This window comes from Acinetobacter sp. Li1LvA2 (assembly GCF_056156705.1).
This window is the reverse complement of the sequence record NZ_JBSICF010000004.1, coordinates 1-57,671: the sequence shown is the minus strand read 5'-3', so window position 1 is coordinate 57,671 and position 57,671 is coordinate 1. Positions and strand designations below refer to the sequence as shown.

Here is a 57,671-nt window from a genome sequence, read left to right as displayed (position 1 = left end):
ATTGTTTGTTGGTTGTTTCGTTGGTGCGATTACCTTTACTGCGTCTGTGTTTGCGTACGGTAAATTGGCTGCGAAAAAATGGGCTAAAACAATTTCTGGTGCATGGGTTAAACCTGTTCAAGCGCTTATCTTTATTGCGATGTTGGCTTGTGGTTTTTACTTCTTCACGACTGGCAACATGACTGCTTTCTGGGCAATGACAGCTCTTGCGCTTGCATTTGGCTGGGTGTGGATTGCACCAGTCGGTGGTGGTGATATGCCTGTAGTAGTATCGCTTCTTAACTCATTCTCTGGTTGGGCTGCGGCAGGTATTGGTTTTACACTTGAAAACAACATGTTGATCGTTGCGGGTTCTCTCGTGGGTTCATCTGGTGCGATTCTGTCGTACATCATGTGTAAAGCAATGAACCGTTCGATCATCAATGTATTGTTTGGTGGTGCAATGGGCGGTGCAGCGGTTGCTACTGCTGCTAAAGGTGAGCAAGTTCAACGTAACCATCGTTCTGGTTCTGCTGATGATGCTGGCTTCTTGATGTCAAATGCTGACAGCGTTGTGATTGTGCCAGGTTATGGTATGGCGCAAGGTCGTGCACAAAATGCTGTAAAAGAATTGTGTGAAATTCTAAAAGAGCAAGGTGTTCGTGTTCGTTTCGCAATCCATCCTGTTGCTGGTCGTATGCCTGGACACATGAACGTATTGCTTGCAGAAGCAGACGTGGCGTATGAAGACATCTTGGAAATGGATGAGATTAACTCAGACTTCCCTGCAACAGACGTAGTACTTGTAATTGGTGCAAACGACGTTGTAAACCCTGCTGCGAAAGATGATCCAAGCTCGCCAATTTATGGCATGCCGATTCTTGAAGCTCATAAAGCGCGTACAATTATGGTGATTAAGCGTTCTATGGCAACAGGTTATGCTGGTCTAGACAATGATTTGTTCTATAACGAAAAAACAATGATGATCTTTGGTGATGCTAAGAAAGTTGTTGAAGATATGACAAAAGCAATCAATGGTGGTGGTCACTAATCTGACCTCAATCAGGATTGTAAAAGCCACCCTCGGGTGGCTTTTTTTATTTGGCTTATTTGTTTAAAGAAATTTTTCTACAAGGTTTAGAGATTGTTGATATAGGTCACGTGCCAGTTGCTGATTTTTGGCATGTGATGATTTCCAGTCTGGCATATGTGCGCTGACATATTCGCCATTACGGTTTTGCCAAGCATTTCCAGTTGCCATTTCTGTAATGAGTTTTGCTGGAACTGAAGTTGGCACTAATCCTAATTTCATCGCTGCATAAACCGGTTTTGGTAAGTCACGATAAATATCGGAAGCAACACCGCCGGGGTGTAATGCATTATTGGTAATTGAACTTCCAGCTAGTTGTTCTGCTAGTGCATTGCTGAATAATAAATTTGCAAGCTTCGATTGCCCATAATAGAACAGGGGATTGTAAAAACCTTCTGCACGAAACTTGTTGGGTTTAATTGAGCCTACCCAGTGAGCAATAGATGCAAGATGGATAATACGTGCTTTCGGAGATTGTTTTAAAACTGGAACTAATTTTTGAGTTAGTAAAAAATGACCTAAATAGTTAACCCCAAATTGTTGCTCAAAGCCTTCATTGGTTAATTGTTTGCTTTTGGCGAATAAGCCTGCATTATTAATGAGTACGTCAAGGCTGCCATATTTGTCTGCAATTTCATCTGCTGCTTTTCGGGTTAACTCAAGGTTGTTTAAATCGAGGGAAACTAAATCGACTTGCCCTTGATTAAGCGAAAGTAGTTTGTTTTGCGCATCTTGGGCTTTTTGTGGATTTCGGCACGCTAGAATGACGTGTTGTCCTTGTTTAATGAGTTGTTCTGCTGTAGCAAAGCCAATGCCCGTATTGGCACCTGTAATTAATATCTTCACTTTCTGTACTCCGGTTATGCTATTTATTGGTGAGGACTTTCAGAAAATGTATAGTGCTGCAAATCTGACAATTTGTCATGTCAAATTTGGTTATAAGTGATGATTGGGATTTGGGGGGTGATGGGATATTTGAAATGGTTAAAATTTTTTGTTTAGTAAATAAAAAAAGCGGCTCAAAAGAGCCGCTTTTTTTAAAAGCAAAATTTTAAGCAACCGACTCTGGAGCGGTACGCCATAAGCTTTCTAAATCATAGAATTTACGAGCTGTTGGTAGCATCACATGTACTACAACAAAGCCGAGATCAATTAAGATCCATTCTGCATCTCGTTCACCTTCAACGCCAATCGGGCGGAAACCGGCTTTTCGAGCTTCTTCTGCAACATTGTCTGCAAGTGCTTTCACATGACGAGTAGAAGTACCGCTCGCAATTACAATAGCATCAGCGACATTGCTAATTGAGCTAACATCTAACTGGAGAATATCTTTTGCTTTTACATCAACTAAAGCGTCGTGGACGACTTTGAGACAAGTTTGTACGTCTTTATTTGAGGTATTCATTGCGAAATCGTGAGAATTAGACACGCTGGGCGATGGTTCTAAATTCATATAGGGTATATTTTCCTGACAATTACTCACTATCTAATATAGTGGTTTTCGCGCTAAATTTCAAACAAAACTCGTAACAGTTTATATATTTACATCATCCGAAAAATACTTTTTCTTCCATGTAAATGACTGATTTGAAGTATTTTCAGGCTTATATTCTGCTGCAATATAGTTTTGATAAGAACTTTGTTTTAACCAAGAAAAAATTTGTTCATAAGGAATTTGAGCTGTATCAGGCTCATGGCGGCCCGGACAGTCTGCAAATTGAATATGTCCAATTAAGTTAATATTCTCTTGCAAACCCTCAAGTACATCTTCACCCATCATGGCCATGTGATAGCAGTCATATTGCATTTTGAGGGCAGGGTGATTGACTGCTTCTAGCATTTCTTGGCCCTGCGCAATGTTCTGCACCAAAAAGCGAGGCATATCCGTGCCATTAATCATTTCAAAAACGGGTTCTATATCATGTTCACTGAGTAAGTTGCAGGCAAGTTTTAAATTGGCTGCTAGTGTTTTTAAACAAGGAAGTAAGTCAGCATCTAGTGGTTGCTTACCCGCCAAAATATTAACACGAGGAACGTTTAAAGCCGTGGCATAGCTAATAGCCAATTCTAATGCCTCATGGAAAGCTGTTTCTTGGCCGGGTATGCCTGCTAAACCATTCCCACCTTGCATAAGATCACCAGCAGGTACATTAATTAAGCAAAGACTGAGATTGTAGCGTTCGAGTTGAGTTTGAATATCTTCAATCGTCAATTCATAAGGGAATTGAATTTCTACATATTCAAAGCCCTGTGCATGAGCCAGAGCGAAGCGTTCAATTAAAGGAACTTCGGTAAAAATCATGGATAAATTGACTGCAAGACGACCCATACTCAAACTCCGTTTATTTTTGCTCTACTAATTGAATCATAGTAGCTAAATCTTTCTCAGCAAAGCCATTTTTTTGGTGAGTTTGTAGCTGTAATAGAGCTTTTTGTGCAACGGGGATGTCTAAATTAACATTGTTAGCCAATGTTACTGCGTTGTTAAGATCCTTAGATAATGTTTGAACTTTCCACTGAATAGGCTCAAATGTATGAGTTGCCATGCGTGGGGTTAGAATTTGAAAGGGTTTAGAGTCTGCAAATCCACCCGCTAAGGCTGGAGCGAGTAAAGTTGTATCTACACCCGCTCGGTCTGCAAGCGCGACAGCTTCTGCAATAAGGGCGCTGTTGGCTGCAACAATCAGTTGATTGCAAATTTTGGTAGCTTGGCCAGTTCCCGTATCGCCCATTCGAGTTACACGTTGAGATAGAACATTATAAACAGGCGTTAGTTCCGTAATCGTTTGAGCATTACCGCCTGCAAAAATGACAAGTGTGCCTTGTTCTGCTCCAGCTGTTCCACCTGATACAGGTGAATCAATCCAAATAACGTCATGTGTGGCAGCTGCTTGAGCAAGCATTTTTGTTACAGCAACAGATAAGCTTGAGAAATCCACAATAACTTGTTCAGCTTTTAAGTTAGGTTGAATTTTTTCAAATACTGCCTCTACGGCTTTATCATCTGCTAGACAGATTAAAATAATAGGATAGTCACCAATATTTGAAAGTTCTAAAGGTTGGGCGCCGATATCAATCAGTTCTTCACATGCAGAGAAGGTTCGATTCCAAACCGCAACTTGAAAGCCAGCTTGAATAAGGCGGGTTGCCATCCGACTTCCCATAAGCCCCATACCTAAAAAAGCAATAGGAGTATTACGATCAAAATTCATCATCTAAGCTCTTTTTATTTATATTGGCGTGGTAAAAAATTAACTTCCGGATGTTTGTCTTTTTTACGAGCAAGTTTGCTATTTTTACCAAGTAATAATTTAAGTTGCCAGATTTTTTCTAGACGTAATGATTTTTCTGGTTGATGCTCCATTGCATCTAGTACGCGTTTTGCGGCAGTGAGGGCATCAGGTGAGCGCTGCAACATTTCAGCTGCAATCTCATGTGCTCTCTCTAGAGGTGAGTTACTTAAATGAGTCACAAGACCAATTTCTTTTGCATAATTTCCGTCAAAAACACGAGCAGTTAAGGTGAGTTCTTTTGCTAAGTCAACGCTAATTAAGCCTTTTAACGAGCGAGTAAGTCCCATATCAGGAACTAAACCCCAACGGCTTTCCATAATCGACATTTTTGTTTCTGGATGAGAAATCCGGATGTCGGAAGCCAAGGCAAGTTGCATCCCCGCACCAAAGCAATATCCTTCTAATGCAGCAATAACTGGTACAGGTAAATTCTGCCAAGTCAGAAATGCTTTTTGAAAAAGGCTTTGTCCAGGTTTTACAAGTTCCCAAATGGCAAAAGCAGAGTTTTTCGGATTGTTTAGGTCAGATAAATCAATTCCAGCACTAAACACATTCCCTTCGCCTGTCAAAATAACACAGCGAATATCTCTATCTTTTTTAATTGCTTTTGCAGTTGAAACTAACTCTTTTAATAAGGCAAAACTCATTGCATTGCGTTTGTCTGGACGGTTTAAATATACCGTTGCAATGCCATTATTTTTTTCAATACGTAAGAGTGCCATGAGATTTCCGCTTCTTTTTTTATAGATGAACGGAGCATAACATGGCTGTAATTTGGAAACATGACAGTCCAGTCATGCCTTTTTGATAGAGATGTTAGTCAGGAATCACCAGAATTTGATGGGCTGCACTTTCTACCTCTTTAACGACAAGACCGAGTTCATCAAAGCGCTGCATTACTTCTTCAATGAAGCCTTCATCTGCTATACGACGTTCTTTACGCAACGTTGAAATAAATTGCTCAAAGTCACCAGTGACTTGTTGTAGTTTTGGTGCACCTACATAGCGAGTAGCACCATAAAGGCGATGTAAAACATGCTCAAGTTGAGGGAAGTCTTCAAGCTCAATGAGCTGCTGCATTTCATCTAGCTCAGTTGGAAAACTATCAACTAACATTTTAAGTAAATCTTGCGCTAAGTCTTCTTTATTTGCTGCTAGCTGCAAACTTTGTTGCCAGTTTAAAATTTGTGGATCTAAAGCTTCTGCAACGACATGATGGTCTTTATCTAAGGCTTTTGCTGTAAAGTTGTTTTTAGTCCATTGCGTTAAGATCTGGATGATTTGCTCCATTTGGATTGGCTTGGTGACATAGTCATTCATGCCTACTTTCAGGAGTTTTTGCTTTTCATCAGCAAGCGCATGCGCGGTTAGTGCAATAATTGGAAGCTGCATTTCTCCGTCTAAAGTCGATTCTAAAGAGCGAATAGCACGAGTTGTATCAATACCTGACATGACAGGCATTTGAATATCCATAAACACTAAATCAAATGGTTTAAGTTTCTGATCAATTCGCTCTTGGATCAGGTTAAGTGCTTCTTGACCACTAAGTGCTTTAGTTGTTTTAACGTTTAGCTCACCAAGTAAGGCTTCTAAAACAATTAAGTTGGGCAAATGGTCATCTACTGCCAGAATGTGTAAACCCTGACCATTAAAGTCTTGTTGTTCCTCTTCAAAAATAGGTTGATCATTTAATAATTGAATGAGTCCGCTTCGACTTAATGGTTGATAGAGAGGGCGAGCACGGTATTCACTGAGCATGTTTGGCTCAAGTGTCATTTGATAGCCATAGACGGCTAAATTGCCTTGATAACGACTGCGTATTTCTTTTAATAACGCTTCAGTATCGCCGCTATGGTCAACAATGAGCCATGTATTATCTTTCTGATCAAGATGTTTTAAGCGGCTAAACAAGTCCAGAATCGATTGTGTTTCGATGTGTGGAACATGGTAGTTTTCAAGGTAGTAACGTAAAACACTTGCTGTAGCAGGGTGCGCAAGATAAGACACCACTTGTAAATGCTCAAAGTGTGGGTGTTCGATTTCGTAATCTTCATCTACCACAAATTGTGCGGTAAACCAGAAGGTCGAGCCTTTTTCTGTTGGAGCGCGTTCTTGGTTATCTTCAAAACCAATTTGACCATGCATGAGATGAACAAGTTGTTTAGAAATAGCTAAACCCAAACCTGTACCGCCAAATTGACGTGTAACCGATGCATCACCTTGCGAAAATGATTCAAATAGTTTTTTACGGTCTGTGCCACTTAAACCAATACCACTATCTTGAACACTGAAATGAAGCAGACATTGCCCAATATCATCATGTTCCATACGAACGCGAACAATAATTTCACCATCTGGAGTGAATTTGATTGCATTAGAAATTAAGTTGGTCAAGATTTGCTTGAAGCGTAAAGCATCGCCAATCACTTCTTGTGGAATGTTGTCGGCATAGTAAAAAGCCATGGCGATATGTTTTTGAGCGGCCAAAGGCGACAGCATATCCATGACATCAAAAATGGCTTCTTCTAAATCAAAAGGTGCTGTTTCAAGTTCTAATTTACCCGCATCAATTTTCGAGAAATCTAATACATCGTTAATTAATGCCAATAAATGGGCGGATGACTTACGAATGGTTTGTAAATAAAGATTTTGTTCGTTATTTAAATTTTGTTGACGAAGCAATAAATGAATAAAGCCATCAATACTGTTTAGAGGTGTTCGAAGCTCATGACTAATATTGGCAAGGAAAACTGACTTTGCTTGGTTTGATGAAATCGCTTGGTCTCGTGCTTGACGATAAGTAATGTTTTGGACTTCTAAGGTATCTAAGGTTCTGCGTAAGTCTTCTTCTGTTTGTTCGGTGTGTTCTTTTAATTCTAAAAAGCTAAAGTGTAATCGCTTAACAACATTTGCAATATCACGTTGTAGTAAGCGCAGCTCTCCAGTACTGTTAATGACTAGGTGCTGGTCTAGAGTATCAGCATTTAGACGTTGCAACTGCATGCGAATTTCATACATCGGCGCAATCCAGCGACGAGAGTAAAAATTCAAGCACAGTAAAAGTAATAGTAAGGTCATTAATCCAGTAATGACGAGAGCGATCATAATGCGATAACGTGCCAACTCTAAAGGTTGGTTATCCATTTCAATCATTAACCAAACTGGGGCTTTTCCAGCTTTATTACTAATCTGCATTCCATAAATATTATTATGGTTATAAGAGATGGGACCAAAAAAAATATTATTACTAGGAAAGCTAGGCCAATAACGATTATCACGATAACCAATACTTAAATAAGTCTGTCCATTGTTATCAATTAATACCGCGCGTTTAAGATTTTTTTCGCTAAACATGCTTTGCATAATGTGCTGGGCATGATCGTATTCATCGGGTTGTAGTTCAACCAGTGTATATAGATCTTTCGAAATCTGATTGTAGCGAGCTAGAATCGCTGAGGCGTGATGTAGCTGTTGTTGTTTTACCGAATGTGACGTTTCAGTTAAAACCAGAAAAGCACCGACCCCTGTTAAAATCATAATCGGCACAAAAATTAGAGCAATCAATTGCCCATATGCATGATTCAGACGTAAGCGTTTCGATAAGGTTTTATTGAAATTAGACATGGCTACATCAGATTTATCTCTCTGTACGGCATCTTATCACGCTTTATTTTAAAACAGACGGCATTTTATAAATGACCGAGCTTTAATCGCTTTCATGAAAAAGCATATTGAAATGGGTGCAGTACCGAGCATTTTTTCATACAATAGGCGCACCTCGATATAGGTGTTGATCATGAGTAATACACAACCTGACTTTTTAGCCGACGAATTTTTGTTAGATCACTATGTAGGTAATACACCTCTAGTTCGTTTGCAGCGTTTAGCTTCTCATACGCAAGCGACGGTTTTAGCAAAATTAGAAGGTAATAATCCGGCAGGTTCTGTAAAAGATCGTCCTGCATATAACATGATTATGCAAGCAGAAAAACGTGGTCAAATTAAGCCGGGTGACACCTTGATTGAAGCAACCAGTGGGAACACAGGTATTGCTTTGGCAATGGTTGCAGCAATGCGTGGTTATAAAATGAAATTAATCATGCCGGGGAATTCAAGTCAGGAACGTAAGGATGCTATGCGTGCTTATGGTGCAGAATTGATTGAAGCGCCGAATATGGAAGCTGCACGAGATATGGCTTTGCAAATGCAAGCTGAAGGTCTAGGTTTGGTCCTCAATCAATTTGGCAATCCAGATAATGTCGAAGCTCATTACTTAACAACTGGCCCTGAAATTTGGAAGCAAACAGGTGGAAAGATTACCCATTTTGTGAGTTCAATGGGTACAACTGGTACCATCATGGGTATTTCTAAATATTTAAAAGAACAAAATCCCGATATTCAAATTATTGGTTTACAGCCTTCTGAAGGTTCAAATATTGCTGGTATTCGCCGTTGGCCACAAGAATATTTACCTACGATTTTCGATCCGAAACGTGTTGATCAAATTATGGATATTCCGCAAATTGAAGCGGAAAAAATGGCTCGCCGTTTAGCACGTCAGGAAGGAATTAGTGCAGGTACATCTTCTGGTGGGGCGGTGTGGGCTTCAGTGAAAATTGCAGAAGAAAATCCAGATGCTGTTATTGTTTGCATTATCTGTGACCGTGGCGACCGCTACTTGTCTACAGGATTGTTTTCAGTACAGGACGATAACTCATAATTGAGAGAAATAATGCGTTTCCCTACCTTAGTTTTTGATATTGAAACTTTAACTGATTTAAAAGCGGGAGCGCATTTATATCATCTTGATTTACCAGAGGCTGATGTAGAGCAAGCATTGACTAAACTCCGTCGTCAAGAATCAGGCATGGATTTTCAGCGCTTACCTTTGCATGAAATTGTTTGTATTTCTGGTCTATGGATTGATGAGTCTGGCTTTAGATTATTCTCTTTTAGTCGTGAACAATATTCTGAAGCTGAGATTTTGCAAAAGTTCTTGTCAATTTTTGATAAGCGTCATCCGACTTTAGTGAGTTGGAACGGCTCACAATTTGATTTACCTGTCATTCTGTTTCGCGCTATGTATCATGGGCTCTCTGCACCTGGTCTATTTGATCAAGGTGAGATTGATAGCCAGAAGCGTTTTAATAATTACCAAAACCGTTATCACCATCGCCACATTGATTTAATGGACGTGATGGCAATGTTTAATGGGCGTAATTTTCAAAAGCTTGATGATATTGCCTGCATTTTAGGTTTGCCGGGTAAACGCGGTGAATCGGGTTATCATGTGCCTGAATATGTTCGTAATCAACAGTGGTTAAAATTGACTAGCTATTGTGAAGGGGATGTACTCAATACATGGTTTATTTATTTACGTTGGCTCGTACTAAAAGGCCAGTTGAGCGTAGATGAACATAACCACTGGATTAGTTCGAGTATTGAATACTTACAGACCATGCCGCAACAGTCTGATTTTATTGAAGTATGGGAACGTACTTCGAAACATACTGAATTTACTTCTCACTATTTTAATCCTTCAGATTTTTAGGTTCATCCTTTGAAACAACAAGCCAAATCTCGCAAGCCTCAACAACCTGAATATATTTTTCAAGTTGAAACACTTTCTCATGAGGGGCGGGGAATTGCGCATTATGGTTCTCATCCTGATCATCCAGCAGATAAGCATGGCAAGAAAGTTTTTATTCGTTATGCATTGCCCGGAGAAACTGTAAAGGCTCAGATTACCCATCAAGCGAAGCGTCTTGAAGAAGCTGAGATGGTGCAGTTATTAGGGGAGCCTTCAACTCATCGTAGAGATGCAATTTGTCCTCATTATGGTATTTGTGGTGGCTGTAGTATGCAGCACATCGATCCTGATGAACAAATCAGCTTAAAGCAAAGTGTGCTCCAATCGCATTTACAACATTTTGCTGGAATTCAGCCTGAACAGTGGCTTGAGCCAATTCGATCTTTACAAACAGATTATCGTCGACGTGCTCGAATAGGGGTGCGCTATCTGCCAAAGCCAGATCGCTTAATTATGGGGTTTCGTGAACACCATAGTAATCGACTAACTTCTATCCACACTTGTAGTGTTTTGGATAAAAAACTATCAGATAGCTTGCCTGAGCTACGTATTTTACTCCAAAGTCTAAAAGGCAAAGCGCATATAGGTCATGTAGAATTAGCAAAAGGTGATCATGAAGTTTCTTTGTTGGTTCGTCATGTAGAAAAATTAAATAATTCTGATGTCAACCAATTAAAGCAATTTGCGTTAGACAAAGGGTGGCAGTTGTATTTGCAGCCTAAGGGGCCTGAAAGTATTCATCGTATTGATGATGAAAAAGGTGCTTTACGTTTACACTATGCCTTAGAGCGGTTTGATGTAAATTTTGCTTTTTCGCCATTGGATTTTACTCAGGTCAATGCCACAGTAAATGAACAAATGGTTCAATTGGCATGTGAATTGCTTCAATTGCAACCAGGTGAAAAGGTACTTGATCTATTTTGCGGTTTAGGCAATTTCTCACTCCCGTTAGCACGATGTGTTGGTGAGAGTGGTCAGGTTGTCGGTGTAGAAGGGAGTGAAGAAATGGTGCAGCGGGCAACAGCTAATGCAAAATGCAATAGTTTGGTGCAAGCAACCTTCTTTTCACAAGATTTAACAAAAGATTTTTCGCATCATTCTTGGGCAAATCAAGGATTTGATGCATTATTGATTGATCCTCCTCGTGCTGGTGCATATGAAATTATGCAGTATGTATCAAATTTTGGAGCAAAAAGAATCGTTTATGTATCATGTAATCCAGCTACACTGGCAAGGGATGCGGGTGTTTTGGTCCAATATGGTTACCAGTTAAAAAAAGCAGCTGTGATGGACATGTTTACGCACACAGAACATGTTGAATCCATTGCACTATTTGAAAAAATTCAAGAGATAAACGATTAAAAACATGAGTTACATATTGAGGAGAATGGTATGGTCACAGTACGTGAACAGTTACCTGAACAACTAACTGAGTTGTCCGAGGAAACGACTGTAGAGCATGCCGCCGAAACGCAAATCGGTTTAGCCTCATGGTTGGATCGGGTGCGTGAAATATTAGATGGGGCGAAGCTTGAACAGCTTGAGCAGGTTGCTCATTTAACCCTGCAAAAAGAGTTGGACTCAACGGTTAATCATCGTTCAAATACTTTCGCTACAGGCGTTGGAATGGCTGACATTCTGGCGCATCTCCATGTAGATGAAGATACTCTATCGGCAGCAATGCTCTATCGTAGTGTGCGTGAAGACATTACTGATATAGAAGAAGTAAAACAGAAATTTGGGGAGCAGGTCTATAACCTTGTCAAAGGTACTTTGGCAATGGGTAAGCTCTCGGAACTCATTGAGAAAAATAAACGGTTAGAAGATCATTTTAATAATAATCAACGAGAACATTTAAGTGGCATTTATAAAATGCTGATTTCGGTTACCGAAGATGTTCGTGTTGTTTTAATTAAACTTGCTGAACGTACCTATTCTTTACGAGAACTAGCAAATTCATCTCGTGAGCGTCAAGAACGCGTAGCACGTGAAATTCTTACTATTTATTCGCCATTGGCACATCGACTCGGTATTGCTCAGCTTAAGTGGGAACTTGAAGATCTCGCTTTTCGCTATTTAGCGCCAGATCGTTATAAAGAAATTGCGTCATTACTCAATGAAAAACGATTAGAGCGCGAACACTATATTCAGTTCGTGATTGATCGTTTAAAAAATGAGTTAGCGTCTTACGGAATCGAGTCAGAAATCACAGGTCGAGCAAAGCACATTTATTCGATTTATCGAAAAATGAAAAGCAAAAACCTGAGTTTTGATCAGCTTTACGATATTCGTGCCTTACGTGTATTGGTCAATAGTGTTCCTGAGTGTTACCACTCTTTGGGTATTGTTCATCAAATTTGGCGTCACATTCCGCATCAGTTTGATGACTATATTACCAACCCGAAAGCAAATGGTTATCGCTCTTTGCATACTGCTGTAATTGCCGAGAATAAATCGCTTGAAGTACAAATTCGTACTCATGAGATGCATGACGAAGCAGAATTAGGCGTATGTTCGCACTTTAACTATAAAGAAGGCTCAAAGAATACTGACCATTCCTTTAATCATCGTTTGCATTCATTGCGTGCTGTTTTAGAACACTATCAAGAGCGCAATGAAACGACGGTACATCAAAACGAAGATGAAACAGAAGGCTTTGAACAGTTACAAGACTTTGAAGGCTTTGAGAAGATTTACGTTTTTAGTCGTGATGGTGATATTAAGGAATTGCCACGTGGCTCAACAGTTTTAGATTTTGCTTACCATGTCCATACGGAAGTAGGAAACAAGTGTTATGCAGCGAGAGTTAATCAGCGCTACGTGCCACTTACCTATACTTTAAAAACTGGTGAGCAGGTTGAGATTTTAACTAAAAAAGATCGTGATCCAAACCGAGATTGGTTGGTCAATTCTTTAGGTTATATTAAAACCTCTCGTGCTCGTGACAAGCTGCGTCATTGGTTTAGACAGCAAGATCGTAGTAAAAATCTTGAAGTTGGCCGTGAACTTCTTAATAAAGAGTTAGCTCGTCTAGCGATTCACCCAAAAAGTATCGACCTAAATGATTACTCATCACATTTTAACGTGAAAACGGGTGATGACATTTTGGTGAGTCTAGTAAGCGGTGATATTAGCTTACATGCCTTGATTAATCAGGTGAACCGTCAAATGCATCTAGATCAGGATGAACCTGAACTAGTGCTTAAACCAGCATTAAATCCACGTGCTAGCCATACATTGTCGGCTCATGGAATTTTAATTGATGGTTTAGACAATGTGGAACTGCATATCGCGCAGTGCTGTCAGCCCGTACATGGTGAGTCAATCGCTGGATATATTACTTTGAATCGTGGTGTTAGCATCCACAAAGTCATTTGTTCAGATTATCAGCGTATGATTAAGCAAGAACCAGAGCGTGCTGTTGAAGCCGATTGGGAAATGCAGCCGACACGTGGTCAAAGCGTTCAAATTGTGGTGGAAGCTTATGATCGTCGTGGTCTGCTTAAAGACTTAACTCAAGTGATTTTCTCTGACCAAATCAATATTCGTCAGGTCAATACAATTTCTGAAGCAGATGGTATTGCCAATATGAAGTTGCTCATTGAGGTGAAAGGTTTAGCACAGCTTTCTCGCTTATTGGCTCGCTTAGAGCAACAGCCTGGAATTATTAGTGCGCGACGCATGATTCAAGGTGTTTAAATAAATTGAGTAAAAAGGCTGTCAAATGACAGCCTTTTTTATATTGAATTATTTTCTCGATAAATAAATGTTAGTGAGCCGATTTAAAAACTGAGGGCTTAAAGTTGAGAGTTGATAAAGCAGTTTGGTTTTTATCCCAACTGGAGTGTGAGTAGGCGTCCAGAAATGAGCCTTTTTCTCTACAAGCGTAAGCACCTGCTGAGCAATATCATTTGGAGTTAAATCTATCCCCATATTTTGAATAGTGCCTGCATCCATATTGTTAACCATTGCAGTTTGCACAAACAGCGGCATCACATCTAAAACGCGAATACCATATTTTTTCCATTCCACATCTAAACCTTCAGTAATTCCGCGAACAGCAAATTTACTGGCTGAGTAAGAAATAAGGTCAGCTTGTCCATAAATTGCAGAAGCTGATGATAGATTGATAACACGTGCAAAAGACGCTTGCTTTAAATAAGCTAGGGCAGCGTGACAGCCATTGATGACACCGTTTACATTAATATTTATTGTTCTTTGGTGGGCTTTAATATCAGTTGTTTCAAATGCGCCAGAATATAAAATACCGGCATTATTTACTAAGATGTTGAGTTCGCCAGACCATTCAGTAAATTCTTTTAATATACGTTGCCATTGGTCGTAATCACTTACATCTAGATAGCCGGCACGGGCATTTGGCCCTAAGTCGTTTGCCAATTCTTGAGCAAGCGATTCATTAATATCATAAATGCCTACTTTATATCCTTGTTTGTAGAATACGCGTGCAATTTCAGCCCCAATACCTTGAGCGGCACCACTAATCAGAATACTGTATCTCATCTTTTTTCTCTTTGTCAGTACAATAGTGCGACTGATTTAATCGCTTTGATTTTGATCATAACAAATTAAAATCTTAGTTTTACTGACCGACTTTTTAAACTTGAGGGTTACCATGGATAAATTGCTTAAAATCATGCAAGAGTTACGAGAAAAATGTCCGTGGGATCAACAACAAACTCCAATGTCACTGACTAAATATGCGATTGAAGAAGCATATGAAGTTGAGGCTGCTGTTCGTCAGGGTAATATCGATGAAATCAGAAATGAGCTAGGCGATTTGTTATTACAAGTTGTGTTTCAATCACAAATGTTTAGTGAGCAAGGTGCTTTTAACTTTCAAGATGTTGTTGAGGCAATAAGTGAAAAGTTAATACGCCGTCATCCACATGTTTTTCAGGCAGATCAATTTAATAATTTAACGCCAGAGCAAGTAAGTGAGCTTTGGAAACAAATTAAACAGCAAGAAAAACAAGGCAATCCGCAATCAAGGTTGGATGAAATTAAGCATGGACCAGCTCTATTGCAGGCACAAGAAATTCAAGAAAATGTCGCAAAAGTTGGTTTTGACTTTGAAACCGTAGAAGATGCTTATGGAAAACTAGAAGAAGAGCTAGACGAGTTTAAGCAAGCACTAAAAAATCAAAATATTGATGAAATTCAAGATGAATTTGGAGATTGCCTGTTTTCATTAGTCAATGTAGGACGTAAACTTGCGATTTCAAGTGAAACATCACTTTTATCAACAATACATAAATTTAGAAGCCGTTTTGCTTTTATTGAAGATCAAGCCCAAAAACAGCAAAGAACATTAGAAGACATGACCTTGTCTGAAATGGATGAATTGTGGAATCAGGCAAAGCGGCAGTTAAGATTAGGGGAAAAAACACATGCAGCTCAGCATGAATCTTTGGAAGAGTAAGTCTTATATTTTTATTATTTTATTTTGGAGCCTGATTTCTTCAACCTTTGTTCAGGCTCAATCTTTTGATCAAAATTTTAAGGAGTGGAAGGCTAAACAGCAGATGTATGATCAGAAGTTAAGCATGCAACACGTCTCTCATTCTAGTATTCAAAAAAGCTCAGCCATGACTGACTCTTCGGGACAAGTTCACTTGAATCAAGCCAATATTGATGAGCTTAAAAAGTTAAAAGGTATTGGTGAGAAAAAGGCTCAAGCGATTGTAGAATACCGTCAAAAAAATGGTGGCTTTAAAAATATTGATGAATTAAAAAGCGTAAAGGGCATTGGTCCAGCCATTTTTGAAAAGAATAAAGCACGTTTGACTTTATAAATCATCTGTTTGTCAATTGTCATTTCATGCGCAAACTACAGAGAATCAAATTGCCCTTTGTGTGCGTTAGAGCTATGATTAGCGACAACTTGTTATTTACGTCCTGACGTAGGAGACAGCGTCTTTTGCAAACCTTGCGAGCGTCAAAATGTGGTTTGTCCACAGCCCAACTTCCTTCTTCGATTTTAGATGTGATCGATAGCCTGACTAAAGCTGGCTATGAAGCTTATATTGTTGGGGGTGGTGTCCGTGATTTAATGCTAGGGTTTAATCCTAAAGATTTCGATGCAGTAACCAATGCGACACCTTCTCAAATTAAAGAAGTTTTTGGCAGACGTTGCCGAATCATTGGTCGTCGATTTGAATTGGCACATGTCTATTCAGGGCGTGAGCTTATTGAAGTTGCTACATTCCGTGCCCCTCCTAAAAAAGCAGTCACTAGTGCCTCAGGCATGATTTTACGTGACAATAACTGGGGGACTATCGAACAAGACTTTGCTCGACGTGATTTTTCAATCAATACGCTATATTACCAACCGCGTAAGAGTATTGTGCTTGATTTCTGCAAAGCAATTGACGATGTAAAAAATAAAACTTTACGTTTATTGGGCGATCCGGCACAGCGCTTCGAAGAAGATCCAGTGCGTATGCTGCGAACTCTACGTTTTGCAGCCAAGTTGAATTTCAAAATTGATTCAAATATTCTCGATATCTTTGATGCTGAAATGACGCAATTACTGCGTGATGTCTCTCCGCATCGCTTATACGATGAATCTCAGAAGCTTTTCACAATGGGGCATTTGGCGCGTGTTTTGCCAATGTTGATCGAGTTTGGTGTCTGGAAGCAACTCTTTGCAGATATTCAGCCTAATCTCACTCCGTTTATTCTCAGAGCAGCAAAGAATACAGATCAACGTATTCAAGTTGGGAAAACAATTAACCCAGCATTTTTCTATGCAGTGTTATTGTGGCAACCATTTTTAGAGCGTTGTGAGTTTTATTTATCTAAAGGTATTGTGCCGGCTGAAGCCCGTGCGCAGGCTGGTTTAGATGTCTTAAAACGCCAAGCAACACGTACAGTTATTCCTCGCTTTGCAGAAACTTTTATTCGTGAAGTTTGGGAAATGCAGACCCGTTTGCTTAATCCAAAACCACAGCAAATAGAAGCATTGGCTGGACATGCTCGTTTCCGTGCAGGTTTTGACTTCTTATTACTTCGTGAAAAGTCAGGTGATGACACAACACAAGGAATGGGAAGCTGGTGGGAAGCCTACCAAGAAATGTCAAATGACGAAAAAGAAGCTGCGATTAGCCAATATAATCGTCAGAAAGCTAGAAACCGTCGTAAAGCTGCTGCTGAGCCTATTGAAAATAATAAAGTTGACACGGAAATTGAACCTTTGGTTGATATTCCGGAACCACGTACTCGCCGTGGGAAAAAAGAACGTACTAGACAAGATCAGGCAGTTGGCCGATTTGTTGAAAAAGCGACTACTTCTGAAGCAGGCGTGATAGGCGATCATCCAATTTTAAAACGTAAGCGGGTACAACGTGATTTAAGCCAAGTCGTTTTTGGGCCAACGCAATGACAATAACCACTTATATTGGTTTAGGAAGTAATTTAGGCGATTCACGTCAAATTTTATCTGAAGCCATTGCTAAGCTTAAGACGTTAGGAATGGTTAAAGTCTCTAGACTTTATCAAAGTCCGCCTATGGGACCTCAAGATCAGCCAAATTATTTAAATGCAGTTGCAGAATTAAATACCGATCTTGCGCCTTTAGATTTGCTGGATCATTTACAACGTTTTGAGCAAGAAGCAGGCCGTGTACGACTTCGTCGTTGGGGTGAGCGAACCTTAGATCTGGATTTGCTTATTTATGGCAATGAAAAAATTCACAATGAGCGCTTAACTGTGCCGCACATAGGCATTCTACAACGAGATTTCGTTGTGATTCCTTTATTAGATTTAGATGCTGATTTACAGATTAATGATCAGCCACTTAAAAATTTAGAACTGATACAGCAGCCAACGCTGACTGTACTTGCGGATGAGTCTTGGGCTTAAGCTCTCGATTCATTATGTTCTGCAAACTCCTGTAGAGGATATCATCATGATTAGTCTAAGTGACTTAAGAAAATTTAAAGCCGAAGGACGTAAGTTCTCTTGTCTAACTTGTTACGATGCAAGCATGGCAAAAGCAATGGAACTTGCTGAAATTGATACAATCTTAATTGGTGATTCTCTTGGAATGGCAATTCAAGGGCGAGATTCAACTTTGCCAGTAACTGTTGAAGATATGGCTTATCATACGGCAGCGGTGCGCCGTGGTAATCAGCATGCCTTGATTATGACAGACTTGCCATTTATGAGTTATGCAACCTTGAATGATGCTTTGCAAAATGCAAGAACAGTCATGCAAGCTGGCGCTCAAATGGTGAAAATCGAAGGTGGTGCATGGTTAAGTGAAATCGTGCAGGTTTTAACCCGTAATGGTGTACCTGTTTGTGTACATTTAGGTTTAACACCTCAATCTGTACATGTATTCGGTGGCTATAAATTACAAGCTAGAACACGTGAAGCAGCAGATCAGCTTATTGCTGATTGTACAGCAGTGGTTGAGGCGGGTGCAGCGGTATTATTACTTGAATGTGTTCCTGCTCAATTGGGTCAAGAAATTGCTGAATTATTCCCAAATACGCCTGTAATTGGTATTGGCGCAGGTAATGCAACTGATGGTCAAGTATTGGTTGTACAAGATATGTTGGGCCTAACTTTTGGTCGAGTTGCGCGCTTTGTACGTAACTTTATGAAAGAACAATCAGGTGAAACTGCCATTTTAGATGCTTTCAAAGCTTTTCATGCTGCTGTGCAGGATCAGTCATTCCCTGCTAAAGAACATACTTTTCACGTTGAGCTGTAATTCATGAAAACAGAAACCACAATACAAGGTCTTGCAGCTTCTTTAAATCCTGCTAGAGCTGCACGTAAAATTATTGGTTTTGTCCCAACCATGGGAAATCTACATGAAGGGCATCTCACACTTGTTCGTGAAGCGAAAAAGCTATGTGATGTTGTGGTTGTAAGTATCTTCGTAAATCCGACTCAATTTGGTCCAGGCGAAGATTTTGACAGCTATCCTCGTACTTTAGAGCAGGATAGTCGCCTACTTGCGGATGTTGGCTGTGACATTATTTTTGCGCCCTCAGTTGAGCAAATGTACGGTACACAACCACGTTTAACAAACATCAGTGTCAGCCAGATTACAGATGCTTTATGTGGTAGTTCACGTCCAGGACACTTTGATGGTGTCGCTCTGGTTGTAACTAAGCTCTTTAATATTGTGCAACCGAATTACGCTTTCTTTGGACAAAAAGATTACCAACAGTTAGCCGTTATTCGTCAGTTTGTACAAGATTTAAATATTCCTTTAGAAGTGATTGGTGTGCCAATTGTTCGTGCAGCAGATGGTTTAGCGCTTAGCTCAAGAAATGGTTATTTAAGCGCTGAGCACCGTCAGATTGCTCCGGTTATTTATCAAAGTTTGAAGCAGGCTGAGCAACAGTTACATCAAGGCAAAGATTTGCAACAAGTTGTAGAAGATATCAAAACTCAGTTGACAGATAATGGTTTTGTTGTTGATTATGTCGAAGCTCGTCAGACAAATCTGTTACCTGCTACTCAATTTGATCGTGATATTGTGTTGTTTGTCGCGGCAAAACTAGGTGCAACCCGTTTGATTGATAATTTAGAAGTTGCCTTTACACCCCAATAAAAGAGATCAAAGGACAGCCATGCCATGAAGCGTATACTTATCGTGACAGGACAGTCTGGTTCAGGAAAATCTTCGGCCCTTCAAGTATTAGAAGATTTGGGCTATTACTGTATTGATAATTTGCCTTTGGCATTGCTGCCTGAAATTGTGGCAAAGCTAGATCATGAAAATAATCTGGAGCAATTGGCTTTAGGTGTGGATGTCAGAAGTACTCGGGCAGATATGCAAGAGTTCGATCATGTGTTTGAGCAATTACAAAGACATGGAACTGTTGATGTTATTTACTTGACGACACAAGATCAGGATTTGATTGCGCGTTTTAGTGCATCTCGTCGCCCGCATCCATTAGCTAATCGTTTTAAAAGTCTGTTGCAATGTATTCATGAAGAAAAGCAGTTACTGCTTCCAATTCAGTTCCGTGCTACGGTTCATATTGATACAACGGATAAAAGTGTTCATGATTTAAAGCATATTTTACTGTCTAAATTGGGGCAGTCAGATAAGCTTATTGTCATATTGCAGTCATTTGGATATAAACATGGCATTCCTTTAGATGCCGATTATGTTTTTGATGTACGGCATTTACCAAATCCGCATTGGGATTTAGAATTAAGACGTTTTTCTGGTTTGGATGAGCCAGTAAGACTATTTTTAGAAGCAAGTCCGCAAGCAAACGAAATGTTTGATGATATTCTTCACTTCTTAAAAAAATGGCTTCCCGCATTTGCTGAAGGACATCGTCACTATATGACGATTTCTATTGGTTGCACTGGGGGGCAACATCGTTCGGTTTATATCGTAGATAGACTAAAACAAGCACTTGAGGCAGAATGGTCTGTTCAGGTCTTACACAGAGAAATGAAGCACTGGTCATGATAGACACAACTGTTGATGTAATTAATAAACTCGGTTTACATGCTCGTGCATCAGGAAAACTGATAGAGGTCACTACAAAGTTTCGTTCGTCAATCCAGATTGGAAAAGGCGATCATTTGGTAGATGCAAAAAATATTATGTCTTTGCTGATGTTAGGTGCAGGTAAAGGAACCACTTTGCGATTGGTCATTGATGGTACCGACGAAGAGCAGGCATTAAATGAAGTACTGGCGTTATTCGCAGCAAAATTTTATGAGGCAGATTAATCGTGGCACGTGGTTCCCAACGTTATACTGAAGAAGATTTCGGTTCTTTAGAAGGACGTGCAAGTAAAACCGAACAGAAAAAAGCAGTGCAACGCATGGCTGCTTTAGGTGAGCAACTCGCACAACTTTCTATTAAACAAATTCAGAAACTTCCAGTTGATGAGCGTTTAATTGATGCTTTAATGGAAGTGCAGAACATTAGTTCTTTTGAAGCACGTCGTCGCCAATTTCAACGTATTGGTAAGTTATTGCGCAATGAAGATGAGACGATTATTTTGTCTTATTTAACCCCGCAGCAAGGTGCGAAAAGACAAGCTCAATTAATGCGTTGGGTCGACCGTATGATTGAGCAGGGTGATCCTGCAATTAATGAATTTAGTAAAATTTATAATGCATCGGAACGTCACACCTTGCGTCAGCATGTGTTGAGAATAAACCGCGATAAAACTCAACAGGCGAGTGAAGCAGATATTGAGGCATCAAAAGTTAAATTTGTTAACTATGTGCAGCAAATCGCATTATTGTCTGATCAAGGCTAAATGCGCTTAAATAAAAAAGCGACGCTCAAGGCGTCGCTTTTTTATTTATATATTCTCAGCACGTTCTTTTGCCCATTCTCGCAAAATAAACTTCTGTAATTTGCCGGTCGATGTTTTTGGAATTTCTGTAATAACCACATCTTTAGGAACTTTAAAGCGAGCTAACTCTTTTTGGCAATGTTCGATAATTTCTTCAGGTGTCGCTGTGGCACCCATTTTTAATTCAATAAATGCGCAGGGTACTTCTTGCCAACGAGCATCGGGTTTAGCGACGACGGCAGCAGTTAAAACAGCTGGGTGTCTATACAACACATCTTCTACTTCTAAAGATGAAATATTTTCTCCACCTGAAATAATAATGTCTTTCGAACGGTCAGTAATTTTTGCATAGCCATCTGGATGGCAAACGGCTAAGTCTCCCGTGTGGAACCATCCGCCAGCAAAAGCTTCTTGAGTTGCTTGAGGGTTCTTTAAATAGCCTTTCATGACAATATTGCCACGAAACATAATTTCCCCCATGGTTTGTCCATCATTCGGGACAGGCTGCATTGTTTCGGGGTCTAACACACGCATACTGTCTTGTAATGGGTAGGGTACACCTTGACGGGAATGAAGCTGAGCTTGTTCAGCAATTGAAAGTTCATTCCATCCTGATTGTGAAGCACACAAGGCAGAAGGACCATATGTTTCTGTTAAGCCATAAACATGGTTGACGTTAATTCCCATGTTTCGCATACCTTCAATAATAGCAACTGGAGGAGCTGCACCAGCAACCATCACTTCAACATGGTGATCAAAGTTGGTTTGTTTTTCTTTAGGTAAGTTAATAATCATTGAAAGAACAATCGGTGCACCACAGAAATAATCAACCTTATGTTCTGCAATGAGTTGCATGACTAATTCTGGGTCGACTTTGCGCAAACAAATATTCGTTCCACCGCTGGCTGCGATACTCCATGCAAAACACCAGCCATTACAATGGAAAAGTGGTAATGTCCATAAATACACAGCACGAGGTTTCATGCCACAGGCTAAGATATTGCTTGCAGCATTGAGATAAGCCCCACGATGATGATAGACCACACCTTTAGGATTACCTGTAGTTCCAGATGTGTAATTTAAGCTAATCGCATCCCACTCATCTTCTGGTAAATGCCATACAAAGTTAATATCGCCTTGGGCTATCCATTCTTCATATTCAAAAGAACCAATAAACTGATTTTCGCCTTCATATTCATCATCAGCTACATCAATCACAATAATGTGTTGGTCAGGAATAAGAGAGAGGGCTTCTCTTGCCAAATTAACAAATTCAGGGTCAACCAAAAGCACTTTGCTTTCAGCATGTTCCAGCATGAAAGCTATTGTTTTTGCATCTAAGCGTGTATTGAGTGTATTGAGTACGGCACCAGCCATTGGAACTGCGAAGTGTGCTTCAACCATGGCTGGAATATTTGGTAATAAGATCGACACCGTATCATTTTTTTCAATGCCCAGCTGTTTGAGCTGAGAAGCAAACTGGCAACAACGTTGGTAAGTTTCTTTCCATGAAATTTGGCGCTTACCATGAATAATTGAAGCTTGATTCGGATAAATATAGGCTGCACGCTCTAAGTAGCGTAGAGGTGACAGTGCAACAAAGTTTGCGGGTGTGCGTGGTAATTCATCATAAGCACTAACCATGGTAAACAACTCCGTGTTCTATTTTTAATTCATTCTTTGAAAATATGACTTAATACTCATCAAAGCATCTATGCTTTAGTCTTAAATAGAAATACCCTTCAGTCAGAAAATGAGCAAAAATGCTATTTTCTTCATCTTAAACCACTTGCGCTGAGTGTGTTTAAAAAATCTTCCCAATATATTTTAAGTCATTTATTGCTGTTTACCTGATAAGCAAAATGTATTTATGATTTTGTGGGCTCAAAGGTTTTCACTTTGCTTGAACAAGTGTAAAATCTTTGAGGTTTTTTAATTTTGATTTACACCGTTTTTATATTTTGAGGTTCGCCTCGATCATAATCTCGCGGTGAAATGCTCCTTCGTATAGGGCATCACTCCTTAAGGATTTTTTTATGCCAATTATCACATTGCCAAATGGCGATCAAAAGAGTTTTGATCACGCTGTATCTGTTATGGAAGTTGCCCAAAGTATCGGGCCTGGTCTAGCAAAAAATACTGTTGCTGGCCGTGTAAATGATCGCTTAGTTGATGCATGTGACTTAATTACCGAAGATTCGACCTTACAAATTATCACTCCAAAAGATGAAGAAGGTCTTGAAATTATTCGCCATTCTTGTGCACACCTTGTAGGGCATGCTGTCAAACAGCTATTTCCTGAAGCCAAGATGGTGATTGGTCCAGTCATTGAAGAAGGTTTTTACTACGACATCTGGATGCCTCGTCCGTTTACATTAGACGATATGGCCGCGATTGAAGAGCGCATGAAAAAGCTCATCGATCAAGATTACGATGTCGTTAAAAAAATGACACCGCGTGATGAAGTAATTGCTGAATTTACTGCACGTGGCGAAGAATACAAATTACGCTTGATTGCAGACATGCCTGAAGAAACACAAATGGGCTTGTACTACCATCAAGATTATTTGGATATGTGTCGTGGTCCACACGTACCAAACACCAAATTCTTAAAATCATTCAAGCTGACAAAAATCTCTGGCGCTTACTGGCGCGGTGATGCGAAGAATGAACAGCTTCAACGTATTTATGGTACAGCATGGGCTGATAAGAAACAGCTTGCTGCGTACATTAAGCGTATTGAAGAAGCTGAAAAGCGCGACCACCGTAAAATTGGTAAAGCCTTGGACTTATTCCATATGCAAGAAGAAGCACCTGGTATGGTGTTCTGGCATCCAAATGGTTGGACGATTTATCAAGTTCTTGAACAATACATGCGTAAAGTTCAGCAAGACAATGGTTACCTCGAGATTAAAACTCCACAAATCGTAGACTTTACGCTTTGGGAAAAATCTGGTCATGCGGCAAACTACGCTGACAACATGTTTACGACTCATTCTGAAAGTCGTAATTATGCGGTTAAGCCAATGAACTGCCCATGTCACGTGCAAGTTTTCAACCAAGGTTTGAAGTCTTACCGTGATTTACCAATTCGTTTAGCCGAGTTCGGTTCTTGCCATCGTAACGAACCATCTGGTTCTTTACACGGTATTATGCGTGTACGCGGTTTTACACAAGATGATGCTCATATCTTCTGTACGAAAGAACAAATTGGTCAAGAAGTTGCAGACTTTATTAAACTCACTTTAGATGTTTATAAAGATTTTGGCTTTGAAGAAGTGCAAATGAAACTGTCTACACGTCCAGAAAAACGTGTGGGTGATGATGCACTTTGGGATATGGCTGAGAAATCTTTAGCAGATGCTTTAGATGCAGCGGGTCTTGAGTGGGAATTACAGCCAGGTGAAGGTGCGTTCTACGGTCCGAAAATTGAATTCTCATTGAAAGACTGTCTCGGACGTGTATGGCAATGTGGTACTATTCAGTGTGACTTCAACTTACCAGAGCGTTTAGATGCGTCTTACGTAACTGAAGACAATGATCGTGATCAGCCTGTTATGTTGCATCGTGCAATTCTTGGCAGTTTTGAACGTTTTATTGGTATACTAATTGAACACTACGCTGGTTTCATGCCACCTTGGTTGTCGCCGTTACAAGCATGTGTTATGAATATTACTGACTCTCAAGCTGAGGCTTGTGAGAAAGTCGTAGCAAAACTCAAAGAAAATGGTCTTCGTGCTATTTCTGACTTGAGAAACGAAAAAATCGGATTTAAGATTCGTGAGCGTACTTTAGAGCGTATTCCTTACCTGTTAGTTCTTGGTGATCGAGAAGTTGAAGAAGGTACAGTGAATGTACGTACGCGCTCAGGAAAAAATTTAGGTACTATGTCAGTAGATGCATTCATTGACTTAGTGAAGTCTGCCGTCGCCGAACGCGGCCGGTATATTGTGGAGTAAGAAAGATTAAACAGCCTGACCGTAACCAACAACAAGGTGCAAAAAGCAACCGTCCAGCAATTAACGATGAGATCCGTGCAAAAGAAGTACGCCTCGTCGGTGCTGAAGGTGAGCAAAAAGGAATTGTTTCATTAAGTGAAGCACTGCGTGCTGCTGAAGAGGTTGAACTTGATCTTGTTGAGATCGTTGCAAACGCCGAGCCGCCTGTTTGTAAAATTATGGATTACAACAAGCACTTGTTTGACCTTAAGCAGAAGCAAAAAGATGCGAAGAAAAAACAGCATCAAGTGCAAGTGAAGGAAATCAAACTGCGCCCTGCAACTGATGTTGGTGATTATCAAGTTAAGCTTCGTGCTATTTTGAAATTCCTTGAAGAAGGAAACAAAGTGAAGATCACTTTACGTTTCCGTGGTCGTGAAATGGCTCATCAACAACTTGGCTTAGCTCAATTGCAAAAAATTGAAGCAGACGTGGCTGAGTATGGGGTTGTGGAACAAGCACCAAAAATGGAAGGCCGTCAAATGGGTATGTTACTTGGACCGAAAAAGAAAAAGTAATACTCAAAAAAAAGCACTGCAAAAGCAGTGCTTTTTTTTATTCTAATATTAATAAAAAATATCACTTAACTTTTCTTTGTTCAGTTTTATTTAAGACAATTGCTATATTTTTTTAAGAAATTCAATTCACGAATTTTATGTGTTTTTTAGTGTTGGAAATCTCATCGCTCCTCTTAAAACATGATATAACGCAAGACGCAGTCATGATAACGATGAATAGGAAAATAGAATGATTGATCTATATTATTGGGGCACTCCCAATGGACATAAAATCACAATTGCCTTAGAAGAAATGGGACTGGATTACACCCTTTACCCAATTAATATTTTAGAAAATGATCAATTTCAACCAGATTTCCTGAGAATTTCTCCAAATAATAAAATTCCTGCGATTGTTGATCAAAATGGACCTCGTGGTGAGCCGATATCTATATTTGAATCGGGTGCTATCTTGCAATATCTAGGTCGAAAAACTGGATTATTTTATCCAAATGATGAACAAGAGCGAGTTGAGGTTGAGCAGTGGCTCATGTGGCAAATGGGCGGGTTAGGACCTATGCTTGGGCAAAATCATCATTTTAATCGTTTCGCCGCAGAAAAAATTCCTTATGCCATAGATCGCTATGTAAATGAAACTAAACGTTTATATGGTGTACTTAATAAACAATTAATTGGTCAGAAGTTTGTTGCAGGCGAGTACTCGATTGCTGACATGGCAATTTTACCTTGGATATTGCGTTATGAATGGCAAGGTATTCAACTTGAAGATTACCCATATGTACAAGAATATATTGTCCGCTTAACAGCACGCCCAGCAGTTCAGAAAGCATTATCGATTAAAGTGGCTTAATTTCTTGCCTCGATTTAATAAATGCTTAAAGCAAAAAGTCATTTGGTGTAATTGATTATGCTGAGTTACTTTTTGCTTTTTATCAGTGCTTTTGGCGCTGCCACATTATTACCTCTACAGTCTGAAGCGGTATTGGTCACCTTATTATTAAAGGGACAATATTCAGCTTTGCTTTTAATCAGTACTGCTACTTTGGGTAATGTCTTAGGTTCTTGTGTCAATTGGTGGTTAGGCCTAAAGATAGAGCAGTTTAAACATCGAAAGTGGTTTCCAGTTTCTGAAAAACGTTTAGAACAAGCCCAGCGCTTTTATCATAAGTATGGTTTTTACTCCTTACTTTTGAGTTGGGCACCTATCATTGGCGATCCAATTACTTTGGTTGCTGGACTCTTCAAAGAAAATTTTTGGCGTTTCCTTGGTATTGTTATTATTGCCAAAGCAGGACGCTATTTGTTTATTTACTGGGTGGTGATGGGTTTTATTTAAAATAAAAAAGCATCCGAAGATGCTTTGATTTATAACTATTTAAATTAATCTTCTGAGCTTCTGGTGATATCAACTTTAAATAGATCGTTCGTTTTGATCCAACAGAAAGTCACAACAACCAGCGTCATGCAGCCTCCAAAAATTGTAGCGGTAATCGTGCCTAAATATTTAGCCGCTAAACCTGATTCAAAGGCTCCTAATTCATTACTTGAAGATACAAACATACCGTTTACGGCAGCAACGCGGCCTCGCATATTTTCTGGTGGGAAAATTTGCAAAATGGTTTGTCTTACAACAACAGAAATACTGTCACATGCGCCTGTCATAGCAAGAGCAAAAAGAGATAGCCACATATTTTTTGAGAAGGCGAATAGAATAGTAAATATTCCGAAACCTGCTACAGCAAGTAACATGTTACGCCATGCGTGCTGAGTTGGCGGAAAGCGAGTCAAAGCAATCATCGTGATAAGTGCGCCTATAGATGGAGCTGCTCGTAAATATCCAAGCCCTTCAGGACCGACTTTTAATATATCTTCTGCGAAAATTGGTAACAACGCGATAACGCCACCAAATAAAACAGAAGCTAAATCAAGAGAAATCGCCCAAAGAACAATTTTGGTTTTCCAGATAAAACGGAAACCTTCTCCTAAGCTTTCTAGAATATTGTCAGTTTCAATTTTAGGGAAATTACGTTTATGCAATAAGTTAATTAAAATAAAGCAAATGCCAAGTAAAACAGCAACGCTAAATAGGCTGGTTTCTCTACCTAAATAAGCAAGCATGAAACCACCCAGCATTGGTCCAATAATTACACCACTTTGCCAACCAATGGTTGTCCATGTCGCACCATTTGCATAAAGTTCGCGTGGAATTAAAAATGGTTTTAAAGATGTTGCAGAAGGATTGTAGAAACCGCGGATTGTTCCTAAACCGAAAATAACAGCATAAATGCCCCAAGAAAGGAAGCTAACACTGATATGCTCTAAACCATGTAAGTGGAAAAGTAACCATAAAACCAAGGGAAGGGGAACCGCAAAAAATAAACAGATTTTCATAATAATCTGTTTATTAAACCTATCTGCAAAATAGCCTCCCCAAAGAGAAAGGGCAATAAAAGGAATGGCTTCTGCAAGTCCAATTAAACCTAAAGTCAGTGGGTCTTTGGTGATTTGATATAATGAATAGGCAACAATAATTTCTTGAATCAAAATTGCGAGCGTTAAGCAAAACTGATTGATCGTAACGATAGAAAAGTCTCGATACCGTAATGCAGCGAAAGCATCATTTTGTATATTCATATTCTTTTGAATTTAGGATATTGTACTTATTATAGGCGATGATTTTATGGATTTTCTCGTAATTTGATAATTGATTATAGAAAATATCGTTTATATAAAATAGACAATTTACTATCAAAAAATGAGCATTTTACTTTTGTTTTAAGTTGGGATGCTTTAGAATATCGGCTCCCTTACCTGCAGGTCGTTTTTGCAATGGTGCAAACGTTCCGAACAGGTGTTCAAAAGAGGTTGTTATGCCTAAGATGAAAACTCGCCGCGGTGCTGCTAAACGCTTCAAGGCGACTGCACACGGTTTCAAGCGCAAACAAGCATTTAAGCGCCACATTTTGACCAAAAAATCTGCTAAACGTATCCGTCAATTACGCGGCTGTGTAATGGTTCATGTTTCTGACGTGAACTCAGTTCGTCGTATGTGCCCATACATCTAAGGAGATTATAAATGGCTCGTGTAAAACGTGGTGTAGTGGCTCATCGTCGTCACAAAAAAATTCTTGCTCGCGCTAAAGGTTACTATGGTGCTCGTTCACGCGTTTACCGCGTAGCGTTCCAAGCGGTAATCAAAGCTGGTCAATACGCTTATCGTGACCGCCGTCAAAAGAAACGTCAATTCCGTGCTCTATGGATTGCGCGTATCAATGCTGGTGCTCGTCAAAACGGTTTGTCTTACAGCCGTATGATCGATGGCTTGAAAAAAGCTCAAGTGATCATCGACCGTCGCGTATTAGCTGACATCGCTATGCATGATGCAGTAGCATTTGCTGCTTTAGCTGAAAAAGCTAAAGGCGCATTAGCTGCATAAGCTTAGAGATTCAAAAAGAGGCCGCTTTTTAGCGGTCTTTTTTATTTTTAGTGGTTCTATTTAAAAAAAGAGAAAATAATCAGAGATAAATGATGAAAGACGAAAAATTTCTAAATGACTTAATTCAAAAAGTACAGCAAGGCCACCAGTTTAAGTACTTATATTTCTGGGGGCATACTCCCAAACAAGCTGATCTTGTTGATAAAAGCTGTTTTAGCCAGTGGTTTCCTGCGCAATTTAAAGTGGAAGGTGATGAATACTTTACTGCTGAGCACTATATGATGGCGCAAAAAGCAAAATTATTTAATGATGAAGAAAATTTTGCACGGATCTTGCAGGTTAAACATCCGAATGAGGCGAAACAGCTTGGTCGTAAAGTGCGTAATTATGATGAACAGGTATGGCAAGAAAATCGGTTTGACATTGTCGTACAGGCGAACTTTGCTAAATTCTCTCAGCATCATAAATTGAAAGAATTCTTATTAGCCACAAAAGATCGTATTTTAGTTGAAGCATCTCCAGTCGATAAAATTTGGGGAGTTGGTATGGCACAAGACCATCCACATATTCAAAATCCATCTCAATGGCAAGGCTTAAATTTGTTAGGTTTTACTTTAATGCATGTTCGAGAGTGGCTTTTAGCTGAAGAAGTTTATATGAAACAAATGGGTGCTTCACTTTAAAAGTAGTGATATGAGGGGAACGAATTGCAATCACTAAGTGAAACAGAAATTCGTATAGCTAATTTTATGGATGCATTATCTATTGCAGAAGTGCATGTGCAGTGTTGGAAAGAAACCTATACAGGTATGCTTAAGCAGGAAATATTGGATGAGCTTAACGTACTAGATAAAGAACAGTTATGGAAAGAAATCACCAAAAGTCCTGATCATAAGTTATTTATCTATTCTGAAAATGGAATAGTGAAAGGCTTTCTCGATGGTCATTTAAATCCAGAAAATAATATTGCTGAAATTCTTGCTTTTTATCTTTTAAGAGAAGTTCAAAAACAAGGCATAGGCCGTGAGTTATTCCAGAAGTTCTATCAATGCGCTTTAAATCAAGGTTATGCTTTTATTCGTTTAGAAGTCTTTAACAAAAATCCGAGTCGCTTCTTCTATGAAAAAATGGGAGCCAGAATAATTGGCGAAACCGAACTACCTGAGTTCAGCTTCGAAATAACAGAATTACTTTATCAATGGGAACTGTAATTTTGATTAAAGCCCAAAATAATAAGCCAGAGCACAAATAATAATCGTTAGAATAATCAGCTTAATAACGCCTGAACCAGTACCTTTATGGTGATGAGATTTCAAATGTTGTGGATTTTCATTTGATTGCTCGAACGGAGAGGCTTTAACAACAGGTACGATCTGAGCTGTTTGATAGTGATTTGCTGCTTTCACAATCAGCTTTGCAAATAGGTCGTCAGTTTTGTGGGTAAAATTTCTTAAATTGATGAGTTGTTCTTGGTCTAGTTCTTCTCCTAATGGATCATTTGCAAGGCGTTTCTTTTGTTCTAAATAATTAGCCAATGCTTGAGTCCGAGATAAAAGCTGATGAGCATAATCTGCAAGATAGTTCTCTGGAATTAAAGCAAGTCTTGGTTCTTGGCTCGTAATGTTTGTACCATCAAAATGAGCTTTTTGAAATTCTGGCTCTTCAAATCCTGCTGCATATTTACTACGAAATAATTCACTCTCCATAAAGTCAGCTATTTCTTGCCATGGTGGATTTTTTAAATCAGCTTCAATTTTTTTTGATAATTTTTCATTGAGTTCAAAACGCCAGAAAGTTTCTAAACGAAGCTCACAGGTTTGTGAAGCAGGAGCTTCAAACTCATTATCACTGTTATACCATTCAGCAAGTTCATGGCCAAAAATCCATGCAAATTTCTTATCATTTTGATGGCTAACGATAAAATGAGTATAAGGCAAAAGCTCAACGTTGCTGTTTGGATTTTGCTCTTCATTTAGCAGGCTTGATAAGTGTAAACTGAGCTGAGTGGTACCTTGTTTTTTTAGAGCTTCTAGCCAAACTTGAAAGTGTTGAGCGAGTAAATGCTGAGAAGCTAAGTCACGAAACTGAAAACTATGGTGGTCAAAAATATGATGTTGTCGCCATTGGGTAAAGCTTAAATTCTGACGGAGGTATTCATTACCATACGTCACAAGCGTAAGTTGTTGTTTCCAAATTTGATTGAGCGCCATAATAGTTGATCTCATTGACGATGCTATTATCTTATACGTTTTATCTTTTTGTTGCCTAATACATTTTTCATGATGGATAAACTTCATCAATCTGATGAAAAACTGTTAGAATGCAGTGTTTTATTATATTTTTTTAATTTGTTGCTTTGAGAGTTAATATGTCACTGGAAGCCCTGACCACAGAAGCGCTTGCTGCCATTGCAGCAGCTCAAGACCTTGTTGCACTTGATCAGGTGCGTGTGCAATTTACAGGGAAAAAAAGCCAGCTTGCAGAACAATCGAAAGCATTAGGGAAAATGGACCCTGAAGAACGCAAAGTACAAGGTGCTGCGATTCATGCTGTTCGAGAAACAATTAATACTGCTTTAACAGAACGTCAAGCGGCATTACAACAGGCAGCACTTGAGCAAAAACTAGCAAGTGAAACGATTGATATTACTTTGCCGGGCCGCGGGCAACGCGTCGGTACAGTTCACCCTGTTACTCAAGTACAAGAAAGAATTTGTCAGTTCTTCACTAAAGCTGGTTTTACAGTTGCGACTGGTCCAGAAGTTGAAGATGACTATCATAATTTTGAAGCATTAAATATTCCTGGTCACCATCCAGCGCGTGCTATGCACGATACTTTCTATTTTGATGCAACTCATTTACTGCGTACGCACACATCTGGTGTACAGATTCGTACAATGGAAACAAGTGAGCCACCAATTCGTATCGTATGTCCTGGGCGTGTTTATCGTTGTGACTCGGATCAGACGCATTCGCCAATGTTCCATCAGATCGAAGGCTTGTATGTTGCTGAGAACACCAGCTTTGCCGAATTAAAAGGTTTATTAATTAACCTGCTGAATGAATTTTTTGAAAAAGATTTAAAGGTACGTTTCCGTCCATCATATTTCCCGTTTACTGAACCAAGTGCAGAAGTAGATATTATGGATGAACGTGGCCGTTGGTTAGAAGTTTTAGGCTGTGGCATGGTGCATCCAAATGTATTAAGTGCCGCGGGTATTGATCCTGATAAATACAAAGGCTTTGCTTTTGGTTTAGGGGTAGAGCGCTTTGCCATGTTGCGTTATGGCATTAATGACTTGCGTATGTTCTATCAAAATGATGTGCGTTTCTTACGCCAATTTGCCTAACAGTTTTTCAGGATTAAAAAAGGTTTATAAAGATGAAGATTAGCGAAAATTGGCTACGTACATGGGTTAATCCGGCAATTGATAGTGATACATTGTCTGATCAGTTGACGATGCTTGGTCTTGAAGTGGATGAATTGGCACCTGTTGCTAAACCATTTACAGCCGTTGTAATAGGTGAAGTGCTCACTGTTGAGCAGCACCCTGATGCAGACCGTCTACGTGTTACAACAGTGAATATTGGTTCAGGTGAGCCTTTACAAATTGTATGTGGCGCACCGAACGTTCGCGCTGGAATGAAAGCTCCAGTTGCAACTATTGGTGCAGTTTTACCTGGTGATTTTAAAATCAAAAAAGGTAAACTTCGTGGAGTTGAGTCACAAGGCATGCTTTGTGGTGCTTCGGAGATTGATCTTGAAGATAAAATCGATGGTTTACTCGAATTGCCAGCTGATGCTCCAGTAGGATTAAATATCCGCGAATACCTTAAACTTGACGATAATGTCATTGATATCAGCATTACACCAAACCGTGGTGACTGTTTTAGTATTCGTGGTATTGCCCGTGAAATTGCAGTGATTAATAAGCTGCAAATGAATGAGCCCGTCATTAACTCGGTTGATGCCACTATTGCTGATGAGAAAAAAGTAGTTATCAGTACTGAGGGTGCTCCGCGTTATCTAGGGCGTGTAGTTAAAAACGTTAATGTAAAAGCTGCGACTCCTGAGTGGATGGAACAGGCTTTATCACGTTCAGGAATTCGTACACATAGTATTTTGGTTGATGTGACCAACTATGTCTTAATGGAATTGGGTCAACCAATGCACGCATTCGATTTGTCTAAAATCGAAGGGACTGTACATGTTCGTCAAGCAACACAACAAGAAAAATTACAACTTCTGAATGATCAAGAAGTTGAGTTGCAAGAAGATATAATGGTGATTGCTGATGACCAAAAAGCTTTGGCAATTGCTGGAATTATGGGTGGTTTATCATCAAGTGTAACTGATGATACGACTGATATTTTCCTAGAAAGTGCTTTCTTCGCTCCACTTGCGATTGCTGGGCGTGCTCGTCGTTTTGGTTTACATACCGACTCTTCGCAGCGTTATGAACGCGGTGTAGATTTCGAATTGCCTTTAATTGCCATGAATCGTGCTTCACAGCTTATTCAACAGTTAGCAGGCGGCGAGTTTGGTCCAATTACTGTAGCTGAAAAAACTGATCTACTGCCTAAGCGTGAAGCAATTGAATTGAAGCAAGCTCAGGTAGACCAATTATTGGGATATCAAGTTGCGGGTGAGTTCATTGCAGATGCTTTAACTCGACTAGGCTGTAAGGTAACAGTTAAGGCTGAAGGTGAATGGAGTGTAGTACCACCATCACATCGCTATGACATAGCTATTTATCAAGACTTAATTGAAGAAGTAGCGCGTATTGATGGCTATGACAATATCCAAATTAGCTTACCAAGCATGGATGTTAAATTTGCTAAATATCAAGATCGTTTTGAACTCGCTGAGCTGCGTCAAACGATCGTGACTTTAGGTTATCAAGAAGCAATTAGCTTTAGCTTTGCTGATGCAAAACTTGAAAAGCAATTAAACCCACAAGTAAATCCATTAATGCTAGCAAATCCAATTTCAAGTGATTTGGCTGCGATGCGTAGTACTTTACTTTCAAGTTTAATTCCTTGCGTACAATATAATCTTAACCGTCAGCAAAGCCGTGTTCGTTTCTTTGAATTAGGGCTATGTTTTGATTATCAAAATGCTAAAAGTATTGAAGATCTAAAACAGATTCCAACTTTAGCTTTGGTTGCAGTAGGTTCACAGCAACCTGAATCTTGGCATGTTAAGCCTCAACCAATGGATTTCTTCGACTTCAAAGGAGAGATTGAAGAGATTCTAGCTGCTGGTCGTGTCAAAGTTGAATATGTGCGTTCAGAGCGTGCATGGTTGCATCCAGGACAGTCTGCTGAAATTTTAGTTGATGGACAATCAATTGGTTACTTAGGCCGTCTGCATCCATCTTTAGAAAATGAGCTAGATTTGAGCACAACTTGGGTTGCTGAACTCGATCAAACAGCAGTTTTGCAATCTTATGTATCTAATTTTACAGAATTATCACGTTTTCCTTCGATCAGACGTGATATTGCGCTTTTAATCTCTGATAATATAAATGTTAGAGATATTCAGCAGTTAATCGAAAAAACTGGTGGAGAGCTTTTAGACTCTACATGGTTATTCGATGTGTATACGGGGCAGGGTGTCGAAGAAGGTAAACGCTCATTAGCGTTTGCGTTATTATGGCAACATCCTTCACGTACGCTTGAAGATGCTGAAATTAAATCTGGTATGGACAATATAATCCAAGTGTTAGAAAACACTTATCAAGCGACATTGAGGGCCTCATGACAGCATTAACTAAAGCAGACATGGCTGATCATTTAAGTGAGTTAACCAGCTTAAATCGCCGTGAAGCAAAACAAATGGTCGAGTTGTTCTTCGACGAAATTAGCCAAGCACTTATTGCAGGGGAGCAGGTTAAGCTTTCTGGTTTTGGTAATTTTGAGTTAAGAGATAAACGCGAACGTCCAGGACGTAATCCTAAAACAGGTGAAGAAATTCCAATTTCTGCACGTAGGGTAGTGACTTTTAGAGCAGGTCAAAAGTTTAGACAACGCGTTGGAAATGAGCAGATCGATTGATCTGCTTTTTTTTACTTATATTTAGATGGCTTTAATTAATTAAAATGTTATATCAATTTATCTAGATAGTTTAAGCGAAATGATTTTTGGAATATAAAATTTAGGCGTAAAAAAAGAGGACAGAATGTCCTCTTTTTATCTAATCTATATAGATTAGTGTGCAGCAGAAGCAGCAGCAACGTCAGAAGCAGAAGCAGCAACGTCAGAAGCAGCAGCAGCAACGTCAGAAGCAGCAGCATCAACAGCTACAGCAGCTTCAGAAGCAGCAGCAGTAGCTTCAGAAGCAGCAGCTACAGCTTCAGAAGCAGCAGCAGGAGCTTCTTCTTTCTTAGAACAACCAACGAAAGCTAAAGTAGCAGCAACAGCAGCAGCAACAGCAAATTTTTTGAATAACATGGCATCACTCTCACAAAAAAGATTTGAGATTAAAAAAACCTAAGTTGGACTGTTTTGCTTTTATTATTCCTAAAACGTAGCTAGGTAACAACGCATGGAGCAGTCTAACTGGTCTGCCGCTATGCTATCACTGCAAATGCTGAAATACTACTGTCGTCTGTCAAAAAAACGTATGAAAAACAGAAAAACAGTCTGTTTTTTAACAGAAAAAAACAATCAATCGGCTCGAGTGTATTGGAAAAGGTAGAGGTAAGCTACTAAAAAACTTATTTTTTTTAATTCAAAAATAATTATTATCAAAAGCTTATAAGTAAAATTACATAAAAAACTGCAAAATGTATTTTTGTGTAAAGCTTGTCAACCAAATAAAAAGCCACTCAAAAGAGTGGCTTTTTATTGAAGATTAATCGATTAAGTTGAGGCTTTACGCTTCATTTGATCGAAGAAATCATCATTTGTTTTGGTTTCTTTCATACGGTCAAGTAAGAATTCCATTGCCGCCAACTCATCCATAGGATGTAGAAGCTTACGGAGGATCCATACTTTACGTAAGTTATCATCATCCATTAAACGCTCTTCACGACGAGTGCCAGATTTCTTAATATTCATGGCAGGGAAGACGCGTTTTTCAGCAATACGGCGATCAAGTGTAATCTCTTGGTTACCTGTACCTTTGAATTCCTCATAAATTACGTCATCCATTTTACTGCCTGTTTCAATCAAAGCAGTTGAAATGATCGTAAGAGATCCGCCTTCTTCAATATTACGTGCAGCACCGAAGAAACGTTTAGGGCGCTCTAATGCATGAGCATCTACACCACCAGTTAATACTTTACCTGATGATGGGATAACGGTGTTGTAGGCACGTGCAAGACGGGTAATAGAGTCAAGAAGAATCACAACGTCTTTTTTATGTTCAACAAGACGTTTTGCTTTTTCAATTACCATTTCTGCAACTTGTACGTGGCGAGCAGGAGCTTCATCGAATGTTGAAGCAATGACTTCACCGCGAACAGTACGTTCCATTTCAGTTACTTCTTCTGGACGCTCGTCAATTAATAGAACAATCAGGAATACTTCAGGATTGTTTCTAACAATCGATTGAGCAATATTTTGAAGTAACATTGTTTTACCCGCTTTTGGCGGTGCAACAATAATAGAACGTTGTCCTTTACCAATTGGCGCAACTAAGTCAACAACACGAGCAGTTAAGTCTTCTGTCGTACCATTACCGAGTTCCATAACCAATTGTTCAGTTGGGAAAAGGGGTGTTAAGTTTTCAAATAAAATTTTATTTCGAGAATTTTCTGGCGTGTCATAGTTAATCTGGTTAACTTTGAGCAACGCAAAATAACGCTCACCTTCTTTTGGAGGGCGAATAGTACCTGTGATGGTATCACCTGTACGCAAGTTAAAGCGTCGGATTTGTGAAGGACTCACATAAATATCATCCGGACCTGCTAAATACGAACCTGCCGCAGAGCGCAAAAAACCAAAACCATCAGAGAGAATTTCAAGAACGCCATCACCAAAAATTTCTTCGCCATTCATTGCATGGCGTTTCAAAATGGCAAAGATAATATCTTGCTTTCGGTTACGAGCCATACCTTCCAGGCCCATAAATTCAGCAATTTTAATTAATTCACCAATTGGTTTTTTCTTGAGTTCAGTTAAATTCATAAGGGTCAGAATTAGGAAAGAGTAGAGTGTGGTTTAAAAAGAAGAAAAATCGCTCGCATACAAAAAAGATTATCGCAATTGTATTTACACAATAACAATTCAGAAGTCTGATTGATTGTTTCGAAGAAAAATGTGAAAAAACAATTTCTGTTGCCGAGTGGCGATCTTTATGTTTGTGTCTTGTAAGAAGCCGGACGAAGATGATTCCCTTCAGTGCCTCTTGAGCATGCAATATAAGCCAGCTTAGTTAATTTGTCAATTTATAGCCGAAAAAAATACGCTATAAAAAAGTATAGCGTATTTTCATTCTTAGCATTTTGACTTAAACATTTTCATCAATAAAGCTAACAAGTTTAGAGCGAGGTACAGCACCAATTTGTTGAGCTACAACTTCACCATTTTTGAAAAGTAATAAAGCGGGAATATTACGGATATTGTATTTCACCGCAATATCTTCGCAAGAAGTTACATCAACTTTAACAATTTTTACTTTACCAGCATATTCACTTGATAGGTCTTCAAGAACAGGTGCAATTGCTTTACAAGGTGCACACCAACCTGCCCAGAAGTCAACAAGTACAGGTGTTTCAGCGTCTAGAACATCTGCTTGGAAGTTATCATCAGTTGTATTTACAATAGTCGCAGACATGGTACGGCTCCAATTTTTAGAAAAAGTGCTATTACTACAGGAGAAATTATCTCTATCAGTATTACATAGCTACTTAGTTCAATGTAAGGGTTTGATGCTATTATTCAAGGCTTAACTAAATTTGTCTAATGGATGCTCACGATATTCATCATCGGCTTGTACAATCGTTTAACAATTAGAAAAATATCGATGGCTATTAATTGTTGATGAAAATGGCTTTTCAATTGCATTCTTGTGAATTACTCTAGGCGTGAATTGTTATGGGTTTAGTTCAATAATGTCTGACTTTCTGATTGATGAAGAATTACTTGCCGCCATAGATATGGGGTCGAACAGCTTTCACCTTGCAATTGCACGGGTAGATCATGGTGAAGTTAAAAAAGTTGCTTCGATGTCAGAAAAAGTACAGCTTGCAGCTGGTTTAGATGAAAATAAAAATTTAACAGAAGCCGCGCAGCAACGTGGTTTGGCTTGTTTAGCGCGTTTTGTTGGAAGATTGAGCTCTGTTCAACCTAATCGTTTACGAATCGTGGCTACGAATGCCTTGCGTCAGGCAAAAAATGGCCATGAATTTATTCAAAAAGCTGCAGAAATTTTACCTAAACCTATTGAAATTATTGCAGGACGAGAAGAAGCCCGTCTGATCTATTTGGGTGTATCACATACCATGGCGAATGGTGGGCGTCGCTTAGTCGTTGATATTGGTGGTGGTTCTACCGAATTCATTATCGGTGAAGAGTTTGAACCTATTTACACTGAATCATTACAAATGGGTTGTGTGGCTTATACAACGGCCTATTTTTCTGATGGGGAAATTACTCAGAAATCATTTGATAAGGCTGTAGTTGCTGCTCGTAAAGAACTTTCTGCTATTGCAACGACTTATAAAATGGAAGGGTGGGATACAGTCGTTGGTTCGAGTGGAACGATTAAAGCCTGTCGCCAAATTATGGTCAATATGGGCTTAAGTGATGAACAAGAAAATGTCACTCGAGAAGGACTATATAAACTTAAAGATAAATTACTTAAGTTTAAAAATGTTTCTGAAATTGATTTTGAAGGACTAAGAGAAGATCGACGAGCAGTTTTGCCAGCCGGATTGGCAATTTTGTACGCAGTTTTTGAAGTTTTAGAAATTGATCGTTTGGCATATTCTGATGGTGCATTACGCGAAGGTGTGATGTATGACCTGTTAGGTCGATTTAAACATGAAGATATCCGTGATCGTAGTGTACAGGCCTTAATGGGGCGTTATAACGCAGATCCAAAGCAAGCAGAACGAGTTGTAAACACAGCACAACAATTATTTGATGGTGTTGCGAAATCTCTTAATTTAACGAGTGAAGACAGTGACTTACTGCGTCGAGCTGCCTATTTGCATGAAATTGGTTTAGCAATTAGTCATGGTGGTTATCATCGCCACGGTGCTTATTTATTACAGCACTCAGATATTCCAGGTTTCTCGCAAATCGACCAAAATCATCTTTCACATTTAGTGGCTCACCATCGTCGTAAATTACGAAATGATGTAAAAAACGAAATTTTGAAGGCTGGTGGTCATAAATTACTTTACTTAAGTTTATTACTTCGCCTAGCAGTTTTACTCAACCATAGTCGAAGTGATCAGATGCTTCCTGCCATTGAACTGACCATCATAAATGATCAACAATGGCAGCTTAGTGTTTCTGGTGATGCCAAACAATGGCCATTGTTAGTTGCCGACTTGCACGATGAGCAAGAGCAGTTTAAGCATTGGGACATTGAATTGAATATTCAGTCGGAAAAATTTATCGATTAAAGGGATAATATTCGACCTATGAAAAAATCTACTCAGTCCAAAGCTTGGACAACGGTTCAAATTGCACGTCATCCTGAACGTCCGCAGTTTCTAGATTATGTCGGTGAAATCTTTACAGAGTTTGACGCCTTGCATGGTGATCGTTTGTTTGGTGACGATGGTGCGATGGTAGGTGGTCTTGCTCGTTTTGACGGTCAACCTGTGATGGTCATTGGACAACACCGTGGTCGTAGTACCCGTGAAAAATTAAAGCATAACTTCGGTATGGCTAACCCTGAAGGTTACCGTAAATCTCAACGCCTATTAGATATGGCTGAGCGTTTTAATCTTCCGGTCTTCACTTTTATTGATACGATGGGTGCTTACCCGGGTGTTGGTGCTGAAGAGCGTGGACAAGCTGAAGCAATTGCTACTAGCCTTGCTCAACTTTCAAGCTTGAAAGTTCCTGTTGTTGCAACAGTACTAGGTGAAGGTGGTTCTGGTGGTGCTTTAGGTATTGGTGTTGCTGACAGAGTCATTATGTTGTCACACAGTATCTATTCTGTGATTTCACCAGAAGGTTGTGCATCTATTTTGTGGAAAACTGCTGAAAAAGCGGCTCAAGCAAGCGAAGCTTTAGGTTTGACAGCAGACAAATTACAATCTCTAGGTATTGTTGAATATGTAGTAGATGAAGGCGAAGGGGCGCATTTAGACCCTGAGCAAGTCATGCAAAACCTAAAAGTAGTTTTGAAGCAAGCTTTGGATGAGTTGCTACCAATGGATGCAAATGAACGATGCGAAGAACGTTATCAACGTTTAATGAAGTTTGGCAGCGCAAATTTAGGCATAATGTCTTAAAGCAGGCTCAACTATTTTCAGAAAATAGTTCTTTTCTTATTGGATGTAGTGGTGGCATGGATTCTATGCTGCTACTACATTTAATGTCTCAACTTTTCCCTCAAAAGATCCGAGCAATCTATATCGATCATCAGCTGCAATCACAAAGTGCAGAATGGGGGAAATTAGTCGCTGAACAAGCTACTCGTTTAGATATTCCTTTTATTATTCAAAAAGTTCAGGTTACCGATGGTAATTTGGAGGCTCAAGCACGTCAGGCGCGTTATCAAGCTTATCTACAGCATTTGCAAACCAATGAAACTTTAGTACTTGCTCATCATCAGCAAGATCAGGCTGAAACGGTAATACTACGTTTATTATCGGGTGCAGGTGTTGATGGATTAGCCGCAATGCAATCTGTGGATTACCGTGTAGACATGACGATTTGGCGTCCTTTTTTAGACTTATCTCGTGAGCAAATTGCTGATTGGGCTACTCAACTTGAAATTGCGTATGTAAATGACCCGACAAATTACGATATTCATTATGATCGGGCGTGGTCGCGTGAGGAACTTTGGCCATTTTTACAAAACAGATTTCCTAAAATGCAGCAAGCACTGAGCCGAACCAGTTATCTCATGCAAGATGCTTCTGAAATTTTAGAAGAAGTTTTGAAAGCTGATTTAAAACATTGTGGTACTGCTGAGTGTCTAGACTTAACTAAACTTTTAGACTTATCAGTTGCCCGTCAACGTCAATTACTTTCAGTTTGGATGAAAGGTGATGGGCAATATCGACCTGCATTTGAAATGGTTGAGCGTTTAAAAAATGAAGTGATTGACTCAAAGTCTGATGCACAGGCAGCATTACACTGGAATCAGTTTTACTATGTCCGTTATCAACACCATCTTTATAGATTGAGTAAGCAAGTTTTTCTTGCTGAAAAATTAAACCCGGTTGAAGTAGAGTGGGAGCATCATTTCCAAATGGGGGAAATAGTGCATTACGCTTCAGGGCATTTTCAGATTACACAAAAAAATATCGGTTTGGCTCCATCTTTATTAAATAAAAAATTGACAATAATTCGACGCCAAGGTGGAGAAAAAGTCCACTTATATGGTCGTGTTGGGCAATGGCCATTAAAAAAAGCAATTCAAGAAGCACATATTTTGCCTTGGCTTCGTCATACAATTCAAATATTAGTCATAGATAATGTTATGCTTGGGGTTTTTACACCGAAAGGATTTTGGTTGGCTCAGTCTCCGTATTGTGAGCAAGGAGGATGGCAACCAGATTTAATTTCTCATTCTTGTAATCTGGTAAATGGCGAATATGGTTATGGCAAGTGCAGTAAATTGTAATATCTGTTTTATTGGTGGCGGTAATATGGCCCAAGCGTTAATTGGCGGGCTCATTTCAAGAGGTTTACCACCGACACGTATTACCGTTTCAGATCCTGTTGAGCAGATCCGTCAATTATTACAAGAAAAAGAAGTCCATGTAACACAAGATAACGTGGCTGCAATTCAAAATGCTGATGTTGTCGTTCTAGCGGTAAAGCCGCAAGTTTTGGCAACTGTTTTACGTCCGTTGAAAGGTCTGTTATCAGATAAATTAGTCATTTCAATTATTGCTGGTGCTGAAATTCAAACGATATCAAACTTAATTGATAGCAATCGAATTGTTCGCGTTATGCCGAATACCCCAGCTCTAGTTCAAACTGGCGCGCACGGTATCTATGCAAATGATGTAGTAGGTACTTCGGATCGTGAATTAACAAGTCAGATTTTAGCGGCCACAGGCTTAACAATTTGGGTAAACTCCGAAGCTCAAATTGATGCAGTAACAGCCGTTTCTGGTTCAGGCCCTGCATATTTTTTCTATCTAATGGAAAGTATGATCCGTGCGGGTAAAAATTTAGGACTGGATGAAAAAGTTGCAACTGCGTTAACTCTTCAAACGGCGTTAGGTGCAGCTCAAATGGCAATTACCAGTTCAAACACTCCATCTGAACTTCGTAAGAATGTGACATCGCCAAATGGTACAACACAAGCTGCACTTGAAGTTTTTGACCGTGCACAAATCTCCCAAAATATTCAATCTGCATTGGCTGCTGCACAGAAGCGTAGCCAAGAATTGGCTCAAGAATTGAGTGACAGTGCGAAATAGCTTAAATAGGATAAGACAACTATGGGTGCAAATTCTGCGCTAATTTTTGGAATTTTAATTAATGTCGCGATTTTATTGGTCTTTTTCCGTTTTTTAATGCAATTGGCGGCAGTAAGTCCTTATAATCCTGTGGTTTTATCGACCGTAAAGGCGACTAAAATTGTTGATATTTTTGGCCGAATTTTTCCGACGGTCGCAAAAGGCCGGTTTAATTTAGCTGCGTTAGCTCTTTTAATTATTTTATATTTACTGAAAATTTTCGGTGTGATGTATCTTTCTGGTTCTATGCCAAATAGTCCGATTCATTTAGTGATTCTGACATTTGTGACTATGATTCAGGACTTGATTCGTTTCTGCCGTTATTTAATTTTTGCAACAATCATTTTGAGTTGGGTGGTTATGTTCACTCAATCTCGTTCACCTTATATTGAGGTGATTCAAGATTTAGCCGAACCATTACTCGCGCCATTCCGTCGTTTATTGCCTAATATGGGAATGATTGACTTATCGCCAATTTTGGCATTTTTGGCACTCTATATTGCTGAAATTTTAATGAATGAAGTTGCTAAAGTTCTCTTAACTGGTCTTTAAGCTAACTCAATAAAAAAGGGCTGTATTTCACAGCCCTTTTTTATTTTTGCTAATTAATGGGCGTCATCCCAGTTTTGTCCTTGGCCAACTTCAACCACTAAAGGAACGGAAATTTCTACAACAGATTCCATGACTCTTGCGATTTGTTTGGAAAGTTCTTCAGCAATGTTTTGATCGGCTTCAAAAACTAATTCATCGTGTACTTGAAGTAGTAACTTAGCTTGATCTTTTGGCAAGATTTTATCAACTTCAATCATAGCAAGTTTAATAATATCAGCTGCACTACCTTGTAAAGGTGCATTGATGGCAGCACGTTCAGCAGCCTTACGCACCATCACATTTCGTGCATCAATATCTGGTGTATAAAGACGACGGCCTAAAATAGTTTCAACAAATCCTTGCTCTGATGCAACTTGACGCGTGCGTTGCATATATTCATAGATGCCAGGGTAGCGTTGGAAATATTGCTTAATATAATTTTGCGATTCTTGACGGGTGAAGCCAAGTTGACGAATCAAACCAAATTCAGACATACCATAAAGTAGACCAAAGTTTACTGCCTTGGCTTGACGACGCTGGTCATTGGTAACATCTTCGATAGCAATACCCAACACTTCTGCCGCAGTACGGCGGTGAACGTCTTGTCCGTGCTGGAACGCATGTACTAAAGCATCATCTTGAGAAAAATGTGCCATTAAACGCAGTTCAATTTGCGAGTAATCGGCAGCTAATAAAACTCGGCCTTCTGGTGCAATGAATGCTTTACGAATTTGACGGCCAATTTGTCTACGAATTGGAATATTTTGTAAGTTAGGATCAGAAGAGGAGAGGCGACCTGTCGCTGTAAGTGCTTGATGATAGCTCGTATGCACACGATGAGTGTCGTTATGAGATTGCTCTACTAGACGGTCCGTATAGGTACTTTTTAGCTTTGCCAAACCACGATGCTCTAGAATAATTTCCGCTAAAGGATGTTCAATCTTTTCTAAAACACTTTCACTGGTGCTGTATTGTCCAGTTGCAGTTTTTTTACCGCCTTTGATTCCTAATTTATCAAATAAGATTTCGCCTACTTGCTTAGGTGAAGCGATATTAAAAGTTTCATCTGCAATTTCCATAGCCTGATTTTCAAGGCCTTCCATGGTTTTTGCAAATTCAACACTTAATTTATCTAAGAAAGCATGATCTAAACGAATACCATCTTCTTCCATGCCTGATAAAATTCGGGCAACCGGCATTTCGATGTTATATAAAATATTTTCTAACTCAGGAAATGGCTTAAGTTTGTTTGAAAGTACTTCATACAAGCGATAGGTCACATGTGCATCTTCTGCTGCATAGTGGGCAGCAACTTCAATCTCAATTTGATTAAAAGTCTTTTGTTTAGCACCTTTACCAGCAATTTGTTCAAAAGTGGTGGTTAAGTGGCTTAAGTAGACACGAGCTACATCATCCATGCCATGACGAGTTGCTGCTGCATTTAGTACATAAGATGCCAGCATGCTATCGAAATACCAGCCTTTAAGCTCTATACCGTGATTAGCAAAGATATGGGCATCATATTTAAGATGATGACCGATTTTTTTAACTGCTTCATTTTCTAATACAGGCTTAATTTGAGCCAGAGTTTGTTCACGGTCCAGTTGCTGCGGTGCATTTTCATAATTATGCGCTAAAGGCACATAGTAAGCATCTTGCGCATCAAAAGCGATTGAAAAACCAACCATCTCGGCAATACGGTAATCAAGGCTTGTAGTTTCTGTATCAATGGCAAAATGATCAGCATTTTGCATGCGTTGCAAGAGTTGATCCCATGCTTCTTGAGTTAAAACAGTATGATAATTTGCAGTCCCAAGTTGGTCATCTTGACTGGTTAAACTTGCCTGATCTTCGGTTTCTATAGCGTCAGCTGGTTTAATTTCATCTTGAACGACTACTTGTGAAACTTGTTGTTTATAAGTAGAGCTGTTCGGATTATTCGGATGATCAAGCGACTGTAACTGATTTCTAAACTCAAGCTCAGTATAGAGGTTGCGTAAAGCATCAACATTTGGATCGGTAAGCTTTAATTCATGCCAGTCGAGTTCTAAAGGAAGATCACAGACAATGCTAGCTAACTGGTGATCAAGCTTAATATTGTCTAAATTATCTTTAATATTTTGGCTAATCTTACCTTTAAGTTGATCTGCATTGGCAATAATATTCTCTAAAGTGCCATATTCAGTCAGTAATTTAGCTGCTGTTTTTGCACCTACGCCAGGAACACCCATAATGCCGTCGGATGCATCACCCATTAGCGTTAAATAGTCGATAATCTGATTTGGCCAAACGCCAAATTTTTCAAATACACCGTCGGTGTCCATTACACGATCTTTAAAGCTATCTTCAAGTTTGACATGATCATTGACGAGCTGAGCCATGTCTTTATCTCCGGTTGAGATAAGTACATGATGCCCTTCAAGCACGGCACGTTTAGCAAGTGTACCAATAATGTCATCTGCCTCAGCGCCTGGAAGACTATATAAAGGAATGCCTTGGGCTTTAATTAATGCATGTAAATATGGAATCTGTTGAGATAACTCTTCAGGCATGGTTGGGCGATCACCTTTATAAATAGGTGAAAGCTTATGACGGAAAGTTGGCTCAGGGGTATCAAAAATTACGGCCATATGCGTCGGTTGCATACGACGCATAAGTTTTTGAATCGCAGAAATTGCTCCACGTATTGCATTGGTATGTAACCCTGTAGAGGTCGTCAATGGTGGTAATGCATGATATGCACGAAATAAAAAATAGGACCCATCAACCAAGACAAATGGTGGCATTGAACAATTCCTTAATTTGAATTACGGGTATTTTACGTGAAAACGGCTATGAATGCAGGTTTATGATTTTTGCAGTATTTTGTATGTATAAATATACGCTTGTATTGGCTTGAAGTAAGATGACATGTAATGAAGGTGTCATATTGCTAAGCCCATGTATAAAAAAGACAAACAGGGAATGATCATCGTTTTGATCGCTTTGACTTTGTTTTTAGCCATTTCAATTGGTTTTAAATTTCAGAGTGCTGTTGCTGCTTTATCTATTGCACTCGTGGTAGTACTGGTTCAGTTATTATCAAATCTGCATCAGCGTCTGACTCATTTAGAACAACAGTTTTCTCAGCAGAAAACGCCACTTTATTCTATTCATACGCAAACAATAGTGATTTATGCGGCCGCCTTGGTTGCATTAGTTGCTTATATGAATCACTGGATGTGGATTGCTGGGGGGGCATTACTGGTTTTATTGCTATGCTTAGTCCAAACGATTAGTGCGTTTCATACTCGACTGTTATACCTCGAGTCAGTAAAACAAACTGTTCATGTAAACGGTACTCTACAAACAGAAATTATAACTCCAGCGGTAGTACAAGTTGATTCCAATAGTACGGACACGTTAATCCCTGTTGAAACATCAGTTTTAAATCAAGAAGAACAACCAGTTCCTGTCAAAACTGCATGGTGGCAACCAGCAGTCGACTGGATGGTTCATGGCAATCCAATTTTAAGAGTTGCCGTCGCCGTGTTGATGGTTGGGGTAGTGTTGTTATTGCGTTTTGCAAGTGAGCACTGGCAATTAAGTTTAGGTGTAAAACTTGGTTTTATTGCAATTGCGGGAGGTGTATTAACGGCATTTGGTTATAGCTTGCAAAGGAAAAATCAACTTTTTGCTGTGGCATTGCAGGGTGTAGGGCTAGCTGTTGTATTCCTAACACTCGTGTTCTCGCATCATTTTGGTGTAATTGCCAATCTAACTACAGCGAGTATTCTGTTTACTATCTTATTGGCTATTACGGTATTCCTGAGTTTAAAACAACAAGCTATTTATTTGGCAATTTTAGCACTCGGCATGGCTTATGCAGCACCTTTAGTTATTCCACAATATCGTCCAGATGTAGTCTTCCTATTTAGCTACTACTTAGTCATTAACTTAGCAGTTGCTGCGGTTAATTTTATTCAACCATGGAAAATCTTAAATCAGATTGCTTTCTTTGCCACAATGTTTATTGGTGGTAGTGCGATAGGTTTTTATGCGGAACCAGCAAAATTTGACACATTAGACTGGATTTTATGGCTACATATAGCTCTGTTTATTTGGCTTAGTGTTCGTTATAGCCAAAATATATCTCGAGTTTCAGTACGTGAACAACAAGAAGGCATTCGTTTACCTCCGCTCTTGGATGTTGGTCTTATTTTTAGTGTGCCTGTACTAGGCTTTACGCTACATGCCTATTTAGTTCATGAGTCTACTCAAGCATTGACGATTGGTGCTGCTGTTTTGGCTGGTACCTATGCGATATTAACTTTCTGGATCAAAAAGACCCATCCTCAACTTTCAGTTCTTGCCAAAAGCTTTTTCATCCTCGCCGTTGCATTTTTTGCTTTAATCTTTCCACTCTCGAAAGGGGCACATTGGACTGCAATTGGTTGGGTTGCTCAAGGTACGGCCCTTATTGTATGGGGGGTAACTGAGCGGTACCGTTTAAGCCGATATATTGGTGTAATTTTAGTTTTACTCAGTTCGGTTGCATTGTTTTATCAATTTTGGGCGAATGCAGAGTTTCCGACTCTAAGTACAAGTATTTATGCAATTGCCCAATTCATTTCGGCCTATTATTTATTGCAATACAACAGTAAAGAGCAACACTATTTTAGCGCCAGCATGTTTAGCGGCATTTTCTTGTGTTTAGGGATGTATGCAGGCGCTATTGCTGGTATAGAAATTTTGGCATGGCAACATCATGGCTTAAGCCCATATTTGATGATTGCGATACTATTATTATCAATATTTAGTGTAGTGGTTCACTATAAACTAAGGGTCCAATGGCAGAGTCTACAGTTAGGTTTAATTAGTCTGTTATTGTTGTTAATTTTGGGTGAAGCCTTTACTAGTCAAGTATTCAGCATGTTTAAATGGCCGAGTATATTACAGCAGGGTACTTTCCTCATCACAGCAATGCTTCTTAGTGCCTTATTTGTTATGGCTCAACCGCAATCAGGTCAGTTTGGATCTTTAAAGGTCTGGTCTGGTTTGAGCTGGTTAGCATTAGCAACGGTTGGTTTGGCAATATTTCCACAAATGCCACTTGTTGCTCTGGCTTTTGTTCCTGTGGTTTATTCCCTTTGGGCGTATAAAGCTAATAAAACTACCTTGTTACATCAAATTCCAGTGTGGTGTTTAAGCTTACTTTGGTTGCTAGTAGTGAGCGTAGACCGGCATTCTGCTGAGTACCTTTACTTTGTTCCTTTGATTAACTTAACTGACTTCCTTTCAATTTCAGTATTTGCTGGTCTACTCTTTATTATTTATCAGCATGCTTTTGATCAAGATAAATCACTGGAGTGGACTTTTAAAATTACAACAATTCTAGTAGGGTTATTGGTGTTTAGTAGTGTGGTGGTTAGAGGCTTGCACCATTACTGGGCAACACCACTCTGGAGTGCTGCAATTTGGACAAATGGAATAGTACAGTTAAGTCTGACATTGCTTTGGGTAATCTTGGCATTCATTTTAACTACATTCTCTAGTAGAAAAATGATTCGTCAATTGTGGTTTGTAGGTGCTGCGCTTTTAGGGATTGTCGTATTAAAACTGATTTTACTAGATCTATCGCAAAGTGCCACTTTAACTCGAGTCATTTCATTTATTGGCGCGGGTGGGGTAATGTTGATTATTGCTTATCTTGCGCCATTACCACCATCATCCGCTGTACAGAAAAATGAAGAGCCTAAGCTTTAGGCTCTCGATTTAATTCTTTTTGATTGCTGTATTGATCGATATCATCTTCAGCAAAAACACTAGATGGTCGATCAATCAAGCCCATTTTAGGAACAGGGATTTCGATTCGGTTATCTAAAAATCCATTTCGAATTCTTTCTTGCATCTCATCTCGAACTTTTAAAGAGTTCTCTTGTCGACACCACATTGTAAATAAAAGCTCAATTGATGATTCTCTGAATGCAGTAACTGTAACAGCGGGTTTAGGATCATCTAAAACAAGAGGATAATGAGCTGCTACATTCAGTAGAACCTCGCGAACTTTAATGATGTCTTCATGGAAGTTAATTGCAAGTGTAATTGGAATACGTCGTATAGGATATTTAGATAAGTTGTGCACGGGAGCACGAATGAGTTGTTCGTTTGGCAAACGAATATAGACATTGTCTAATGTAAGCAGCTTAACCGAAAGTAAATCAATCGAGATCACTTCACCTTCAATTGTATTTCCACGAATGAGCGTAATCTGGATCGTATCACCGACTTCAAATGAACCTTCACCAATCAAAAATAAACCACTAATCAAGTTGCTGGCTGATGTTTGTGATGCGAAACCGAGCGCTACGGTTAAAATCCCTGCCGCGCCAAGAAACACACTCAGTTTAAAACCAGCTTCTTTTAAACTCGTCATAATGAAGAGTAAGAAAATGAAATAAAAAATACCACGGCGCCACACCAGACGTTGATGAGCATTAAAACGTGAGCCAATGGTTCTAATAAACGTATTCGAAATAATACGAGCAAGAACAAAGCCAATGAAACACAGTACAACAGCGACTAAAATTTCACTAATACGTTCGGTATTAATATTGGTAAATATGCTTTTGAGGCTATCAGCGATATCTTTTGGAATATTTGAATCAGCCATATAACCCTCTTAAAAGAATGAATCAAACATATTGAATAATGCTCCACCAGGTGAACGTGGTGGGTGAACATAGGTCACTTCACCAGCAAGAGGAGGCGTACGGTTTTCAATACGAATACGTGCGGGACGATCAGAACCTTCATAATAAACTTTAATTTGAGAAGTCCATAAACGACCAGTACTTTCACTATAAAAAAGAGGAAGGGCCGTAACTGGCACATTCATACGATCAAAGCGTAATTGATGATTACTGGTGTTGTGAAAATCAATCGGTGTAACCGCACGAAAAGCTCGAGGTGTTAACAGGTTTAAATCGGTACGCCCATCTACAGAAGTGGCATAACAAATTTCACCTTGCTGGGCATTTGGACCAAACCATGTATCTTTAGGTTGAATTACAGGAATCTCAAACAAAGGCTCATGCTGACTTTCAACTAAACCTGCAATCCATAGTGGTGTACTTATATATAGAGTCCCACGTTGTCCCGCTGGAATGTAGATAGGATCAACGGGTTTAATGACTACAGAACGGTCTGCCAGACGGGGCATAAGTAAAAATTCTGGATTAGTTTTCCGAAACATGTAGCGTTCTACTTGAACAGTATGTGGAAAGGCAAAGTTCGGATCGGCAATTGGATGCCAATCTTGCTCATTATCGTCTTGAAGAGAGGGGCGATAATATTCAATACGCCATTCTTTTATGCCACGTGTTAAACGAAAGAGCATTGAACCGAATTGCCACGCTTTGGACTGGTTAATTTCAAAGTGCTGTTCACCCCACCATTTTAAAGAACTCTGGGGGCGAGGCTGATATTCATTATTTTCAAACAAGACGTAAAATTCCTCTACCGAGTTGTTAAACAGACTTCACGCTGTAATCTGCTTAGAGTACACTCAAAATCATCTTACTCATCATTATAAATTGTGATGCAAATATTGAAACAAATACAAGTTCCATATAGTTTTGCCAAGCGTCATGGTGTTTTATTTCGTTATGACGGTGATCAAGTATTTATTATTAGACGTCAAAACACTGAAAAAATTGCATTGCAGGAAGCAAGACGAATTCTAGGTAAGCCAGCTCACTTCCAATTATGTACTGAACAAGAATTTAATACGCTCTTAAGTACAAGCTATGCCGGCGATACAGGGGAATCACAACAAGTTGCAGCAGGTTTAGAAGATCATCCTGATTTATTAAGTTTGGCCGATCAGGTTCCTGAGACAGAAGATTTGATGGATCAGGAAGATGACGCGCCTATTGTTCGTCTGATCAATGCACTACTTTCAGAGGCAATTCGAGTAGGGGCTTCTGATATTCACATTGAAGCTTTCGAAAAGAAATTATCTGTACGATTACGTGTAGATGGTCAATTACGTGAAGTTGTACAGCCGCGCCGTGAGTTGGCACCCTTGCTAGTTTCACGTATTAAAGTCATGGCAAAACTCGATATTGCAGAAAAGCGAGTGCCACAAGATGGGCGTATTTCTTTACGCCTCGCAGGCCGAGAGGTAGATGTCCGTGTTTCGACTTTACCATCTTCACATGGTGAAAGGGTCGTAATGCGTCTGCTCGACAAACAAGCTGGTCGACTTAATATGATCCATTTAGGACTGATGGCAAATGACTATGAGCGTTTAACTCAGTTAGTACATCGTCCTCATGGCATTATTTTGGTTACAGGGCCTACAGGTTCGGGGAAAACAACGACTTTGTATGCAGCTCTATCTGATCTAAATGATAATACGCGCAATATCTTAACTGCCGAAGATCCAATCGAATATCAACTTGAAGGCATTGGTCAAACACAAGTGAATACCAAAGTGGATATGACGTTTGCTCGTGCTTTAAAGGCAATGTTGCGTCAAGATCCAGATGTAGTGATGGTGGGTGAGATTCGTGATTTGGAAACGGCTGAAATTGCAGTACAAGCATCGTTAACTGGACATTTGGTTTTATCGACACTACATACCAATACCGCTATTGGTGCGGTTACTCGACTTAAAGATATGGGAATCGAGCCTTTCTTATTATCAAGCTCTTTAATTGGGGTGATTGCTCAACGTTTGGTACGTACTTTATGTCCACATTGTATGACATGGCGTGAAGCTGATACTTTTGAAAAACAGGTTTTTCAACATATTCATAATGAACCTTTGTTGCAGTTACCTGAAGCCAAAGGATGTGATCATTGCTCACATTTAGGCTTTAATGGACGTACAGCCATTTATGAAATCGTACCTGTTGATGAGCCAATGCGTCGCCTTATTCATGGCAATGCGGCTGAATATGAGTTAGAAAATCATGCTCGTCAGTATTCGGGTTCTATTCGTGATGATGGTTTACGCAAAGTACTTACAGGTAAAACCACACTTGAAGAAGTACTTCGAGTAACCAATGAAGCAAGTGAAGTATAATTTGTAATCTGCAATAAAAATGCCCGATATGATTCGGGCATTTTTTAAACTTAAAAAATTACTCAGTCACAATATTAAAAGTTACATCAATATTGTTGCGAGTTGCATTTGAATATGGGCAAACAATATGTGCTGCTGCAACTAACTTTTCAGCTTCTTCACGGTCCATACCCACTAAGTAAACATTTAAAGTTACTTCGATGCTAAAACCTGTAGGAATTGGACCAATACCCACTTCACCTTCTACATAAGCATCTTTGCTAATATTAAATTTATCGCGGTTTGCAACAAATTTTAAAGCTCCTAAAAAGCATGCTGAATAGCCAGCTGCAAATAATTGCTCAGGGTTTGTTACGGCACCACCAGCGCCACCCATTTCTTTAGGTACGCCAAGTTGTACATCTAATACACCGTCAGATGAAGTTGCACGGCCATCACGACCACCGGTTGCTTTAGCTTTTGCGCGATAAACAACTTTTTCTAATGACATCGTTTTTATTCCTAAAATAAATTGAATACAAATATATCGTACACGACTTAATTATTTTGACAAGTATATTTTTTGAAAAATTGCTGTTTATTTGACTAGGTTTGTACGGAGTTTGGTAAGTTGATCTTTCAGGCCTAATAGTGTTGTCATATCACATGAACTTGCTTCTAGTACACCTGCTGGAATATCCAATGCTTGATCTTTTAATTTTTTTCCTTCATCGCTAAGTGTAATAATCACTTGTCTCTCGTCTTGAGTTGAGCGGGTACGATGAAGCAAATGCAGGGCTTGTAACTTTTTCAAGATAGGAGTGAGGGTGGATGATTCTAAAAAAAGTTTAGCTCCAATTTCTGAAACAGTCACTTCATCTTGCTCCCATAACACTAACATCACTAAATATTGGGGGTAGGTAAGCCCCAAAGGCGCGAGAAGTTTTCTATAGAGTTGATTAAGCGCTAAATTTGTTGAATAAATGAGGAAACATAATTGATTCTCAAGCTTTAAGTTTTGACAGTCTTGGTCCATATATTCCTCAAAGAAACTCATATTACTTTTCTAGTATATCGCGTTCTATTCAGTTTCTTAAATGTTCATAATAATAGGTTATGAATAGAGTAAATTAAGAGACATAAAAAATGGAATAATTAATCCAATTATTCCATAACATAAAAATATTTTAGATAAAATTGTCTACCACAGATCTGCAATTTTTTTCATTAAACGCGCACGATATTTAGCGGTAGGATTATTTGCATTGCGTTGTTGCTCTTGTTCATAAAAATCTTGCCATGCAGTAATCATTTCAAGCGTTGTTCCTTGTTTTTTAATCATAGAAACATCTGCTGGCTGAATATTTTCTAAACGTTGTCTTGCGCCTTCTGCACCCGTTCCCCATCCAATTATTCTCTGGCCAAATGCAGGCAAAGGAATATCTTTAGGAGTAGAGGGGAGAATATCTGATTTGAGCTGTGCCGTTGGTGAAACGAAATGATTCGTTGTCCCAAACTCAGCATAACAATGAATATTTGCCCCCAAGCAAAAAAAGCTAAATAAGTATTTCCACATGAATAATTAAACTTTTAATAGTGAATTAATTTACGGTGTGTCATTAGAGGCATTGAAGAGCGGACAAGATCTTGCGCCGTTAGATCAAAGGGCACAGTAATTAAACCATTTCCTTCATATCCAACCATACTTAAAATTTGGCCACGACTATCAGTTGCCCCAGAGTGTCCCCAGGTCTGTCGTTTTTCACCATGCCAGCCCTGTTGTGCTGCACCTAAAACATAACATTGGCTATCCATTGCCCGAGCTTGTAATAAAAGCTGCCAGTGCATTTGTCCAGTTGTATAGGTAAATGCAGCAGGGGCAGTAAGAATATGAGCGCCTTGTTGTCTTAGCGTTAGAGCAAGCTCTGGAAAACGCAAGTCATAACATACCATTAAGCCAATATTGCCAAAAGGGGTAGATGTGACTACTACGTCTGTTCCTGGTTCAAAGAAACGAGACTCCTGATAACCACCAACAGCATCACCCACTTGTACATCAAATAAATGAATCTTGTCATAACGCGCTTCTGTACGCTCAGGACTAATACAGAGGCTAACAGTTCGGACGCGACCATCTTGAATAGTGGAACCATCTGGACGGAATGGGCAAGGTAAGGTGCCAGCCACAATCCAGATTTGATATTGATGTGCGAGTTTCTCAAGCCTTTGTTGAATAGATTCAAATTGCTCAGCAGTTTCACGTTGTTTTCCAGCAGCAAAACATACAAAGTTTTCGGGGAAAACAATCAAACTGGCATTTTGTGCCTTGCTCTGTTGAATCAAAGACTCAATGACTTGAAAATTATTTTCAATATCATTTTGAGAGTTCATTTGAGCAACAGAAACGAGGGTCATATTCTAATCCGGCTTAATGGTGAAAATCAGGCATTTTGCTTGTCAGATACCTGTTCAAGAGTATCTTGTTCTTTCTGTAACTGCTTAACAAGTGGCTCAAACATATTCTGATTGTTTGCATTGAGTTTCATCAATGTCTTATGTGCATCCAGAACAGTTCTTAGCATTGCATTATGAGTGATTTGTTCATCTGTTAACGTTAATGTGCAAACGTTAGGATCACCACAATAATTCAAAATGACAAAAACCTGCCCTAGCCCCATACTGTTGGCTAAGGTTGTGATATCTGGATTGGTAGATAGCATCACAGCTTGAATATGATGAGTCTGTTTAAGCTTTAAACCTAGCTTAGCTAGGATGCCTAATACAGTACTATCAATAAATGTTGTTTGGGTTAAATCAACGATTGCACCTACAACATTCTCTTGCTGTTCAATTCTGTTTAAAAGTTTGTCTAGACTTATACAAGAATGGGCTCGCACTTCACCAATAAGTTTGAAAATATGCGTTCCATTTAAACTTGCATATTCAACATGACCTGTTGACATATAAATGCCATTTTCAGAGAAGGATAGAAAAATTATCACATAGTGCCATCCCAGACTCAAGAGTCCTTAAGTCGTATATTATGTAATTAATTGATTCGTAAATTAATTCATTCGACAAAGACTGAAGATGGCAATATCGTCGGCCACATGATCGGGTGCTTGAAATGATTGATTTTGCAAATGATGGACCAATTGTTGGAACTGATCGTTTAAACCGCCATCAAAAGGTTCGAGGGCTCCGTCCGAGCAAACAATGAAGCGAGCATGGCGATTTAACGTACAAATATGCTCTTCAACTTCGAGTTCGTCAGTTAAACCTAGTGGGAAACTGCTCGTTGTTAGAATCTTCGGTGCCTGATTAGGCTCAAAAATGATAGGAGGAGGGTAGTGCCCAGCACTTGACCAGCGAAGAGTATGTGTTTCAAGGTTTAAAATACCCACCACAATCGTAATGTGCTTTTCGATATTTTCTTGAACTAGCATCCCATTTAATTTTTTTATTAATTGTCTTGGGGTTTTGGAGCGACCATGAAATGCTGCCATCCATGATGTTAATAAACTACTGGTTACACCATGACCTGAAACATCAGCAAGATAGAATAAAACTTCTTTATCATTTAATTTCCAATAGTCGTACCAATCACCGGAAAGATAAGCTGAAGGCTGAAAGAAAGTTTCGACTTCATAATTTAATAAATCAATTGGATTCGGCAATAAACGTTTTTGCAGTTCAGCAGCCGAAGGTAAATCACGACTATCTTGGTTACGCTTATATTGAGCATCAATTTTTGATAAGGCTTTATTTAAATCATTAGGTAACTGATTCCACACCCAGCCTGCAAGAGCACCTGCTTCCCATGCATGTGCCAAAGCGGTACCTTCATGTTCAAAAGCAATTACGACCGTTGGTAAATTCCATTTATAAGTTAGGAAATCTTGTACATCTGCAATTGCAATGATGGTTGGATCATATAAATCTAAATCATCTATGTTAATGACTTGTAAGCCTGGCAGTTTATCCAAAGCTTGCTCTAAATAAGGAATAGAGCGTGTCGGTTTAATAAAATACATAGAAGATATGGTAGTCCTTTTATATGATCACTTTATTCATCATAGAGTATGTATGATCAAAATCAAGGTATTGCCGAACTCTTAATCCAAGCAACACCTTTATTTCATGTTAAGGGTTTTGATTCTCATCTGGTGTATCTTCTGAGTCATCATCAATGAAAGATACGTCAGCTGAGTCACCTTTCTTCTCTGCAATTTGGAATGCTTTACGCTGGAGATATAAGTCTCGAATCATAGCGTATTGATCACCTTGTAAGGTTTGATCTAAGTCAAGATATTGAGCACGTGTATCCACGGCTTGTAATAGATTACTCGACCAATAAAGACCTTCTTGATCATCCATAACGTATTTTTGTGGGCGAGCTTGGGCATCTACTGCTAAACCAAAACCATCACGTAAGGTGCTTGGACCAAAAAAAGGCAACATAAGGAATGGGCCAGAAGGAACGCCATAGTAGCCAAGAGTTACACCAAAATTCTCTTCTTCAGTTGGTAAGCCTAAGCGACTTGCTGGGTCAGCCAAACCAAGAGTAGTTAAAGTGTTAATCGTAAATCGGCCTAAAGTTTTTGCTGCACGACCAGGGCGGCCTTGAATAAGCTGATTGACAGCATTCCATGGTTCACCAAGATTTTTACGGAACTGGCGATAAGAACCACGTACATCTTCTGGGGTTTTTTCTCTATATTGAACAGCAACTGGGCGTAAAAAATTGCGATCCAACATATCATTAAAAGAATAAATTGGACGGTTCAATGATTGCAAAGGATCTTTGACAAGATCTGGTTGAGCTGCATTTGCATTAATTTTTAAATCTTTAACTTTAATGTTTTTTAAATCTTTAATAATTTGTGAACGGGGATGGTTTGGCCCTGTTTCTTCTAATGAACTCGCATTAGCAGATTCACTTACCGTGTTTTCTTGAGCATATATAGAGGTACAAACACCTACAGATAACACGCTTAGTAAAATTAAATTAGAATAATTCATATAATTCCTTAACCGCCAGCCAGGCTAATACTTAATGTGCAGTTGGGTGGAGATATGTTTTAATACAAAATTGATAACCTATTATCAATGTAAAATTGATCAAATAATATAGATAAAATGCTAAAAAGGCTAAAAAACGAACATGTGGCAATATTAAATTAAAAAAGGGGTTGCCAAAGGTTTTTAATGG

Annotated in this window: 56 protein-coding genes (1 of these 56 running past the window's edge); 33 read left to right on the top strand and 23 right to left on the bottom strand. The window is 39.3% G+C overall.

The features are described from left to right. Positions 1–1,030, top strand: the 3' portion of a protein-coding gene (locus ACS604_RS09810) for an NAD(P)(+) transhydrogenase (Re/Si-specific) subunit beta (protein WP_004794591.1). Its footprint begins 425 nt before the window's first position; the window shows 1,030 of its 1,455 coding nt (coding positions 426–1,455); its start codon lies beyond the left edge, outside the window; its stop codon occupies positions 1,028–1,030. Positions 1,031–1,093: 63 nt separating this feature from the next. Here the strand turns inward: ACS604_RS09810 and ACS604_RS09805 are convergent, their stop codons facing one another. The 6 genes from ACS604_RS09805 to ACS604_RS09780 all read right to left on the bottom strand — a co-directional run bounded on the left by ACS604_RS09805 (position 1,094) and on the right by ACS604_RS09780 (position 7,986). Beyond that, positions 1,094–1,915 (bottom strand): SDR family NAD(P)-dependent oxidoreductase, encoded by an 822-nt coding sequence (locus ACS604_RS09805; RefSeq protein ID WP_474771550.1) that lies wholly within the window; start codon positions 1,913–1,915, stop codon positions 1,094–1,096. A gap of 205 nt (positions 1,916–2,120) precedes the next feature. Then, on the bottom strand, positions 2,121–2,522 hold the full coding sequence (rsfS, locus tag ACS604_RS09800; RefSeq protein WP_004794586.1) for a ribosome silencing factor: 402 nt from the start codon (positions 2,520–2,522) through the stop codon (positions 2,121–2,123). 81 nt (positions 2,523–2,603) lie between these two features. After that, on the bottom strand, positions 2,604–3,398 hold the full coding sequence (locus ACS604_RS09795; RefSeq protein WP_474771548.1) for a hydroxypyruvate isomerase family protein: 795 nt from the start codon (positions 3,396–3,398) through the stop codon (positions 2,604–2,606). A gap of 13 nt (positions 3,399–3,411) precedes the next feature. Next, entirely contained in the window at positions 3,412–4,281 is an 870-nt protein-coding gene (locus ACS604_RS09790) for an NAD(P)-dependent oxidoreductase (protein ID WP_474771815.1), read from the bottom strand. A gap of 14 nt (positions 4,282–4,295) precedes the next feature. Beyond that, entirely contained in the window at positions 4,296–5,084 is a 789-nt protein-coding gene (locus ACS604_RS09785; RefSeq protein WP_474771546.1) for a crotonase/enoyl-CoA hydratase family protein, read from the bottom strand. A 94-nt stretch (positions 5,085–5,178) separates the two neighbouring features. Continuing rightward, positions 5,179–7,986: a GacS-like sensor histidine kinase gene (locus tag ACS604_RS09780; protein ID WP_174730024.1), complete on the bottom strand. Its 2,808-nt coding sequence runs from the start codon at positions 7,984–7,986 to the stop codon at positions 5,179–5,181. A gap of 172 nt (positions 7,987–8,158) precedes the next feature. On the opposite strand from ACS604_RS09780, the gene cysM reads away from it, so the two are divergent. From cysM to ACS604_RS09760, 4 genes are read left to right on the top strand one after another with little or no spacing between them, the layout of a single operon-like run. Next, positions 8,159–9,082: a cysteine synthase CysM gene (cysM, locus tag ACS604_RS09775; protein WP_151963971.1), complete on the top strand. Its 924-nt coding sequence runs from the start codon at positions 8,159–8,161 to the stop codon at positions 9,080–9,082. Positions 9,083–9,094: 12 nt separating this feature from the next. After that, positions 9,095–9,913, top strand: coding sequence for a 3'-5' exonuclease (locus ACS604_RS09770; RefSeq protein WP_296527125.1), 819 nt, complete (start codon positions 9,095–9,097; stop codon positions 9,911–9,913). Between the two features lie 9 nt (positions 9,914–9,922). Further along, positions 9,923–11,314: a 23S rRNA (uracil(1939)-C(5))-methyltransferase RlmD gene (rlmD, locus tag ACS604_RS09765; protein ID WP_151963969.1), complete on the top strand. Its 1,392-nt coding sequence runs from the start codon at positions 9,923–9,925 to the stop codon at positions 11,312–11,314. Between the two features lie 30 nt (positions 11,315–11,344). After that, complete coding sequence (locus tag ACS604_RS09760; protein WP_005302395.1) at positions 11,345–13,651, top strand: RelA/SpoT family protein; 2,307 nt, start codon at positions 11,345–11,347, stop codon at positions 13,649–13,651. Positions 13,652–13,699: 48 nt separating this feature from the next. Here ACS604_RS09760 and ACS604_RS09755 read toward each other — a convergent pair whose 3' ends face one another. Beyond that, complete coding sequence (locus tag ACS604_RS09755; RefSeq protein WP_151963964.1) at positions 13,700–14,473, bottom strand: SDR family oxidoreductase; 774 nt, start codon at positions 14,471–14,473, stop codon at positions 13,700–13,702. Between the two features lie 112 nt (positions 14,474–14,585). Here ACS604_RS09755 and mazG point away from each other — a divergent pair, with 112 nt between their 5' ends. The 9 genes from mazG (at position 14,586) to yjgA (ending at position 21,222) form a co-directional block, all read left to right on the top strand. Continuing rightward, positions 14,586–15,392 carry a nucleoside triphosphate pyrophosphohydrolase gene (gene mazG / locus ACS604_RS09750; RefSeq protein ID WP_151963963.1) on the top strand — a complete coding sequence of 269 codons (807 nt, stop codon included), beginning with the start codon at positions 14,586–14,588 and terminating at the stop codon, positions 15,390–15,392. After that, a complete protein-coding gene (locus ACS604_RS09745; protein ID WP_474771541.1) occupies positions 15,361–15,765 on the top strand; it encodes a ComEA family DNA-binding protein in 405 nt (134 codons plus the stop codon). The genes mazG and ACS604_RS09745 overlap by 32 nt, the downstream gene beginning before the upstream one ends. Positions 15,766–15,890: 125 nt before the next feature. Further along, positions 15,891–17,354 (top strand): polynucleotide adenylyltransferase PcnB, encoded by a 1,464-nt coding sequence (gene pcnB / locus ACS604_RS09740; protein WP_004794561.1) that lies wholly within the window; start codon positions 15,891–15,893, stop codon positions 17,352–17,354. After that, complete coding sequence (gene folK / locus ACS604_RS09735; protein WP_013198930.1) at positions 17,351–17,833, top strand: 2-amino-4-hydroxy-6-hydroxymethyldihydropteridine diphosphokinase; 483 nt, start codon at positions 17,351–17,353, stop codon at positions 17,831–17,833. The genes pcnB and folK overlap by 4 nt, the downstream gene beginning before the upstream one ends. 46 nt (positions 17,834–17,879) lie before the next feature. After that, positions 17,880–18,689: a 3-methyl-2-oxobutanoate hydroxymethyltransferase gene (gene panB / locus ACS604_RS09730; protein ID WP_004794557.1), complete on the top strand. Its 810-nt coding sequence runs from the start codon at positions 17,880–17,882 to the stop codon at positions 18,687–18,689. A gap of 3 nt (positions 18,690–18,692) precedes the next feature. Continuing rightward, a complete protein-coding gene (panC, locus tag ACS604_RS09725) occupies positions 18,693–19,541 on the top strand; it encodes a pantoate--beta-alanine ligase (RefSeq protein WP_111855404.1) in 849 nt (282 codons plus the stop codon). Between the two features lie 24 nt (positions 19,542–19,565). Then, a complete protein-coding gene (gene rapZ / locus ACS604_RS09720; protein WP_004794551.1) occupies positions 19,566–20,417 on the top strand; it encodes an RNase adapter RapZ in 852 nt (283 codons plus the stop codon). Then, positions 20,414–20,683 carry an HPr family phosphocarrier protein gene (locus ACS604_RS09715; protein ID WP_013198928.1) on the top strand — a complete coding sequence of 90 codons (270 nt, stop codon included), beginning with the start codon at positions 20,414–20,416 and terminating at the stop codon, positions 20,681–20,683. Before rapZ ends, ACS604_RS09715 begins: the two co-directional genes overlap by 4 nt. 2 nt (positions 20,684–20,685) lie before the next feature. After that, positions 20,686–21,222, top strand: a complete 537-nt coding sequence (yjgA, locus tag ACS604_RS09710; RefSeq protein WP_004794549.1) for a ribosome biogenesis factor YjgA — start codon at positions 20,686–20,688, stop codon at positions 21,220–21,222. A gap of 45 nt (positions 21,223–21,267) precedes the next feature. Here yjgA and ACS604_RS09705 read toward each other — a convergent pair whose 3' ends face one another. Next, complete coding sequence (locus ACS604_RS09705; RefSeq protein WP_474771536.1) at positions 21,268–22,905, bottom strand: acyl-CoA synthetase; 1,638 nt, start codon at positions 22,903–22,905, stop codon at positions 21,268–21,270. A gap of 392 nt (positions 22,906–23,297) precedes the next feature. On the opposite strand from ACS604_RS09705, the gene thrS reads away from it, so the two are divergent. From thrS to ACS604_RS09685, 4 genes are all read left to right on the top strand, one after another. Further along, complete coding sequence (gene thrS / locus ACS604_RS09700; RefSeq protein ID WP_004794546.1) at positions 23,298–25,220, top strand: threonine--tRNA ligase; 1,923 nt, start codon at positions 23,298–23,300, stop codon at positions 25,218–25,220. 5 nt (positions 25,221–25,225) lie between these two features. Continuing rightward, entirely contained in the window at positions 25,226–25,777 is a 552-nt protein-coding gene (infC, locus tag ACS604_RS09695; RefSeq protein WP_081399203.1) for a translation initiation factor IF-3, read from the top strand. A 229-nt stretch (positions 25,778–26,006) separates the two neighbouring features. Continuing rightward, the gene (locus ACS604_RS09690; RefSeq protein ID WP_353155687.1) at positions 26,007–26,627 is read left to right on the top strand and encodes a glutathione S-transferase N-terminal domain-containing protein; all 621 of its coding nucleotides are present in this window, start codon (positions 26,007–26,009) and stop codon (positions 26,625–26,627) included. A gap of 57 nt (positions 26,628–26,684) precedes the next feature. Then, positions 26,685–27,113 (top strand): YqaA family protein, encoded by a 429-nt coding sequence (locus tag ACS604_RS09685; RefSeq protein ID WP_004794540.1) that lies wholly within the window; start codon positions 26,685–26,687, stop codon positions 27,111–27,113. A gap of 44 nt (positions 27,114–27,157) precedes the next feature. On the opposite strand, the gene nreB is transcribed toward ACS604_RS09685, so the two are convergent. After that, positions 27,158–28,411, bottom strand: coding sequence for a nickel resistance MFS transporter NreB (nreB, locus tag ACS604_RS09680; protein ID WP_004794538.1), 1,254 nt, complete (start codon positions 28,409–28,411; stop codon positions 27,158–27,160). 236 nt (positions 28,412–28,647) lie between these two features. Here nreB and rpmI point away from each other — a divergent pair, with 236 nt between their 5' ends. From rpmI to ACS604_RS09660, 4 genes are all read left to right on the top strand, one after another. Beyond that, complete coding sequence (gene rpmI, locus ACS604_RS09675) at positions 28,648–28,842, top strand: 50S ribosomal protein L35 (RefSeq protein ID WP_003655048.1); 195 nt, start codon at positions 28,648–28,650, stop codon at positions 28,840–28,842. An 11-nt stretch (positions 28,843–28,853) separates the two neighbouring features. After that, positions 28,854–29,213 carry a 50S ribosomal protein L20 gene (gene rplT, locus ACS604_RS09670; protein ID WP_000124858.1) on the top strand — a complete coding sequence of 120 codons (360 nt, stop codon included), beginning with the start codon at positions 28,854–28,856 and terminating at the stop codon, positions 29,211–29,213. 92 nt (positions 29,214–29,305) lie between these two features. Beyond that, complete coding sequence (locus tag ACS604_RS09665; protein WP_474771814.1) at positions 29,306–29,896, top strand: NADAR family protein; 591 nt, start codon at positions 29,306–29,308, stop codon at positions 29,894–29,896. 24 nt (positions 29,897–29,920) lie between these two features. Next, positions 29,921–30,424 (top strand): N-acetyltransferase family protein, encoded by a 504-nt coding sequence (locus ACS604_RS09660; RefSeq protein WP_474771525.1) that lies wholly within the window; start codon positions 29,921–29,923, stop codon positions 30,422–30,424. 6 nt (positions 30,425–30,430) lie between these two features. On the opposite strand, the gene ACS604_RS09655 is transcribed toward ACS604_RS09660, so the two are convergent. Beyond that, the gene (locus ACS604_RS09655; RefSeq protein ID WP_474771523.1) at positions 30,431–31,423 is read right to left on the bottom strand and encodes a hypothetical protein; all 993 of its coding nucleotides are present in this window, start codon (positions 31,421–31,423) and stop codon (positions 30,431–30,433) included. Between the two features lie 158 nt (positions 31,424–31,581). Here ACS604_RS09655 and pheS point away from each other — a divergent pair, with 158 nt between their 5' ends. Genes pheS through ACS604_RS09640 form a run of 3 tightly spaced genes read left to right on the top strand, consistent with a single transcriptional unit; the run spans position 31,582 to position 35,269 of the window. After that, entirely contained in the window at positions 31,582–32,562 is a 981-nt protein-coding gene (pheS, locus tag ACS604_RS09650; protein WP_004794529.1) for a phenylalanine--tRNA ligase subunit alpha, read from the top strand. A gap of 32 nt (positions 32,563–32,594) precedes the next feature. Beyond that, positions 32,595–34,976 carry a phenylalanine--tRNA ligase subunit beta gene (gene pheT / locus ACS604_RS09645; protein WP_474771521.1) on the top strand — a complete coding sequence of 794 codons (2,382 nt, stop codon included), beginning with the start codon at positions 32,595–32,597 and terminating at the stop codon, positions 34,974–34,976. Then, entirely contained in the window at positions 34,973–35,269 is a 297-nt protein-coding gene (locus ACS604_RS09640) for an integration host factor subunit alpha (RefSeq protein ID WP_000126166.1), read from the top strand. Before pheT ends, ACS604_RS09640 begins: the two co-directional genes overlap by 4 nt. Positions 35,270–35,422: 153 nt before the next feature. Here ACS604_RS09640 and ACS604_RS09635 read toward each other — a convergent pair whose 3' ends face one another. Continuing rightward, positions 35,423–35,665 carry a hypothetical protein gene (locus ACS604_RS09635; protein WP_005302445.1) on the bottom strand — a complete coding sequence of 81 codons (243 nt, stop codon included), beginning with the start codon at positions 35,663–35,665 and terminating at the stop codon, positions 35,423–35,425. A gap of 94 nt (positions 35,666–35,759) precedes the next feature. On the opposite strand from ACS604_RS09635, the gene ACS604_RS09630 reads away from it, so the two are divergent. Next, positions 35,760–35,912, top strand: a complete 153-nt coding sequence (locus tag ACS604_RS09630) for a hypothetical protein (RefSeq protein WP_151768400.1) — start codon at positions 35,760–35,762, stop codon at positions 35,910–35,912. A 164-nt stretch (positions 35,913–36,076) separates the two neighbouring features. Here ACS604_RS09630 and rho read toward each other — a convergent pair whose 3' ends face one another. Next, entirely contained in the window at positions 36,077–37,345 is a 1,269-nt protein-coding gene (gene rho / locus ACS604_RS09625; RefSeq protein WP_004794523.1) for a transcription termination factor Rho, read from the bottom strand. A 322-nt stretch (positions 37,346–37,667) separates the two neighbouring features. Then, positions 37,668–37,994: a thioredoxin gene (gene trxA, locus ACS604_RS09620; RefSeq protein ID WP_003655060.1), complete on the bottom strand. Its 327-nt coding sequence runs from the start codon at positions 37,992–37,994 to the stop codon at positions 37,668–37,670. Between the two features lie 277 nt (positions 37,995–38,271). Between trxA and ppx the strand changes: the two genes are divergently transcribed. The 5 genes from ppx to ACS604_RS09595 are packed head-to-tail and all read left to right on the top strand — an operon-like array spanning position 38,272 to position 43,371. Beyond that, entirely contained in the window at positions 38,272–39,792 is a 1,521-nt protein-coding gene (gene ppx, locus ACS604_RS09615; protein ID WP_107880774.1) for an exopolyphosphatase, read from the top strand. Between the two features lie 18 nt (positions 39,793–39,810). Further along, positions 39,811–40,632, top strand: a complete 822-nt coding sequence (locus ACS604_RS09610; RefSeq protein WP_004794519.1) for an acetyl-CoA carboxylase carboxyltransferase subunit alpha — start codon at positions 39,811–39,813, stop codon at positions 40,630–40,632. Further along, positions 40,569–41,972: a tRNA lysidine(34) synthetase TilS gene (tilS, locus tag ACS604_RS09605; protein WP_474771468.1), complete on the top strand. Its 1,404-nt coding sequence runs from the start codon at positions 40,569–40,571 to the stop codon at positions 41,970–41,972. Before ACS604_RS09610 ends, tilS begins: the two co-directional genes overlap by 64 nt. Continuing rightward, on the top strand, positions 41,944–42,780 hold the full coding sequence (gene proC / locus ACS604_RS09600) for a pyrroline-5-carboxylate reductase (protein ID WP_081399200.1): 837 nt from the start codon (positions 41,944–41,946) through the stop codon (positions 42,778–42,780). Before tilS ends, proC begins: the two co-directional genes overlap by 29 nt. Positions 42,781–42,801: 21 nt before the next feature. Beyond that, entirely contained in the window at positions 42,802–43,371 is a 570-nt protein-coding gene (locus ACS604_RS09595) for a YggT family protein (protein ID WP_004794512.1), read from the top strand. Between the two features lie 53 nt (positions 43,372–43,424). Here the strand turns inward: ACS604_RS09595 and polA are convergent, their stop codons facing one another. Then, positions 43,425–46,196 carry a DNA polymerase I gene (gene polA / locus ACS604_RS09590; RefSeq protein WP_474771466.1) on the bottom strand — a complete coding sequence of 924 codons (2,772 nt, stop codon included), beginning with the start codon at positions 46,194–46,196 and terminating at the stop codon, positions 43,425–43,427. Positions 46,197–46,350: 154 nt separating this feature from the next. Between polA and ACS604_RS09585 the strand changes: the two genes are divergently transcribed. Continuing rightward, on the top strand, positions 46,351–49,155 hold the full coding sequence (locus ACS604_RS09585) for a DUF2339 domain-containing protein (RefSeq protein WP_474771464.1): 2,805 nt from the start codon (positions 46,351–46,353) through the stop codon (positions 49,153–49,155). Here ACS604_RS09585 and ACS604_RS09580 read toward each other — a convergent pair. Together ACS604_RS09580 and ACS604_RS09575 are read right to left on the bottom strand one after the other, a co-directional pair. Next, on the bottom strand, positions 49,145–50,062 hold the full coding sequence (locus tag ACS604_RS09580; RefSeq protein ID WP_004794505.1) for a mechanosensitive ion channel family protein: 918 nt from the start codon (positions 50,060–50,062) through the stop codon (positions 49,145–49,147). The genes ACS604_RS09585 and ACS604_RS09580 overlap by 11 nt on opposite strands. 9 nt (positions 50,063–50,071) lie before the next feature. Next, positions 50,072–50,893, bottom strand: coding sequence for a hypothetical protein (locus tag ACS604_RS09575; protein WP_443271277.1), 822 nt, complete (start codon positions 50,891–50,893; stop codon positions 50,072–50,074). A 96-nt stretch (positions 50,894–50,989) separates the two neighbouring features. On the opposite strand from ACS604_RS09575, the gene gspE reads away from it, so the two are divergent. Next, positions 50,990–52,480 (top strand): type II secretion system ATPase GspE, encoded by a 1,491-nt coding sequence (gspE, locus tag ACS604_RS09570; RefSeq protein ID WP_004794500.1) that lies wholly within the window; start codon positions 50,990–50,992, stop codon positions 52,478–52,480. Positions 52,481–52,538: 58 nt separating this feature from the next. Here the strand turns inward: gspE and ACS604_RS09565 are convergent, their stop codons facing one another. The 7 genes from ACS604_RS09565 to ACS604_RS09535 all read right to left on the bottom strand — a co-directional run bounded on the left by ACS604_RS09565 (position 52,539) and on the right by ACS604_RS09535 (position 57,481). Then, complete coding sequence (locus ACS604_RS09565; protein ID WP_002117290.1) at positions 52,539–52,970, bottom strand: organic hydroperoxide resistance protein; 432 nt, start codon at positions 52,968–52,970, stop codon at positions 52,539–52,541. An 87-nt stretch (positions 52,971–53,057) separates the two neighbouring features. Then, on the bottom strand, positions 53,058–53,495 hold the full coding sequence (locus ACS604_RS09560; protein ID WP_004794498.1) for a MarR family winged helix-turn-helix transcriptional regulator: 438 nt from the start codon (positions 53,493–53,495) through the stop codon (positions 53,058–53,060). A 165-nt stretch (positions 53,496–53,660) separates the two neighbouring features. Next, positions 53,661–54,035: a DUF4951 domain-containing protein gene (locus ACS604_RS09555; protein ID WP_004794496.1), complete on the bottom strand. Its 375-nt coding sequence runs from the start codon at positions 54,033–54,035 to the stop codon at positions 53,661–53,663. 14 nt (positions 54,036–54,049) lie between these two features. Beyond that, positions 54,050–54,874: a carbon-nitrogen hydrolase family protein gene (locus ACS604_RS09550; protein ID WP_004794494.1), complete on the bottom strand. Its 825-nt coding sequence runs from the start codon at positions 54,872–54,874 to the stop codon at positions 54,050–54,052. Between the two features lie 26 nt (positions 54,875–54,900). Beyond that, positions 54,901–55,422 carry an anti-anti-sigma factor GigB gene (gene gigB, locus ACS604_RS09545; protein ID WP_002117273.1) on the bottom strand — a complete coding sequence of 174 codons (522 nt, stop codon included), beginning with the start codon at positions 55,420–55,422 and terminating at the stop codon, positions 54,901–54,903. A gap of 102 nt (positions 55,423–55,524) precedes the next feature. Continuing rightward, the gene (gigA, locus tag ACS604_RS09540; protein WP_004794492.1) at positions 55,525–56,493 is read right to left on the bottom strand and encodes an RsbU family protein phosphatase GigA; all 969 of its coding nucleotides are present in this window, start codon (positions 56,491–56,493) and stop codon (positions 55,525–55,527) included. Positions 56,494–56,602: 109 nt separating this feature from the next. Then, on the bottom strand, positions 56,603–57,481 hold the full coding sequence (locus tag ACS604_RS09535) for an MlaA family lipoprotein (RefSeq protein ID WP_004794490.1): 879 nt from the start codon (positions 57,479–57,481) through the stop codon (positions 56,603–56,605). Positions 57,482–57,671: the final 190 nt, after the last annotated feature.

Excerpts from the sequence above, each read along its gene's own strand:
- ACS604_RS09745 (WP_474771541.1), top strand. The coding sequence starts at position 15,361 with ATGCAGCTCAGCATGAATCTTTGGAAGAGTAAGTCTTATATTTTTATT.
- ACS604_RS09790 (WP_474771815.1), bottom strand. The coding sequence starts at position 4,281 with ATGAATTTTGATCGTAATACTCCTATTGCTTTTTTAGGTATGGGGCTT.
- ACS604_RS09565 (WP_002117290.1), bottom strand. The coding sequence starts at position 52,970 with ATGTCATTAGAAAAAGTTGTTTATCGCGCAAAAGCTAAAGCAACCGGT.
- ACS604_RS09755 (WP_151963964.1), bottom strand. The coding sequence starts at position 14,473 with ATGAGATACAGTATTCTGATTAGTGGTGCCGCTCAAGGTATTGGGGCT.
- ACS604_RS09715 (WP_013198928.1), top strand. The coding sequence starts at position 20,414 with ATGATAGACACAACTGTTGATGTAATTAATAAACTCGGTTTACATGCT.
- ACS604_RS09535 (WP_004794490.1), bottom strand. The coding sequence starts at position 57,481 with ATGAATTATTCTAATTTAATTTTACTAAGCGTGTTATCTGTAGGTGTT.
- ppx (WP_107880774.1), top strand. The coding sequence starts at position 38,272 with ATGTCTGACTTTCTGATTGATGAAGAATTACTTGCCGCCATAGATATG.
- polA (WP_474771466.1), bottom strand. The coding sequence starts at position 46,196 with ATGCCACCATTTGTCTTGGTTGATGGGTCCTATTTTTTATTTCGTGCA.
- panC (WP_111855404.1), top strand. The coding sequence starts at position 18,693 with ATGAAAACAGAAACCACAATACAAGGTCTTGCAGCTTCTTTAAATCCT.
- rplT (WP_000124858.1), top strand. The coding sequence starts at position 28,854 with ATGGCTCGTGTAAAACGTGGTGTAGTGGCTCATCGTCGTCACAAAAAA.
- rpmI (WP_003655048.1), top strand. The coding sequence starts at position 28,648 with ATGCCTAAGATGAAAACTCGCCGCGGTGCTGCTAAACGCTTCAAGGCG.
- tilS (WP_474771468.1), top strand. The coding sequence starts at position 40,569 with ATGCGAAGAACGTTATCAACGTTTAATGAAGTTTGGCAGCGCAAATTT.
- ACS604_RS09640 (WP_000126166.1), top strand. The coding sequence starts at position 34,973 with ATGACAGCATTAACTAAAGCAGACATGGCTGATCATTTAAGTGAGTTA.
- ACS604_RS09770 (WP_296527125.1), top strand. The coding sequence starts at position 9,095 with ATGCGTTTCCCTACCTTAGTTTTTGATATTGAAACTTTAACTGATTTA.
- ACS604_RS09550 (WP_004794494.1), bottom strand. The coding sequence starts at position 54,874 with ATGACCCTCGTTTCTGTTGCTCAAATGAACTCTCAAAATGATATTGAA.
- pheS (WP_004794529.1), top strand. The coding sequence starts at position 31,582 with ATGTCACTGGAAGCCCTGACCACAGAAGCGCTTGCTGCCATTGCAGCA.
- rho (WP_004794523.1), bottom strand. The coding sequence starts at position 37,345 with ATGAATTTAACTGAACTCAAGAAAAAACCAATTGGTGAATTAATTAAA.
- ACS604_RS09665 (WP_474771814.1), top strand. The coding sequence starts at position 29,306 with ATGAAAGACGAAAAATTTCTAAATGACTTAATTCAAAAAGTACAGCAA.
- ACS604_RS09595 (WP_004794512.1), top strand. The coding sequence starts at position 42,802 with ATGGGTGCAAATTCTGCGCTAATTTTTGGAATTTTAATTAATGTCGCG.
- mazG (WP_151963963.1), top strand. The coding sequence starts at position 14,586 with ATGGATAAATTGCTTAAAATCATGCAAGAGTTACGAGAAAAATGTCCG.
- ACS604_RS09630 (WP_151768400.1), top strand. The coding sequence starts at position 35,760 with ATGGAGCAGTCTAACTGGTCTGCCGCTATGCTATCACTGCAAATGCTG.
- gigA (WP_004794492.1), bottom strand. The coding sequence starts at position 56,493 with ATGTATTTTATTAAACCGACACGCTCTATTCCTTATTTAGAGCAAGCT.
- ACS604_RS09585 (WP_474771464.1), top strand. The coding sequence starts at position 46,351 with ATGTATAAAAAAGACAAACAGGGAATGATCATCGTTTTGATCGCTTTG.
- gspE (WP_004794500.1), top strand. The coding sequence starts at position 50,990 with ATGCAAATATTGAAACAAATACAAGTTCCATATAGTTTTGCCAAGCGT.
- trxA (WP_003655060.1), bottom strand. The coding sequence starts at position 37,994 with ATGTCTGCGACTATTGTAAATACAACTGATGATAACTTCCAAGCAGAT.
- ACS604_RS09795 (WP_474771548.1), bottom strand. The coding sequence starts at position 3,398 with ATGGGTCGTCTTGCAGTCAATTTATCCATGATTTTTACCGAAGTTCCT.
- ACS604_RS09760 (WP_005302395.1), top strand. The coding sequence starts at position 11,345 with ATGGTCACAGTACGTGAACAGTTACCTGAACAACTAACTGAGTTGTCC.
- gigB (WP_002117273.1), bottom strand. The coding sequence starts at position 55,422 with ATGTCAACAGGTCATGTTGAATATGCAAGTTTAAATGGAACGCATATT.
- nreB (WP_004794538.1), bottom strand. The coding sequence starts at position 28,411 with ATGAATATACAAAATGATGCTTTCGCTGCATTACGGTATCGAGACTTT.
- ACS604_RS09780 (WP_174730024.1), bottom strand. The coding sequence starts at position 7,986 with ATGTCTAATTTCAATAAAACCTTATCGAAACGCTTACGTCTGAATCAT.
- pheT (WP_474771521.1), top strand. The coding sequence starts at position 32,595 with ATGAAGATTAGCGAAAATTGGCTACGTACATGGGTTAATCCGGCAATT.
- ACS604_RS09705 (WP_474771536.1), bottom strand. The coding sequence starts at position 22,905 with ATGGTTAGTGCTTATGATGAATTACCACGCACACCCGCAAACTTTGTT.
- ACS604_RS09690 (WP_353155687.1), top strand. The coding sequence starts at position 26,007 with ATGATTGATCTATATTATTGGGGCACTCCCAATGGACATAAAATCACA.
- rapZ (WP_004794551.1), top strand. The coding sequence starts at position 19,566 with ATGAAGCGTATACTTATCGTGACAGGACAGTCTGGTTCAGGAAAATCT.
- ACS604_RS09785 (WP_474771546.1), bottom strand. The coding sequence starts at position 5,084 with ATGGCACTCTTACGTATTGAAAAAAATAATGGCATTGCAACGGTATAT.
- panB (WP_004794557.1), top strand. The coding sequence starts at position 17,880 with ATGATTAGTCTAAGTGACTTAAGAAAATTTAAAGCCGAAGGACGTAAG.
- ACS604_RS09580 (WP_004794505.1), bottom strand. The coding sequence starts at position 50,062 with ATGGCTGATTCAAATATTCCAAAAGATATCGCTGATAGCCTCAAAAGC.
- ACS604_RS09610 (WP_004794519.1), top strand. The coding sequence starts at position 39,811 with ATGAAAAAATCTACTCAGTCCAAAGCTTGGACAACGGTTCAAATTGCA.
- ACS604_RS09555 (WP_004794496.1), bottom strand. The coding sequence starts at position 54,035 with ATGTGGAAATACTTATTTAGCTTTTTTTGCTTGGGGGCAAATATTCAT.
- proC (WP_081399200.1), top strand. The coding sequence starts at position 41,944 with ATGGTTATGGCAAGTGCAGTAAATTGTAATATCTGTTTTATTGGTGGC.
- rsfS (WP_004794586.1), bottom strand. The coding sequence starts at position 2,522 with ATGAATTTAGAACCATCGCCCAGCGTGTCTAATTCTCACGATTTCGCA.
- folK (WP_013198930.1), top strand. The coding sequence starts at position 17,351 with ATGACAATAACCACTTATATTGGTTTAGGAAGTAATTTAGGCGATTCA.
- ACS604_RS09655 (WP_474771523.1), bottom strand. The coding sequence starts at position 31,423 with ATGGCGCTCAATCAAATTTGGAAACAACAACTTACGCTTGTGACGTAT.
- ACS604_RS09635 (WP_005302445.1), bottom strand. The coding sequence starts at position 35,665 with ATGTTATTCAAAAAATTTGCTGTTGCTGCTGCTGTTGCTGCTACTTTA.
- ACS604_RS09560 (WP_004794498.1), bottom strand. The coding sequence starts at position 53,495 with ATGGACCAAGACTGTCAAAACTTAAAGCTTGAGAATCAATTATGTTTC.
- thrS (WP_004794546.1), top strand. The coding sequence starts at position 23,298 with ATGCCAATTATCACATTGCCAAATGGCGATCAAAAGAGTTTTGATCAC.
- ACS604_RS09685 (WP_004794540.1), top strand. The coding sequence starts at position 26,685 with ATGCTGAGTTACTTTTTGCTTTTTATCAGTGCTTTTGGCGCTGCCACA.
- cysM (WP_151963971.1), top strand. The coding sequence starts at position 8,159 with ATGAGTAATACACAACCTGACTTTTTAGCCGACGAATTTTTGTTAGAT.